Annotated in this window: 56 protein-coding genes and 1 pseudogene (2 of these 57 cut by a window edge); 21 read left to right on the top strand and 36 right to left on the bottom strand. The window is 69.8% G+C overall.

Annotated elements, in window-relative coordinates; all coding sequences use genetic code 11:
• Positions 1-2,476: the 3' portion of a DUF3488 and transglutaminase-like domain-containing protein gene (locus ED92_RS26900; RefSeq protein WP_037343161.1), read on the top strand. The gene continues 35 nt to the left of window position 1, outside the view; 2,476 of the gene's 2,511 nt are visible here — the last part of the coding sequence; its start codon lies beyond the left edge, outside the window; it ends in the stop codon at positions 2,474-2,476.
• Between the two features lie 137 nt (positions 2,477-2,613).
• Here ED92_RS26900 and ED92_RS26895 read toward each other — a convergent pair whose 3' ends face one another.
• The 3 genes from ED92_RS26895 to ED92_RS26885 form a co-directional block, all read right to left on the bottom strand.
• Complete coding sequence (locus ED92_RS26895) at positions 2,614-3,030, bottom strand: DUF3040 domain-containing protein (protein ID WP_037343159.1); 417 nt, start codon at positions 3,028-3,030, stop codon at positions 2,614-2,616.
• A gap of 197 nt (positions 3,031-3,227) precedes the next feature.
• Positions 3,228-4,445, bottom strand: a complete 1,218-nt coding sequence (gene dinB / locus ED92_RS26890; RefSeq protein ID WP_037343157.1) for a DNA polymerase IV — start codon at positions 4,443-4,445, stop codon at positions 3,228-3,230.
• A gap of 149 nt (positions 4,446-4,594) precedes the next feature.
• On the bottom strand, positions 4,595-5,329 hold the full coding sequence (locus ED92_RS26885; protein WP_037343156.1) for a methyltransferase domain-containing protein: 735 nt from the start codon (positions 5,327-5,329) through the stop codon (positions 4,595-4,597).
• 109 nt (positions 5,330-5,438) lie between these two features.
• Between ED92_RS26885 and ED92_RS26880 the strand changes: the two genes are divergently transcribed.
• The 5 genes from ED92_RS26880 to ED92_RS26860 all read left to right on the top strand — a co-directional run bounded on the left by ED92_RS26880 (position 5,439) and on the right by ED92_RS26860 (position 10,278).
• Complete coding sequence (locus ED92_RS26880; RefSeq protein WP_007029346.1) at positions 5,439-6,305, top strand: ParA family protein; 867 nt, start codon at positions 5,439-5,441, stop codon at positions 6,303-6,305.
• Positions 6,306-6,311: 6 nt separating this feature from the next.
• Positions 6,312-7,115: a DNA-formamidopyrimidine glycosylase family protein gene (locus ED92_RS26875; RefSeq protein WP_037343155.1), complete on the top strand. Its 804-nt coding sequence runs from the start codon at positions 6,312-6,314 to the stop codon at positions 7,113-7,115.
• A 124-nt stretch (positions 7,116-7,239) separates the two neighbouring features.
• On the top strand, positions 7,240-8,289 hold the full coding sequence (gene add, locus ED92_RS26870) for an adenosine deaminase (RefSeq protein WP_037343154.1): 1,050 nt from the start codon (positions 7,240-7,242) through the stop codon (positions 8,287-8,289).
• 355 nt (positions 8,290-8,644) lie between these two features.
• Positions 8,645-9,205 carry a GNAT family N-acetyltransferase gene (locus tag ED92_RS26865; RefSeq protein ID WP_037343152.1) on the top strand — a complete coding sequence of 187 codons (561 nt, stop codon included), beginning with the start codon at positions 8,645-8,647 and terminating at the stop codon, positions 9,203-9,205.
• Positions 9,206-9,228: 23 nt separating this feature from the next.
• On the top strand, positions 9,229-10,278 hold the full coding sequence (locus tag ED92_RS26860; RefSeq protein WP_037343150.1) for a quinone-dependent dihydroorotate dehydrogenase: 1,050 nt from the start codon (positions 9,229-9,231) through the stop codon (positions 10,276-10,278).
• On the opposite strand, the gene ED92_RS26855 is transcribed toward ED92_RS26860, so the two are convergent.
• The 4 genes from ED92_RS26855 to ED92_RS26840 form a co-directional block, all read right to left on the bottom strand.
• Positions 10,238-11,872 (bottom strand): amidase family protein, encoded by a 1,635-nt coding sequence (locus ED92_RS26855; protein WP_037343149.1) that lies wholly within the window; start codon positions 11,870-11,872, stop codon positions 10,238-10,240. The genes ED92_RS26860 and ED92_RS26855 overlap by 41 nt on opposite strands.
• 366 nt (positions 11,873-12,238) lie before the next feature.
• Positions 12,239-13,225 (bottom strand): hypothetical protein, encoded by a 987-nt coding sequence (locus tag ED92_RS26850; RefSeq protein WP_037343147.1) that lies wholly within the window; start codon positions 13,223-13,225, stop codon positions 12,239-12,241.
• A 73-nt stretch (positions 13,226-13,298) separates the two neighbouring features.
• Complete coding sequence (locus tag ED92_RS26845; protein ID WP_007029352.1) at positions 13,299-14,141, bottom strand: PspA/IM30 family protein; 843 nt, start codon at positions 14,139-14,141, stop codon at positions 13,299-13,301.
• A gap of 220 nt (positions 14,142-14,361) precedes the next feature.
• Complete coding sequence (locus tag ED92_RS26840) at positions 14,362-15,243, bottom strand: RNA polymerase sigma-70 factor (RefSeq protein ID WP_037343145.1); 882 nt, start codon at positions 15,241-15,243, stop codon at positions 14,362-14,364.
• A gap of 168 nt (positions 15,244-15,411) precedes the next feature.
• On the opposite strand from ED92_RS26840, the gene ED92_RS26835 reads away from it, so the two are divergent.
• A complete protein-coding gene (locus tag ED92_RS26835) occupies positions 15,412-15,891 on the top strand; it encodes a carboxymuconolactone decarboxylase family protein (protein WP_037343475.1) in 480 nt (159 codons plus the stop codon).
• Positions 15,892-15,943: 52 nt separating this feature from the next.
• On the opposite strand, the gene ED92_RS26830 is transcribed toward ED92_RS26835, so the two are convergent.
• From ED92_RS26830 to rimO, 4 genes are all read right to left on the bottom strand, one after another.
• Positions 15,944-16,393 (bottom strand): helix-turn-helix domain-containing protein, encoded by a 450-nt coding sequence (locus ED92_RS26830; RefSeq protein ID WP_037343144.1) that lies wholly within the window; start codon positions 16,391-16,393, stop codon positions 15,944-15,946.
• A gap of 101 nt (positions 16,394-16,494) precedes the next feature.
• Entirely contained in the window at positions 16,495-16,956 is a 462-nt protein-coding gene (locus ED92_RS26825; protein WP_037343143.1) for a CinA family protein, read from the bottom strand.
• Complete coding sequence (gene pgsA, locus ED92_RS26820; RefSeq protein WP_037343142.1) at positions 16,953-17,594, bottom strand: CDP-diacylglycerol--glycerol-3-phosphate 3-phosphatidyltransferase; 642 nt, start codon at positions 17,592-17,594, stop codon at positions 16,953-16,955. The genes ED92_RS26825 and pgsA overlap by 4 nt, the downstream gene beginning before the upstream one ends.
• Positions 17,591-19,039 (bottom strand): 30S ribosomal protein S12 methylthiotransferase RimO, encoded by a 1,449-nt coding sequence (gene rimO / locus ED92_RS26815; RefSeq protein ID WP_037343141.1) that lies wholly within the window; start codon positions 19,037-19,039, stop codon positions 17,591-17,593. The genes pgsA and rimO overlap by 4 nt, the downstream gene beginning before the upstream one ends.
• An 88-nt stretch (positions 19,040-19,127) precedes the next feature.
• On the opposite strand from rimO, the gene ED92_RS26810 reads away from it, so the two are divergent.
• Positions 19,128-19,655 carry an amino-acid N-acetyltransferase gene (locus ED92_RS26810; RefSeq protein ID WP_016332644.1) on the top strand — a complete coding sequence of 176 codons (528 nt, stop codon included), beginning with the start codon at positions 19,128-19,130 and terminating at the stop codon, positions 19,653-19,655.
• Here ED92_RS26810 and ED92_RS26805 read toward each other — a convergent pair.
• Positions 19,652-20,179 carry an ABATE domain-containing protein gene (locus ED92_RS26805; RefSeq protein WP_037343140.1) on the bottom strand — a complete coding sequence of 176 codons (528 nt, stop codon included), beginning with the start codon at positions 20,177-20,179 and terminating at the stop codon, positions 19,652-19,654. The two genes, ED92_RS26810 and ED92_RS26805, sit on opposite strands and share 4 nt — an antisense overlap.
• 58 nt (positions 20,180-20,237) lie before the next feature.
• Here ED92_RS26805 and ED92_RS26800 point away from each other — a divergent pair, with 58 nt between their 5' ends.
• Both ED92_RS26800 and ED92_RS26795 read left to right on the top strand, forming a co-directional pair.
• Positions 20,238-21,083 (top strand): alpha/beta fold hydrolase, encoded by an 846-nt coding sequence (locus tag ED92_RS26800; protein WP_037343138.1) that lies wholly within the window; start codon positions 20,238-20,240, stop codon positions 21,081-21,083.
• A gap of 11 nt (positions 21,084-21,094) precedes the next feature.
• Positions 21,095-21,736, top strand: coding sequence for a nitroreductase family protein (locus ED92_RS26795; RefSeq protein ID WP_037343136.1), 642 nt, complete (start codon positions 21,095-21,097; stop codon positions 21,734-21,736).
• On the opposite strand, the gene ED92_RS26790 is transcribed toward ED92_RS26795, so the two are convergent.
• The 4 genes from ED92_RS26790 to ED92_RS26775 form a co-directional block, all read right to left on the bottom strand.
• The gene (locus tag ED92_RS26790; protein ID WP_037343134.1) at positions 21,733-22,191 is read right to left on the bottom strand and encodes a hypothetical protein; all 459 of its coding nucleotides are present in this window, start codon (positions 22,189-22,191) and stop codon (positions 21,733-21,735) included. The two genes, ED92_RS26795 and ED92_RS26790, sit on opposite strands and share 4 nt — an antisense overlap.
• Before the next feature lie 43 nt (positions 22,192-22,234).
• Entirely contained in the window at positions 22,235-22,810 is a 576-nt protein-coding gene (locus tag ED92_RS26785; RefSeq protein ID WP_037343132.1) for an RloB family protein, read from the bottom strand.
• Entirely contained in the window at positions 22,807-23,985 is a 1,179-nt protein-coding gene (locus ED92_RS26780; protein ID WP_037343474.1) for an ATP/GTP-binding protein, read from the bottom strand. Before ED92_RS26780 ends, ED92_RS26785 begins: the two co-directional genes overlap by 4 nt.
• A gap of 85 nt (positions 23,986-24,070) precedes the next feature.
• The gene (locus tag ED92_RS26775; RefSeq protein ID WP_037343129.1) at positions 24,071-26,398 is read right to left on the bottom strand and encodes a DNA translocase FtsK; all 2,328 of its coding nucleotides are present in this window, start codon (positions 26,396-26,398) and stop codon (positions 24,071-24,073) included.
• A gap of 297 nt (positions 26,399-26,695) precedes the next feature.
• Between ED92_RS26775 and ED92_RS26770 the strand changes: the two genes are divergently transcribed.
• From ED92_RS26770 to ED92_RS26745, 6 genes are all read left to right on the top strand, one after another.
• The gene (locus ED92_RS26770; RefSeq protein ID WP_037343127.1) at positions 26,696-27,505 is read left to right on the top strand and encodes a 1-acyl-sn-glycerol-3-phosphate acyltransferase; all 810 of its coding nucleotides are present in this window, start codon (positions 26,696-26,698) and stop codon (positions 27,503-27,505) included.
• 48 nt (positions 27,506-27,553) lie between these two features.
• Positions 27,554-28,168, top strand: a complete 615-nt coding sequence (gene wrbA, locus ED92_RS26765; protein WP_037343124.1) for an NAD(P)H:quinone oxidoreductase — start codon at positions 27,554-27,556, stop codon at positions 28,166-28,168.
• Positions 28,169-28,238: 70 nt separating this feature from the next.
• Positions 28,239-28,529: a hypothetical protein gene (locus ED92_RS26760; RefSeq protein ID WP_037343115.1), complete on the top strand. Its 291-nt coding sequence runs from the start codon at positions 28,239-28,241 to the stop codon at positions 28,527-28,529.
• Entirely contained in the window at positions 28,529-30,064 is a 1,536-nt protein-coding gene (locus ED92_RS26755) for an alpha/beta hydrolase (RefSeq protein WP_037343113.1), read from the top strand. The genes ED92_RS26760 and ED92_RS26755 overlap by 1 nt, the downstream gene beginning before the upstream one ends.
• 71 nt (positions 30,065-30,135) lie before the next feature.
• Complete coding sequence (locus ED92_RS26750; protein ID WP_037343110.1) at positions 30,136-30,690, top strand: hypothetical protein; 555 nt, start codon at positions 30,136-30,138, stop codon at positions 30,688-30,690.
• Positions 30,691-30,851: 161 nt separating this feature from the next.
• Positions 30,852-31,823 carry a DMT family transporter gene (locus ED92_RS26745; protein ID WP_037343473.1) on the top strand — a complete coding sequence of 324 codons (972 nt, stop codon included), beginning with the start codon at positions 30,852-30,854 and terminating at the stop codon, positions 31,821-31,823.
• Here ED92_RS26745 and ED92_RS26740 read toward each other — a convergent pair.
• The gene (locus tag ED92_RS26740; protein WP_037343108.1) at positions 31,800-32,390 is read right to left on the bottom strand and encodes a DUF305 domain-containing protein; all 591 of its coding nucleotides are present in this window, start codon (positions 32,388-32,390) and stop codon (positions 31,800-31,802) included. The genes ED92_RS26745 and ED92_RS26740 overlap by 24 nt on opposite strands.
• Before the next feature lie 153 nt (positions 32,391-32,543).
• Here ED92_RS26740 and ED92_RS26735 point away from each other — a divergent pair, with 153 nt between their 5' ends.
• Positions 32,544-33,953 (top strand): amino acid permease, encoded by a 1,410-nt coding sequence (locus ED92_RS26735; RefSeq protein WP_037343106.1) that lies wholly within the window; start codon positions 32,544-32,546, stop codon positions 33,951-33,953.
• Here ED92_RS26735 and ED92_RS26730 read toward each other — a convergent pair.
• The 6 genes from ED92_RS26730 to thyX form a co-directional block, all read right to left on the bottom strand.
• Positions 33,883-35,442, bottom strand: coding sequence for a VWA domain-containing protein (locus ED92_RS26730; RefSeq protein ID WP_037343105.1), 1,560 nt, complete (start codon positions 35,440-35,442; stop codon positions 33,883-33,885). The genes ED92_RS26735 and ED92_RS26730 overlap by 71 nt on opposite strands.
• Before the next feature lie 391 nt (positions 35,443-35,833).
• The gene (locus ED92_RS26725; protein ID WP_037343103.1) at positions 35,834-37,531 is read right to left on the bottom strand and encodes a ribonuclease J; all 1,698 of its coding nucleotides are present in this window, start codon (positions 37,529-37,531) and stop codon (positions 35,834-35,836) included.
• Positions 37,528-38,541, bottom strand: a complete 1,014-nt coding sequence (gene dapA, locus ED92_RS26720; protein WP_037343102.1) for a 4-hydroxy-tetrahydrodipicolinate synthase — start codon at positions 38,539-38,541, stop codon at positions 37,528-37,530. The genes ED92_RS26725 and dapA overlap by 4 nt, the downstream gene beginning before the upstream one ends.
• 110 nt (positions 38,542-38,651) lie before the next feature.
• The gene (locus ED92_RS26715; RefSeq protein ID WP_037343100.1) at positions 38,652-40,157 is read right to left on the bottom strand and encodes a serine/threonine-protein kinase; all 1,506 of its coding nucleotides are present in this window, start codon (positions 40,155-40,157) and stop codon (positions 38,652-38,654) included.
• Positions 40,158-40,239: 82 nt separating this feature from the next.
• Positions 40,240-40,632: an ACT domain-containing protein gene (locus tag ED92_RS26710; RefSeq protein ID WP_016332627.1), complete on the bottom strand. Its 393-nt coding sequence runs from the start codon at positions 40,630-40,632 to the stop codon at positions 40,240-40,242.
• Positions 40,632-41,384, bottom strand: coding sequence for an FAD-dependent thymidylate synthase (gene thyX / locus ED92_RS26705; protein ID WP_005156312.1), 753 nt, complete (start codon positions 41,382-41,384; stop codon positions 40,632-40,634). The genes ED92_RS26710 and thyX overlap by 1 nt, the downstream gene beginning before the upstream one ends.
• A 133-nt stretch (positions 41,385-41,517) precedes the next feature.
• Here thyX and ED92_RS26700 point away from each other — a divergent pair, with 133 nt between their 5' ends.
• Both ED92_RS26700 and ED92_RS26695 read left to right on the top strand, forming a co-directional pair.
• Positions 41,518-42,042, top strand: coding sequence for a toxin-antitoxin system HicB family antitoxin (locus tag ED92_RS26700; RefSeq protein WP_037343098.1), 525 nt, complete (start codon positions 41,518-41,520; stop codon positions 42,040-42,042).
• An 11-nt stretch (positions 42,043-42,053) separates the two neighbouring features.
• A complete protein-coding gene (locus ED92_RS26695) occupies positions 42,054-42,971 on the top strand; it encodes a DUF4097 family beta strand repeat-containing protein (RefSeq protein WP_037343096.1) in 918 nt (305 codons plus the stop codon).
• A 216-nt stretch (positions 42,972-43,187) separates the two neighbouring features.
• Here ED92_RS26695 and ED92_RS26690 read toward each other — a convergent pair whose 3' ends face one another.
• Together ED92_RS26690 and ED92_RS26685 are read right to left on the bottom strand one after the other, a co-directional pair.
• On the bottom strand, positions 43,188-43,394 hold the full coding sequence (locus ED92_RS26690) for a hypothetical protein (protein WP_037343093.1): 207 nt from the start codon (positions 43,392-43,394) through the stop codon (positions 43,188-43,190).
• A gap of 144 nt (positions 43,395-43,538) precedes the next feature.
• Positions 43,539-44,759, bottom strand: a complete 1,221-nt coding sequence (locus ED92_RS26685; protein WP_037343471.1) for a winged helix-turn-helix domain-containing protein — start codon at positions 44,757-44,759, stop codon at positions 43,539-43,541.
• Positions 44,760-44,818: 59 nt separating this feature from the next.
• Here ED92_RS26685 and ED92_RS42070 point away from each other — a divergent pair, with 59 nt between their 5' ends.
• A complete protein-coding gene (locus ED92_RS42070) occupies positions 44,819-45,379 on the top strand; it encodes a GNAT family N-acetyltransferase (RefSeq protein ID WP_081975927.1) in 561 nt (186 codons plus the stop codon).
• Positions 45,380-45,445: 66 nt separating this feature from the next.
• Here ED92_RS42070 and ED92_RS43425 read toward each other — a convergent pair.
• Positions 45,446-45,748, bottom strand: a pseudogene (locus tag ED92_RS43425) (GtrA family protein); the annotation flags it as partial.
• 254 nt (positions 45,749-46,002) lie between these two features.
• On the opposite strand from ED92_RS43425, the gene ED92_RS26675 reads away from it, so the two are divergent.
• Positions 46,003-46,524, top strand: coding sequence for a YqaA family protein (locus ED92_RS26675; RefSeq protein WP_037343090.1), 522 nt, complete (start codon positions 46,003-46,005; stop codon positions 46,522-46,524).
• A gap of 54 nt (positions 46,525-46,578) precedes the next feature.
• On the opposite strand, the gene ED92_RS26670 is transcribed toward ED92_RS26675, so the two are convergent.
• The 10 genes from ED92_RS26670 to ED92_RS26625 all read right to left on the bottom strand — a co-directional run.
• Positions 46,579-47,028 carry a tetratricopeptide repeat protein gene (locus tag ED92_RS26670; RefSeq protein WP_037343089.1) on the bottom strand — a complete coding sequence of 150 codons (450 nt, stop codon included), beginning with the start codon at positions 47,026-47,028 and terminating at the stop codon, positions 46,579-46,581.
• Positions 47,025-47,771, bottom strand: coding sequence for a 4-hydroxy-tetrahydrodipicolinate reductase (gene dapB, locus ED92_RS26665; RefSeq protein ID WP_037343088.1), 747 nt, complete (start codon positions 47,769-47,771; stop codon positions 47,025-47,027). The genes ED92_RS26670 and dapB overlap by 4 nt, the downstream gene beginning before the upstream one ends.
• Complete coding sequence (locus ED92_RS26660) at positions 47,768-49,132, bottom strand: pitrilysin family protein (RefSeq protein ID WP_037343087.1); 1,365 nt, start codon at positions 49,130-49,132, stop codon at positions 47,768-47,770. The genes dapB and ED92_RS26660 overlap by 4 nt, the downstream gene beginning before the upstream one ends.
• Positions 49,133-49,229: 97 nt before the next feature.
• A complete protein-coding gene (locus ED92_RS26655) occupies positions 49,230-51,479 on the bottom strand; it encodes a polyribonucleotide nucleotidyltransferase (protein WP_037343086.1) in 2,250 nt (749 codons plus the stop codon).
• Between the two features lie 237 nt (positions 51,480-51,716).
• A complete protein-coding gene (gene rpsO / locus ED92_RS26650) occupies positions 51,717-51,986 on the bottom strand; it encodes a 30S ribosomal protein S15 (RefSeq protein WP_003084034.1) in 270 nt (89 codons plus the stop codon).
• 128 nt (positions 51,987-52,114) lie between these two features.
• Entirely contained in the window at positions 52,115-52,624 is a 510-nt protein-coding gene (gene thpR, locus ED92_RS26645; RefSeq protein WP_037343085.1) for an RNA 2',3'-cyclic phosphodiesterase, read from the bottom strand.
• Positions 52,621-53,103: a helix-turn-helix transcriptional regulator gene (locus ED92_RS26640; RefSeq protein WP_037343083.1), complete on the bottom strand. Its 483-nt coding sequence runs from the start codon at positions 53,101-53,103 to the stop codon at positions 52,621-52,623. Before ED92_RS26640 ends, thpR begins: the two co-directional genes overlap by 4 nt.
• A 117-nt stretch (positions 53,104-53,220) precedes the next feature.
• The gene (locus ED92_RS26635; RefSeq protein WP_081975926.1) at positions 53,221-54,183 is read right to left on the bottom strand and encodes a bifunctional riboflavin kinase/FAD synthetase; all 963 of its coding nucleotides are present in this window, start codon (positions 54,181-54,183) and stop codon (positions 53,221-53,223) included.
• A gap of 40 nt (positions 54,184-54,223) precedes the next feature.
• Positions 54,224-55,147, bottom strand: coding sequence for a tRNA pseudouridine(55) synthase TruB (gene truB / locus ED92_RS26630; protein WP_081975925.1), 924 nt, complete (start codon positions 55,145-55,147; stop codon positions 54,224-54,226).
• Positions 55,148-55,176: 29 nt separating this feature from the next.
• Positions 55,177-56,149, bottom strand: partial view of a nitrate/nitrite transporter gene (locus ED92_RS26625; RefSeq protein ID WP_037343077.1) — the 3' portion only. The gene runs 338 nt beyond the window's last position; 973 of the gene's 1,311 nt are visible here — the last part of the coding sequence; the start codon falls outside the window, past its right edge — the gene reads right to left on this strand; it ends in the stop codon at positions 55,177-55,179.

The raw sequence follows: 56,149 nt of genomic DNA, 5'->3' as shown, positions 1-56,149 counted from the left end.
CAAACCGCGCCCCGCCGCCCCGCCGCCCGTCTGGACGAGCAGCGTGCTCGCGCCGGTCGCCGCCGGGCTCGCCACGTTGTTCGCCTCGACCTCGCTCACCGGCGTGGTCTCCGGCTGGGCGTGGTTCGGCTATCTGCTGGTCGCCGTCGTGCTGATCGCCTCGACCGGCCTCGCCCTGCGCTCGCTGCGCGCGCCGACCATCGTCGTCGGCCTGGCGCAACTGCTGGTGCTGCTGCTCCTGATCACCGGGGCGTTCACCACCAGCGGGATCCTGAAGATCTTCCCCGGCCCGGACGCCCTCGACGAACTGCGTGGTGTCCTCGCCGCCGCGGCCGAGCAGATCCGCGTCGGCCTGCCGCCGGTCGAGGGCACCCCGCCGATCCTCTGCCTGATCACCATCGCGATCGGCCTGGTCGCGGTCCTGGTCGACACGCTGGCCGTGGCCGCCGCCGCGCCCGCCGCGACCGGACTGGTCCTGCTGTGCGTGTACGCCGTCCCGGCCGCGCTGGCCGAGGACATGTTGCCGTGGTGGACGTTCCTGCTCGGCGCGGCCGCGTTCGCCGGTCTGCTCGCCGTCGACGGCAACCACCGCCATCGCCGCTGGCGCAACCGGGACGCGCCCGGACTGGGCAATTCGGCGAGCACATTGTCGGCGCCTGTCGGCGTGGTGGCCGCCGCGATCGCGATGGGCCTGGTGATCGGCACCGCCGTCACCGGGGTCGGCACCGTCGGCAGCCTTCCCGGCGGCCAGGGTTCGGGCCGCGGTGGCGCGGGCGGCTTCGGCGTCGAGCCGTTCACCCAGCTGCGTGGCCTGCTCGACCAGGGCGAGAACGTGGAGCTGTTCAAGGTCTACGGGCTGGGCGCGGACAAACGGCTGCTGCGCGCGTTCACCCTCGACACCTACACCCCGAACAAGGGCTGGGGGCTGGCGCAGAACGGCCGCGCCCAGCAGGGCGTGCAGGCCAACAAGGGGCTTCCGCCCGCTCCGGGTGACGACGGCGCCGGGCCCGGACGCGAGATCCGGATCGAGCCGACGAACTGGGTCGACAACTGGCTGCCGATCTACGGCGCGCCGAGGGCGCTCAACGGGCTGGCCGACAACTGGCTGTACGACCCGGTCGGCGGTGCCGTGTTCACCACGACCAAGCAGAACGCGCCCGCCTACACCGAGACCGCGTCCATCAAGGAACCGTCGAAGGACGAACTCCGGCTCGACGACCCCCGCCTGGCCGAGGTGCCGCCGCAGTTCACCCAGGTCGACCGCGTCGATCCCCGCGTGGTCGCGAAGGCCAAGCAGCTGACGGAAAACGAGTCGAACAACTTCGACAAGGCGCAGGCGCTCTGGTCGTTCTTCACCGCGCAGAACGGTTTCGTGTACGACACCAAGACCGCCGACGCGACCGACTCCGACGCGCTCGCCGACTTCATCCTCAACGGCAAACGCGGGTTCTGCGAGCAATACGCGTCCGCGATGGCCGTGATGCTGCGGGCGGTCGGCATCCCGTCGCGGGTCGCCATCGGCTTCACCTCCGGGACGCCCAAGGGCGATCACGTCTCGATCAGCTCCGAAGACGCGCACGCGTGGGTCGAGGTCTACTTCCAGACGAAGGGCTGGGTCAGCTTCGACCCGACCCCGCTGCTCGACGGCCGCGCGGTCGTCCCGCCGTACCTGCAGAACGACGCCGGCAGCTCCACGACGAACGACACCCAGGAAGTGCCGAGCGCGCCCGCGTCGAGCGCCCCCGCCACCGGCACCCCCCGCGACCAGGGCGAGGACCTCGGTGCCGACGGCGGCACGGGCCAGCAGGAGGAAGAGCCGCTGTGGCCCGCGATCCTCGCCGGGATCCTCGGCGGGCTGGCGGCCGCGCTGACCGTGGTCGCGATCGTGCGGTCGCGGTTGAGATACCGGGCGCTGATGCGGTCGTCGTCCTCCCCGGACGCACCGGAACCGGAACACGGGTTCCTCGACAACCAGAACGTGACGAACTGGCTGCCGCTGATCGCGATCGCGCTGTGGGTGGCGGCGTTCGCGTTCCTGGCTGCGTGGGTTTCGTGGTGGTTCGCGCTGGCACTGGTGGTCGTCCTCGGCGGGCTCGGGACGCCGACGGCGATCCGGGAGATCAAGCGACGGCTGCGGCTGCAGAAGATCGCGTCCCGCTCCCCCGCCGCGGCCGACGCGGCGTGGCGCGAGCTGATGGACGAGTGCGCGGACCGCGGCCTGCCGCTGTCCGGCGGCGACACGGTGCGCGTGGCGGGCCGGAAGGTCGTCGAGAAGCACCGGCTGGACGAAGAGGGCCGCTCCGGGCTGCGGACGGTCATCGGCGTCGTGGAGCGGTCGTGGTACTCGGACAAGCCGGCCGACGACCGGACGCTGGGCCCGGCCTTCGACGAGGTGCGCAAGAGCCTGAAGCGGAACGCGCCGATGTCGTGGAAGGGCCGCCTGTTCCCGCGCTCACTGCGGCGGCGGGACAAGTAGCGCCCGAGTGCGTGTGAAGGCCTCCTTCCCTCGGCTGAGCCGAGGGAAGGAGGCCTTCACGCGCTTAGAGCCCGGGCAGGACAACGCGAACATGCCGACAAGGCGTCGCCCTGCCGGCATGTTCGCGTGTGTGAGAGCTATTGCTCCTCGAAGCGCTGGCGGAAGCGCTCTTCCATGCGCTGGGTGAACGAGCTCCGGCGCGTGGACGACTTGCCGCCGCCACCTCCGCCGCCACCCGGGCCACCGCTGTCCTTACCGCCCTCCGCTTCGGCTCCTTGCCGAATCGATGTGACGGCCATCATGACTCCGAAGAACATCACGAGGAACCCGAGCACGCTGATCACTGGGATCTCGGCCACCCGGATGTTGACCACCACGCCGAGCACCAACAGTGCGACGCCCACTACGAACAGGGCGATGCCCTGCAAACGCCGTCGGCGGGCGGGGCGGCGCAACCGGGTGCCTCGCACCGTGGATGCGAACTTGGGGTCCTCGGCATAGAGCTCGCGCTCGATCTGATCGAGCAGCCGCTGCTCATGCTCGGAGAGTGGCATCTTTCCTCCTCCGGCACAGCTGTCGCGGGCGCCGGGCCGCGCAACGTCATGGACCCAACAGACAACCCCAGGCGGGGTGTCTCTGTCCAGGATACGAGCCCCGCGCTCGTCCGACTACCCGATCCCGTATCCAGAAGGGATCGAATTGGCCGAAACCACCCGACTCGGCTCTCTCGAAGACGACCGAGCAGGCGATGTCACTGGTCACGGGGGGTCAGCAGTGACGCTGGCCGCACCGCGGCGGCACCGAACTTCGACCTCGCGACGTCGGCGGCGACTTCCGCATCCCGCCAACGGGGTTCGGGAGATGCGAAAAGCAGCTGTTCTCCACTACTCTCCGTGTCCAATCCCTCGACTCTTACGCCGATCAGGCGGACTGCGCCCGTCGGCGCGTGCTCGGTGAGGAGTTCGACGGCCGTGCGGTGGATGTCGCGGGCCACATCCACCGGGACGGCGGTTGTCCTGGCGCGGGTGATGGTCTTGAAATCCGCGAACCGGACCTTGATCGACACCGTCCGCCCGCGAAGGCCCCGGCGGCGCAAGGTGGCGGCGACGCGTTCCGACAGCCGGAGCAGTTCCAGCCCGAGCGCCGAGCGGTCGTGGAGGTCGACGTCGAAGGTCACCTCGGCGCCGATCGACTTGTCCGGCGACTCGGGGATGACCTTGCGGTCGTCGTGCCCGTTCGCGAGGGCGTACAAATGCTCCCCCAGCGCCCGCCCGAGCGAGCGCCGCAGCCTGGACAGCGGGGCGGCGGCGACGTCGGCGACGGTGTCGAGCCCCTGCTGCCGCAGCTGCTCCTCGGTGCGCTTGCCGACGCCCCACAGCGCCGACACGGGCAGCGGGTGCAGGAACGCGAGCGTCTCGGCCGCCGGGACGACGACCATGCCGTCCGGTTTCGCCATCCCGGAGGCCAGCTTCGCGACGAACTTGACCTTCGCGACGCCGACCGAGCAACTGATCCCGAAGTCGGCGGCCACCCGCTCGCGGATCCAGGCTCCGAGCCGCGCGGGCGAGGAGTCCAGCCGTTTGAGCGCCCCGCTGACGTCCAGGAAGGCCTCGTCCAGGCTCAGCGGCTCCACCAGTGGCGTCAGCTCGCGGAAGATCCCCATGACGCCCTGGGACACCTCGCCGTAGAGCCCGGGTGTCGGGGTGATGCAGATCAGCTGCGGGCAGAGCCGTTTGGCCGTCGAGAACGGCATGGCCGACCGGACGCCGAACTCGCGCGCCGCGTAGCTCGCGGCGGCGACGACCGACCTCGGCCCGCCGCCGGAGACGACCACCGGCTTGCCCACCAGCTCCGGGCGGGTGCGCAGCTCGCAGGACACGAAGAAGGCGTCCATGTCGACGTGCAGCAGGCCGCAGCCGGTGTCGTCGGGCCAGGTGGTGGCCCCGGTCGTCACGCGGTAGCGGGCCATCCCTCCGGGCAGTTCAGCGTTTCGTCCCACGGGCAGACGCTAGCCCGGGCCACCGACAGTTCCCCGCTTCGAGTGTCATGAAAGGGCCGTTCAGGACATTTCTCGTCCTGAACGGCCCTTTCATGACATCCGGAAGGGCTCCGCGACAATCAGGCCGGGCGGCGGGCCAGCAGGTGCAGCCGGCTCGCGATGTCCCGCAACGGCGCGACCGACGCCGCCGCCAGCTCGAACTCGGCCAGGTCCTCTTCCCGCACCCCGCCGGGCACGAAATCCGCCACGACGCCGTCGCCCTGCAGCGAGGTCACCTCGAGACCCACTTCGATCAGCTGGGCGCGCAGGGCCTCGGCGTCGAACCGCCGCAGCACCGTCTCCCGGCCACCGCCGAGCACGCCGCTTTCGGCCGCGAGCAGCTCCCGCGCCTCGCCGAGGCGTCCGGCCAGCGCGCGCTGCAGGATCGCGGCGTGCCGGTTCGCCACCAGCACCGAGACCGCGCCGCCGGGTTTGACCGCGGCGGCCAGCGCGGCGAGCACGAGCGCCGGGTCGTCGACGACTTCCAGCAGGCCGTGCGCGAGGACGAGGTCGGCCGATCCGGCGGCGACGTGGGCTCCGAGCGCGTCGGAGTCGTCGGCGATCACCGTGATGCTTCCGGAGACGCCCTCTTCTTCGGCGCGGCGGCGCAGGGTCGCCAGCGCGTTGGGGTTCGGTTCGACCACGGTCACCAGGCAGCCCGCCGACGCCAGCGGCACCGCCCAGCCGCCGCTGCCGCCGCCGACGTCGACGACGTGCGGCTGTTGTGCGCCTCGCGCCCGTGCGGCCCGGAGTTCTGCTTCGAGAACCCGGCGAACCGCCCCCGATCCCCGCGTGGCCACGGTGTCCGTCTTCATAAACGCACAGGGTAATGCCCGCCTTCGCCGGCCCGTCGGGTGTAGTCCGATGCGGTGTTCGACACCTTGCCAAGGGGCCACCCCGCGGACTGCCCGTAGGCTGTATCGAGTGCACACGGTCGCTGTTCTCAGCCTGAAGGGTGGCGTCGGTAAAACGACGGTCGCCCTCGGTGTCGCGTCCGCCGCGCTGCGTAGGGGCGCCCGGACCCTCGTGGCCGACCTCGACCCGCAAGGCAACGCCACCACCTCGCTGGACCCGCCCTTCACCGATCGCACACTGGCCGACGTCCTCGAGACGCCGGTGCGTTCGGTACTCGAACGGGCGATCGCGCCCAGCGTGTGGAGCGACCAGATCGACGTGCTCGTCGGCGCCGAAGAGCTGGAGATGCTCAACGAGCCCGACGCCGACAGCCGCCGGTTGGAGAACCTCTCCCGCGCGCTCGACGAGCTGCACACGAACCCGTTGCGCGAGGAACCCTACGAACTGGTGATCCTCGACTGCCCGCCGTCGCTGGGCAGGCTGACCCGCTCCGCGCTGGTGGCCGCGGACAGCGCCCTGATCGTCACCGAGCCGACGATGTACGCCGTCTCCGGCGCGCGCCGCGCCCTCGACGCGATCGAGAAAATCCGCGAGGAGCAGAACCCGGGGCTGCGGCCGATCGGCGTCGTGGTGAACAAACTCCGCGTGCGCTCCTACGAGCACCAGTTCCGCGTGGCCGAACTGCGGGAGAACTTCGGCCCGCTGGTGATGCCGACGGCCATCCCGGACCGGCTCGCCGTGCAGCAGGCGCAGGGCGCGTGCAGCCCGATCCACGAATGGCACTCCCCCGGCGCGCAGGAGATCGCGCTCACCTTCAACATGGTGCTGGCGAAGGTCCTGCGATCGAGCCGGGCCGGACGGCATCGCGTCCGCGGTGAGGAAGAGCCCGAGACCACCGAGGCGCCCGCCAAGCTGAGCGACACCGGCACGGGATAGCCGCCGATGCCCGAAGGCGACACCGTCTTCCTCGCCGGCAAGGTCCTCGACAAGGCGTTGGCGGGCAAGACCTTGCTGCGCGGCGAGTTCCGGGTCCCCCAGCTGGCCACGACGGATCTCGCCGGCCGTGACGTGCTCGGCGTCGGCACGGTCGGCAAGCATCTGCTGACCCGGCTCTCCGGTGACCTGACCCTGCACAGCCATCTGCGGATGGACGGCAAGTGGGACGTCTACCGGGCGGGCGCGCGCTGGCGGCATCCGGCGCATCAGGCGCGGGTCATCCTGGCCACCGAAGAGCTGCAGGCGATCGGCTTCCGCGTGCACGACCTCGAACTCGTGCCCACGGACGAGGAAGACCGCCTGGTCGGCCACCTCGGCCCGGATCTGCTCGATCCACAATGGACGGATGAACTCGCGCAGCGGGCGGCGGCCGCGCTCGCCGCCGACCCGGACCGCGAACTGGGCGACGCCCTGCTGGACCAGCGGATCATGGCCGGGATCGGGAACATGTACAAGGTCGAGATGTGCTTCCTGCTCGGCGTCACGCCGTGGACACCGGTGTCCGAAGTGGACACGGCGAAAGCGGTCGCGCTCGGCCGCAAACTGCTGAAGAGCAACGCCTGGCGCACCTCGCAGACCACCACCGGCGATCTGCGGCGCGGCCGCGAACACTGGGTCTACGAACGGACCAAACAAGGCTGCTTCCGCTGCGGAGGACGGCTGAAGGTCGCGCCCCAGGGCGACGGGTACCAGGCGAGGCCGACCTGGTTCTGCCCGAAATGCCAGTCCGGGCCCGCTCCCGGCGGCTAAGCTGGACCCGTGACGCTGTTCAAGCTCCCGCTCTACGGGGCCGACACCGAACGCGGCGACCTCGCTCCCTGAGCCGCCCGCTCCTTCCGCACGTCACCCTTCACTTCTCCCAGGGAGCTTTGTCATGCCCGGAATCCTCACGGGCGGGGCGCTGCGCGCGTTCGTGCACGCCCTGCCCAAGGTCGAACTGCACGTCCACCTCGTCGGCTCGGCGAGCCTGCCCACGGTGCTGGAACTGGCCCGCCGACGGCCTTCCGCGGGAGTGCCGACCGAGCCTTCGGCACTCGCCGAGTTCTTCACCTTCCGCGATTTCCCGCATTTCCTCCGCAACTACCTGGCGGTGACGTCGCTCGTACGCGACGCCCGCGACATCCACACCCTCGTCACCGGGCTGGCGGCCGATCTGGCCGCGCAGAACGCCCGGTACGCCGAAGTGACCGTGACGCCGTACAACCACGTGCTCGACGGGATGTCGACGGACGATCTCCTCACCGGGCTCGCCACCGGACGGGCCGCGGCGCGGGCCGACCACGGGGTGGAACTGGCCTGGTGCTTCGACATTCCCGGCGAGAAAGGGGTCGTCGCCGGCCGCGAGACGGTCGTGTTCGCGCTCCGCGAACGCCCCGAAGGGCTGGTGTCCTTCGGGCTCGGCGGCCCCGAGGTCGGTGTCGGCCGCGCGCAGTTCGCCCCGTTCTTCACCACGGCGAGGGAGGCGGGGTTGCACAGCGTCCCGCACGCGGGCGAGACCACCGGGCCCGCCACCGTCTGGTCGGCGGTGCACGATCTCGGCGCCGAACGGATCGGCCACGGCGTCGGCGCGCACACCGACCCGGCGCTCCTGGAACACCTTGCCGTGCAACGGATACCGCTGGAGGTCTGCCCCACGTCGAATCTCCGCACCGGCCAGTTCCCCTCGATCGCGGCGCATCCGGTGCGGCGGCTGCTCGACCACGGGGTGACCGTCACGCTCAACACCGACGACCCGCCGATGTTCGGCGCCACCCTCGACGGCGAGTACCTGGCGGTGGCCGAGGCCCTCGGGCTGACGCCGGCCGAAATCGCCCTGTTCGCGAAGAACGCCGTGGAAGCCTCTTTTCTGCCCTCGGCGGACAAGACCGCCCTGCTGCGGGAGATCGACGAAATCTTGTTGCAGGACCCCGAACTCCTCGCATAGCGTGGCGGTACACGAGAGAGGAGGTGGTCCAAAGTTGTATTCCAACAGGACTCGTGAGGTGGCTGTCCGCTAGCGGACCCCACGCGTAGGACTTCAGAGCAGCGATACAACGCAAGTTGGAGCCACCTTCGGCTCGTCGTCTCTGCTTCGCGTGATGCCTGCTAGCGAATACCAGGCAGTCACCGGGCCCCCGAGGTTCCCGAGCACCGGTCCGGCTCGGGCCCGGACGCCGATTCCCGGCGTCCGGGAGCCGCCTCGGGGGTACCCCTATTTCCGGGGTGCCGCCCGGCGCCCCAGAAGACCGTCCACCGCAGTTCCGCCCCCGGGAACCCCGTGGACTGGATAGATTGACGCCATGCTGAGGCCCGATTTCCCGATCATCACCCAGCGACTGACCCTCCGCGCCTTCACCTCCGCGGATCTCGACGAACTCAACTCCTTCCAGTCCCGCGCCGACGTCGCCCGCTACCTCTACTGGGGCCCGCGCAGCCGGGCCGAATCCGCCGCCGCGCTCGCGAAACGGGTGCACAGCAGCAGCCTGTCGAAGGAAGGCCAGCTCCTCGCGGTGGCCGTCGAGCTGACCGAGACCGGGCAGCTGATCGGCGACCTGAACCTCGAATACCTGAGCAGCGAGCACCGTCAGGGCGAGATCGGGTTCGTCTTCCATCCCGATCACCACGGCAAGGGGTTCGCCGCGGAGGCCGCCACCGAACTGCTGCGCCTCGGCTTCGAAGAGCTGGGCCTGCACCGGATCATCGGCCGCTGTGACGGACGCAACACCGCGTCGGCCGCGCTGATGGAACGCCTCGGCATGCGCAAGGAGGCGCATCTGCGCGAGAACGAGGTCGTCAAGGGTGAATGGACCGACGAACTCGTCTTCGCGATGCTCGAAGACGAGTGGAAGGCGAAGCGTTAGAGCTCACCAGGCATGATGGGGCCGTGCTCTTCGACAAGATCGTCCGCCCCGCTCTCTACCGGGTCTCCGGCAGCGACCCCGAAACCGTGCACGAACGCACAATCGGTTCGCTCGCCAGGCTGAGCCGGGTCACCCCCGCGCTCGCCGCGCTCGGCCGCGTCTACCGGACGGACGATCCGGTCACCTTCCTCGGCCTGCGCTTCCCGAACCGGGTCGGGCTCGCCGCCGGCATGGACAAGAACGGGCGCGCGCTGCACGCGTGGCCCGCGCTCGGTTTCGGCTTCGTCGAGGTCGGCACGGTCACCCGGCATCCGCAGCCGGGCAACGACAAACCGCGGCTGTTCACCCTCGCCCAGACCGACGCGGTGATCAACCGGATGGGCTTCAACAACGAAGGCGCCGAAGCGCTCGCAGCCCGCCTCGCCGCGACCGGGAAGCCGCCGGTGCCGCTCGGCGTCAGCATCGGCAAGTCCAAGGTGACCCCGCTCGACGAAGCCGTCGAGGACTACCGGTTCTCGCTGCGGGCCTTGTACCCGTACGCCGACTACTTCGCGATCAACGTCAGCTCCCCGAACACCCCGGGGCTGCGCGCGCTGCAGGACAAGTCCGCGCTGGCCGAACTGCTCGCCGAGCTGCGCGAGACCTCGGCCGGGCTCGCCGGCGACGCGAAGCCGACGCCGGTGCTGGTGAAGGTCGCCCCCGACCTCACCGACGAAGCGCTCGCGGAGCTGCTGGAGGTCTGCCTCGACCACGGCGTCGCCGGGCTGATCGCGACCAACACGACGTTGTCACGCGAAGGGATCGCCCCGCCCGAGGCCGCCGTCGGCGAGCAGGCGGGCGGGTTGTCCGGCCGTCCGCTCACCGCGCGTTCGGTCGAGGTGGTGCGGTTCGTGCACGACGAAACCGGCGGCAAGCTGCCGATCATCGGCGTCGGCGGGATCTTCGACGCCGGCGCCGCCGCACGGATGCTCGACGCCGGCGCCGGTCTCGTCCAGCTCTACACCGGTTTCGCCCTGCACGGTCCCGGTCTGGTCAAGCGGGTCGCCCGAGGTCTCGCGGCCCGGCCGTACTGACGAACCTGAGGTAGGCACGCCAGCACTGGTACCGCGTCAGCTCCGTCGCCGTCGCGGCGGCGGCCTGGTCGCACAGGACGGCCAGCGGCGTTTCCCCGTTCTCCAGCCGGATCCGGCCCAGCACGAACGGCGCGGGCAGCGTGGCCGCGAAGGCACCGAGAGCGGCGGGCGAGAGCCGCCAGCGTTCACCCGAAAGCATCGTGTGCTCGCCCGTCGCGCTCACTGGCACCACCCCGGGCTGGGGCGGATCGGTGGTCAGCAACAACATCCGGTAGCCCTCGGCGGTCTGGACCAGTCCGGTGAACCGCGCCCCGGCACGAACCAGGCTGCCGTTCAAGGGCTGCCCGCGCAGATGCGCGCCGAACACGACGAGATCCGCACCCGGTGCGGGATAAGGGAAATCGGCCTGTTCGTCGGTGAGCACGGCGGCCAGGTCGATGGCGACCTGGTCGTCGAACGGCCGCACCACCACCGACACCCCGTACGGCCCGAGATCCGACGGCGACGCCGGAACCGTGACGGCGGCGAGGTCGAGCAGATTGACGAACGCCGTGAAGCGCTCCAGCCGCTTCGAGACACCGTCCGGATCGGACAACGCCTCGGAGACCTCGGGATGGTCCGCGACGGTCGGGAGCACGAGGGCGTCGTACTCGGACAGCATCCGGAGCGCGAGCATCCCGGCTTCGGCGACACGGTGCCTGTCGGCGGTGAAGCCGTCGTCGTGGATCAGCTCGCCGACTTTCAGCAGTGCCGAGACCTCCACGGTCTCCACGAGGGCGCCGGACGCCCTCAGCGCCGAAACCGCGCCGAGGAAGGCGGATCGGGACTGCAGCGAAAGGCCGGTGAGCGTGTCGGAGCCCGGGATCGCCACCCGAGGCCGGTCGCCCGCCGACAGCCGGACGTCCGGCGGCCAGTCGCGGGCGAGCGGGTCGATCCCGTCGGGACCGGTCATCAGTCCCAGTGCGCGCTGCCCCAAGGTGAGGCTGCGGGCGAACAGGGCGATCCCGCCGCACGGCGCGGCGCCGGTCTTCGGCACGAGACCCAGTGTCGGCTTCAGGCCGACGATCCCGTTGAGCGAAGCGGGAACGCGGCCCGCGCCCGCCGTGTCCGTGCCGACCGCGAGATCGACGAGGCCGAGCGCGACGGCGACGGCCGCGCCGCTGCTCGCGCTTCCGGAGACCCGGGCGGTGTTCAGCGCCGCGCTCACGGCGCCGTAGGGGCTGCGGGTGTGCTCGAGGTCGCTGCCGAACCGGTCGCAGTTGGTCTTGCCGATCACGACCGCCCCGGCCGCGGTCAGGCGGGAGACCGAGGTGGCGCCGGTACAGCAGACGTCCTCGCCCGCCGTGGGAAGACCGGCGACGTCGACGACGTCCGCGACCGCCACCAAGGTGCCCGCGAGCGGCAGATCCGCGCCCGCGCGCAGCCGTTCATCGACGGCTTTCGCGTCCACGAGGGCGTCTTCCACCGGGCGGAGGGTGATCCAGACGTCGGGGCGGTCGACTTCGGCTATCCGGTCGTAGGCGGCTATGACGCGCTGGTAGGAGCTGGGAGGCGGGACGGGGGTCGGCTCTGGTTCCGGGGGGAGCGTCGTCACTGGGCGTCCTTTCCTCGGCGGGGACGAGAAAGACCACTGCGCGAGATCCACTGTGTCCGGTCCGCCACCCTGGGACGCCCGCTCACGCGGGCTGGGTTCAGGCCCGGGCCGGGATGAGCACTGCGTGCATGGAAGAAACGTTAGGCACCGCGGGTCGCCGTCACCAGCGGATTCGGGTCACGCGAGCGTTTCGGTACCGCACAGTGAGCAGGTCGTTACGCAATGGAGTATTAGCGACGACGAATGAGACGATGGTCCAGGAAAGCGCCTGCTCAGACCCTACCCGTTTCCGGACCTCGCGTGTTTGAACAGCGATCTCGCGTGATCGAAGGCGGAACTCGCGTGATCAGACGGACATCACCGAGATCAGGAGAGCTCGCGCAGGGCCATGGCGAGGCCGGCGAGCTTGTCGGTCGCGTCGGAGAGGGATTCCTTGGACGACGTCATGCCGTCCGAGCTCGCGGCGACGGTGTGCCCGGCGGCCGCGACGAGGCCGCCGTAGCCGTCGAGACCGTCTTCGAGCTGGTCGCGCAGTTGCCTGATGGCGGCGTCGAGGGCACCGCGTTCCCGCTCGGGTGCGGCGTCGCGGCCGCGTTCGATGGCCTGGATCCGACCTGCCAGCCCGCGCAGGGCCTGTGCCGCCTCGGCGGCGGTGGTGCGAGCGTCCGCGACGGCGATCTCCGACACCGGCATGGTGCCGAGCGACGTCGGCTGCGAAAGCTGGCGAAGCAGCTCCGCCAGCGAAGCCTCGCTCTCGGCGAGGCGCTCCATCGGCTCACGCGCGACCGACCGCGCCGGGGGCAGCGGCGGCGGAGTGGCGGGGGCGGCGGGCAGCACGGTGCGGTTGAGCGTCCGCAGCCGCAGCCCCGACTTCACCCCGAAAGTCCCGAAGATGACGGCGAAGGCGCCGCCCGCGATGGCCTGGAGGACGTCGGCCTCACCGTTCTTCAACAGACCGGTGCCCGCGACGACGGCGAACAGTCCACAAAGGAAGGTGAGGAGGATCCAGAACGTCAGCGCCCGCGAGGCGCGGCGTTTGCGTCGCTCCAGTTTGGCGGCGGGTTCGTTCCAGCGCGCCCATTTGGCCTTCGCGTCGGCCACGACCGGGATCTGCCCGGCGGCCATCGACGTCAGCTGCTGCGAGATCTTCGGCATGGCCGGCATCTGCGGCATCTGGGGGCGCGGCCGGGGCGGCGCCGGCTGAGCGGGGCGCGGGGAAGAACCCTGCTCGGAGGGCGGGATGTAGCGCTGCAGCTTCTCCTGCGCGCGCTGGGCGTAGTCGGGCAGCTTTTCGATGTGCTTCTCAAGCTTGGCGGTGAACTCCCCGAAGTCCTTGCGCCTGCCCTGCCCCATGCCCTCTCCCCTGTCTTCTGGTGAGACCGGTCCCGCACCCGCGCGGGGTGCGGGACCGGCTCCAGTTGGTGTGTCAGGCGGGGTTCTTGCCCTGTTCGGCCTGAACCCGTGCCTGGATCTCACGCTGGATGTCCGCGGAGCTCGACGCCTTCGGCGCGGCGGCGGTCTTGCCGTCGGTCACCTGAGCGACGGAGTCACCCTTCATGGACGCGCGGATCTGCTCCAGCCGCGAGTGCCCCGCGAGCTGCGTCGTGGAGGCCTGGACCTCCATCATCCGGCCCTGGACGGAGTTCTGTGCGAGTTCGGCCGAGCCGAGCGCGGTGGTGTAGCGCTTCTCGATCTTGTCGCGAACGTCTTCCAGCGACGGGGTGTTGCCCGGCGCGGCCAGCTGGCTCATCTGGTTCAGCGAAGCGGAGACCTGCTCCTGCATCTTCGCCTGCTCCAGCTGCGAGAGCAGCTTGGTGCGCTCGGCCAGCTTCTGCTGCAGCATGGTCGCGTTGCGCTCGACGGCCTTCTTCGCCTGCTCCGCAGCCTGAAGCGACTGGTCGTGCAGGGTCTTGAGGTCTTCGATGCTCTGCTCGGCGGTAACGAGCTGCGCGGCGAAGCTCTCCGCCGCGTTCTCGAACTCGGTCGCCTTCTGCTCGTCGCCCTTGGCACGCGCCTCGTCGGCGAGCACCAGCGCCTGGCGGGTCGAAGCCTGCAGCTTCTCCACGTCGCCGAGCTGGCGGTTCAGCTTCATCTCCAGCTGACGCTGGTTACCGATCACCGAGGCGGCCTGCTGGGTCAGCGCCTGGTGGTTGCGCTGTGCCTCCTCGATGGCCTGCTGGATCTGTACCTTCGGGTCGGCGTGCTCGTCGATCTTCGACGAGAACGCCGCCATCATGTACTTCCAGAACTTCACGAACGGGTTGGCCATCTCCTCCGCCTGCCTTCTCGCATCCCACGGGCTGTTACCTCGAGGTGGGGCGTCCCCTCTGTGATGTTGCAACGTCCCGACCCCGGCGTTGAGTTCCATCGTGTCAGGTCGGCGTCCCGCGTTCCAGGCGACCCCGACGGAATTCAGGGATCCCCCTGACTGTGACGTCCACGACCTTTCGGGTTCACCTGCCGGTGACGGTGGGTGAAAACCACCGGAGTCAGCGCCCCAGGACGGTCTCCTGGTCCATACGTGACAACTTCTCGGGGTTGCGCACCGCGTAGAGGCCGGTGACGAGTCCGTCCTCGACCCGCAGCGCGACGACCGTGTCGACCTCCCCACCGAGCCGGAGGATCAGCGCGGGATGGCCGTTGACCTGCGCCGTGGCCATCGTCGCCGCCTCGTCGCGGACCGGACGGCTCGCGGCCAGCAGCGGCGCGACCAGTGCGGCACCGACCACGGGCTCCAGCACGGCCTGCACCACGCCGCCGCCGTCGCCGAGGAAGACGACGTCCGGGGACAGCACATCGAGCAGTCCCTGCAGGTCACCGGTCCGGACCGCGCGGTGGAACGCGTCGAGCACGTCCTTGGTCTCGCCGGGGGAAGCGACACCGCGCGGCCGCCGGACGGCGACGTGCGCCCGTGCCCGGTGGGCGATCTGGTGGACCGCGGCCGGGGTCTTGCCGACGGCTTCGGCGATCTCGCCGTAGGGGACGTCGAACACCTCGCGCAGTACGAACACCGCCCGCTCGGTCGGCGTGAGCGTCTCCAGCACCAGCAGCATCGCCATCGAGACGCTGTCGGCCAGCTCGACGTCGTCGGCCACGTCGGGGCTGGTGAGCAGCGGTTCGGGCAGCCAGGGACCGACGTAGGACTCCTTGCGGCGGCTGAGCGTGCGCAGTCTGCCGAGCGCCTGCCGGGTGGTGACGCGGACCAGGTACGCGCGCGGGTTCTCCACGGTGCCGAGGTCGACGCCCGACCAGCGCAGCCAGGTCTCCTGCAGGACGTCCTCCGCGTCGGCGGCCGAACCGAGCATCTCGTAGGCGACGGTGAACAGCAGGTTCCGGTGGGCGACGAACGCCTCCGTGGCGGTGTCGGACATGGACTCGCTCCTGTTCTCGGCGACGCGTGGCCCCCACCAGACGCCGCGTCTCCCCGATTCCTGACACGTCGAAGCCGTGGCGCTCGTCACGCCCCGAGCCTGTCAGCGCAGCCTGACCGGCGGCATCTGGTGGTCGTTCGGCACACGACCACGAAAGAGGACGAGATCATGGATTCCCGTTTCGATCTGAACGGCACCGAGCTCGGCGCCAAGCTCGGCAAACGCTTCGCGAACGTCAGTGTCGGCATCAAGGGTTCGACCCTGCCGAAGGTCACCCAGGAACTGGTGTCGCTGCGGGCCAGCCAGCTCAACGGCTGCGGGTTCTGCGTCGACGCCCACGCCAAGGACCTGGCGGCTGCCGGGGAGCCCGCGGTCCGCGTCAACCTGGTCGCGGCCTGGCGTGAGTCGACGGTGTTCACCGAGGCCGAGCAGGCCGCGCTGGCGCTCGCGGAGGAGGGCAGCCGGATCGTCGACGCGCACCAGGGTGTCTCCGATGAGACCTGGGCCCGGGTGCGGAAGCACTACGACGACGATCAGGTCGCCGCGCTGGTCTACCTGGTCGCGATGATCAACGCCGCCAACCGGCTGCTCGTGATCACACACACCAAGGGTGGCTCCTACCAGGCGGGCACGTTCGACGCGAACTGACGGAAGAGGCCCCAGGCGACTGCCTGGGGCCTCTTCCCGTTCACGACCTTCGCTAAGCGGCGACCATCTTCGGTGCGGAGATCGTCGTCCGCAGCGCGGGGCTCATCCGCGGCGGCGGCGAGATCCGCAGGTCGGCCAGATCGTTGCCGATCAGCTCGGACACCAGACGGCCGCCTTCGAGCTCGCCCGCTTCGGCGCTTTCCCGCTCCGGAGCGCGCCTCTTGCCCGCTTCGACCTTCTCGTCCACCGGGGCGACCTCGACGTTGTCCATCGCCGAGACGTCCGCCGCGACCTTGTGCAGGAGTTCGCCGAGCGGAAGGTCCAGGGCCTCGCAAATGGACGCCAGCAGCTCGCTGGACGCCTCCTTCTGCCCGCGCTCGACCTCGGACAGGTAACCGAGGCTCACCCTGGCGGCGCGGGAGATGTCCCGCAGCGTTCGACGCTGGTTCGTGCGGGCGTGTCGGAGCCGGTCGCCGATCGCCTCGCGCAACAGCACGGTCATCACGCGCCTCCCTTCCAGGACTGACTACCCCCTACGTTACCCAGAGCGGTGCCCTGGGCGCAGGTGTTGACACGGCAATACGCCAAGGGCGAACGCGGCGATCATGCGAGATGTTCCCCCAGCAGGGCGAACGCACCGGAGACGGCACCCGCCCTGACCGAGGCTCGATCACCGCTCAAGCCCAGCGTACGGACGGTGAGGACGTCCGGCCCGGCGAGACCGACGTGGACGACGCCGGGCGCGACCCCGTCCTGTCCGTCCGGGCCCGCGACACCGGTCAGGCCGAGACCCCAGGTGGCGGCGCACCGGTCCCTCGCGCCGGCGGCCAACTGCGCCGCGACCTCGGGATGCACGGCGCCATGCGCGGCGAGGAGGTCTTCGTCGACCCCGGCCAGCTTCGCCTTGAGGTCGGTGGCGTAGACCACCAGTCCGCCTCGTACGACGGCACTCGATCCGGGGACCTCGGTCAGCGTCGCGCAGACCAGACCGGCGGTCAGCGACTCGGCCGTCGCCACCGTCTCCCCACGCTCGATCAGGTGAGTGATCAAGGTCTCAGCTTTCATGCGCCCGCGGCACGCCGTCCCGCCGCGCGCAGCCGGACCGCGCGTACGACGTAGTCGAGACCGGTCACGACGGTCAGCACCAGCGCGAGCCCCATCAGCACCCAGCGCACCGGCTCGGCCGACGCGGGCAGGGGCAGCAGGTACGCGGTGATGGCCGCGATCTGCGCGAGCGTCTTGGCCTTGCCGCCCCGGCTGGCCGGGATGACGCCGTGCCGGATCACCCAGAAGCGCAGCAGGGTCACGCCGATCTCGCGGACCGCGATGACGATGGTGACCCACCAGCCCAGTTCGCCGAGCACGCTCAAGCCGATCAGCGCGGCGCCGATCAGCGCCTTGTCGGCGATCGGGTCGGCGATCTTGCCGAAGTCGGTGATCAGCCCGTACTTGCGCGCGACCCAGCCGTCGACCTGGTCGGTGAACGACGCGATCGCGAACAGCGCGGTGGCGATCGCGCGCCAGAACGTGTCCTCCCCGTCGCCGGCGAACAGCGCCATCACGAACAGCGGCACCAGCACCAGCCGCGACATCGTGAGCAGATTCGCCAGGTTCAGGGTCGGGACCGGGGTGGCCTCGGGTACCCGGGCGTGCTCACCGCCCGTCCCCTCACCGGCCCCGGCGTCGCTCGGGGCGGCATTCACCGGTCGGCCTCGGGCGGCGCGGGCCGCACGATCAGGTCGACACCCTCGGAGTCGACGACCTCACAGCGGACGAAGTCGCCCACCGCGAGCTTGGGCAGGTCTTCGGTCTCGATCAGGACGCATTCGCCGTCGACCTCGGGGGCCTGGTGCGCGGCGCGGCCGATCGGGTCCTCGCCGTCCTCCGCCTGCTCGATCAGGACGTCGACGAAATCCCCGATGCGGTCCTCGGCGCGCTGCGACGTCAGCTCCTCGACCAGCGCGGAGATCCGCGCGACCCGCTCGGCCACCACGGACTCGTCGAGTTTGCCGTCGAAGGTCTCGGCCTCGGTGCCGTCCTCGTCGGAGTAACCGAAGACGCCCACCGCGTCGAGCCGCGCGCCGTTGAGGAAGCGCTCCAGCTCGGCGACGTCCTCTTCGGTCTCGCCGGGGAACCCGACGATGACGTTGGTGCGGATACCGGCGTTCGGCGAGAGCTCCCGGATCTGGTCGCACAGCGCGAGGAACGAGTCCGTGGAACCGAAGCGGCGCATGCGGCGCAGCACGGTCTCGCTGGAGTGCTGGAAGGACAGGTCGAAGTAGTCGGCCACACCCGGGGTGGTCGCGATGGCCTTGACCAGGCCGGGGCGTGTCTCGGCGGGCTGCAGGTACGAGACGCGGACGCGTTCGATACCGGGCACCGCGGCCAGGCGCGGCACCAGCAGCTCCAGCGCGCGGGCGCCGTCGCGGCCGAAGTCCTTGCCGTAGGAGGTGGAGTTCTCCGAGACGAGGAAGACCTCCTTGACGCCGTTCTCCGCGAGCCACATCGCCTCGGCGACGATCTCGTCCGGCTGCCGCGACACGAAGGAACCGCGGAAGGACGGGATCGCGCAGAACGAGCAGCGGCGGTCGCAGCCGGAGGCGATCTTCAGCGCGGCCACGGGGGAGGTGTCGAGCCTGGTCCGCAACACGCGTGGGCCCCAGCCGTGCTGCGCGTGCCCCGGAACCTCGACCGACTCGGCGGCGGTCGGGCGCTGGACCGGGCTGATCGGCAGCAGCTTGCGGCGGTCGGACGGCGTGTGCGACTCGACCTTGCGGCCGGCCACGACGTCGTCGAGACGCTCGGCGAGGTCGGCGTAGTGGTCGAAGCCCAGGACCGCGTCGGCCTCGGGCAGGCTTTCGGCCAGCTCGTTGCCGTAGCGCTCGGCCATGCAGCCGACGGCGACGACCTTCTTGCCGGTGTCGGACGCCGCGAGCAGCGTGTCGACGGAGTCCTTCTTCGCGGACTCGACGAAGCCGCAGGTGTTGACGACCACGACGTCGGAGTCCTCGGGCTCGGCGGCGAGCTCCCAGCCGCCCGCCGCCAGCCGTCCGGCGAGTTCCTCGGAATCGACCTCGTTGCGGGCGCAACCGAGGGTCAACAAGGAAACGCGACGGGTGGCGACAGGATCAGTGGTGGGAGAAGGCACGTGCCTTAGGGTAGCTGGCCTGTTCGCGGGGTCGGCGATCGCTCGCTCGGGCGAGCCCTCGACCGGGCCGGGCGCCGGGGATGGCTTAATGGTGGACGTGCCCTCAGACCCCCTCCCGCACCGCCGCCCCACCGTCCGCCGGGCGCGGATCGCGGACGTCCGCAAGATCAAGGCGCTGGTCGACTCCGACGCCGGGACGGTGCTGCTGGAGAAGGAACTCGTCACCCTCTACGAGAGCGTCCAGGAGTTCTGGGTGGTCGAGGACGGCGACGACGTACTCGGCTGCGGCGCGCTCCACGTGCTGTGGGAGGACATCGCGGAGCTGCGCACCATCGCGGTCGACAAGGACTCCCGCGGGCGCGGCATCGGGCACGCGCTGGTCGGGCAGCTGATCGACTTCGCGCGCGAGATCGGGCTGAAACGGCTGTTCGTGCTGACCTTCGAGACCCATTTCTTCGCCGGGCACGGGTTCGTCGAGATCGACGGGACGCCGGTGACCCAGGAGGTCTACGAGGAGATGCGGCGCTCGGCGGATCCGGGTGTCGCGGAGTTCCTCGACCTGCCGTACGTGAAGCCGAACACCTTGGGCAACAGCCGGATGCTGCTGGAGCTCTAGCCCTTCGCCGCGTGGCGCGCGACCCGGACCCGGTTGCCGCACAGCGACGGCGTGCACCACACCCGCCTGCTGTTGGCCGCCACGAACAGCATCGAGCAGTCGTGCGCGCCGCATCGCCGCAGCTGAGCCGCGCGCGGCCCGGACACGAGGTCGATCGCCGCGACCGCGACGGCGGCGAGGGCGATCTCCCCGCCGTCCTCGCCGTGCCAGCACGTCTCCACTCCCCCGTCGATCAGCCGCGGGCTGGTCGGGACGGCGGCCGCGGCCGCGTTCACCCGCTCCACCGCCCAAGCCTCGGGCTCCCGCGCCGCCACGACCGCATCCAGCAGCTCACGCACCGCCGAACGCAGCCGTCTCGTCTGCTCGGGCGAAGGCGCGCGGGCACCTTCCGGCAGAGCCTGTGCCGACCAGAACCGGGCGTGCCCCTCGTCGAGCAGGTCGATCGACGGCGAGACGGCCAGCATGACCGTGTCGGCGAGGTTCACCGCGAGATCGTCACCGGGGAGCGAGTCGAGATCGAGCATGCCTTGACACTATCAGGTACTAATGGTTCGAGGCAGTTTTAACCATTAGGGAGTGCTCATGGCGACCATCCGGCACCGTTCCGTCAAGCTCGGCGACGTCGAGGTCTTCTATCGCGAAGCCGGTGACCCCGAAGCTCCCGTGTTGCTCCTGCTGCACGGCTACCCGACGTCTTCGCACCAGTTCGTGCGGCTGATGCGGCGTCTCGCCGGCCGGTGGCGGCTCGTCGCCCCGGACCTTCCGGGCTTCGGGCAGACCATCACGCCCGACGGCTTCACGTTCACCTTCGACCGGCTCGCGGAGGTCGTCGGCGAGTTCGTGGACGCGCTGGAGCTGCGGCGATACGCGCTCTACGTCTTCGATTTCGGCGCTCCGACGGGCCTGCGGCTGGCCGTCTCACGGCCCTCCCAGATCACCGCGCTGATCACGCAGAACGGCAACGCCTACGTCGAGGGGCTCGGCCCGGCGATGCCGGACTTCCCTTCCCTGACCGACGAAACCGAGGCGCGGCGCGGCTTCGAGGCGATCCTCGAACCGGAGCAGATCCGCTACCAGTACACCGGCGCCCGCGACCCGGAGACCATCGATCCCGCGAACTACCTGCTGGACCAGTACTTCCTCGAACGCCCCGGCCGCGCGGAGGCGATGCTGGACCTGTTCTGGGACTACCGGAACAACCCGCCCGCGTACCCGAAGTTCCAGGCGTGGCTGCGCGAGGCCCAGCCGCCCGTACTCGCCGTGTGGGGCCGCAACGACCCGTTCTTCGTCCCGGCGGGAGCCGAAGCTTTCCGGAAAGATGTTCCCTCGGCGGAGGTCCACCTCTTCGACACCGGGCATTTCGCGCTGGAGGAGGACCTCGAACCGATCAGCGACCTGATCGACCGCTTCCTGGTGAAGCATCTGTAGAAGGGCGGCACATGGACACCTCGGTCACCGACCACCTGCTCAGCACGACGCGGGCGGTCCGCCGCAAGCTCGACCTGGACCGGCCGGTGGAACCCGAGGTGCTCGACGAGTGCCTGCGGCTCGCGCTGCAGGCACCCACACCGGGCAACCAGCAGGCGTGGCGGTGGCTCGTCGTGCGGGATCAGGGCGTGAAGGACCGGTTGTCCGAGCTGTTCCGGCGGGTCGGGAAGGCATACCTGGAGGCGAACGCGGCGGCGCTGGGCGAGGCGATCACCGAGCCTTCGGTGACGCGGGCGTTCGCGTCGGGACAGCACCTGATCGACGTGATCGACCGGGTGCCCGTCTTCGTCATCCCGTGCCTGACCGGCAGGCCGAGCGGCGACAACGCGACCGACGCCGCGTTCTACGGCGGGATCTTCCCGGCGGTGTGGAACTTCCAGCTGGCGCTGCGGTCACGCGGCCTCGGCTCGACGCTCACGACGTACCACCTGACCCACGAGGCGGAGGCGGCCGGAATCCTCGGCATCCCCGCCGACGTCACGCAGGTCGGGCTGCTGCCGGTCGCCTACACGACGGTGCCGGATTTCAAACCCGCGGCGCGTGTGCCACTGTCCGAAGTCGCGTATCTCGACGGCTGGGGCAATCCCCTTTAGGCCTTGGACACCCGCAGGGTGACCTGGTCGCCCCCCGAACTCACGGCGACCAGGTCCACCCGGCAGGCGGCGAACTCGACGGACTGCCTGCCACCACGTCCGGTGGAAGCGAGGGCCGCCGTCGTCCGCTCGCCGCGTCCCGGTTCGGCCAGGGTCAGCTCGACCACGGCCTCCCCTTCCCAGACGCAGACCATTCCCGTGGCGCAGCGGGAATCGGACACCAGACGAGCGAAGCGGATGCTGACGTCCTTCGACGCGACCTCGGTCGTGTCACCGGTCTTGAGGACGACGGTCTTCCCCAGCTCGACGCTGTTCTGGGCGTCGCGAGCGGGCTGAGGTCGTTGCACCGGCGCGGGCTGGGCCGGCGCGGGTTGCTCGCGCGCGGCGGAGCTGCCGGCCCCGCAGGCGAGGCCGACCAGTGCGCAGAGGACGACGAGCAGCTTCTTGAGGTCCACGGGTCAAGGACGTAGCGGAGGCTCCGGTCCGTTGCACCGGTCTTCAGTTGATCTTTTCGACCAAGGCCCAGACTCCGGTGGACGGGTTCCGACCGTGCTCGAAGCCCAACTCGACGTTGTGCTTCTTCGCGCGCTGGACAGCGGCCTCGATCCCACTCTCGTAGTCCGCGAACCGCAACGCCGACTTACTGAACCCCGGTACGTGCTTGACCAGCCGTTTCGCCACGTCCCCGTAGCAGGTCAACGGCGCCGAGCAAGCCTCGAAATGAAGCAGCAACCAGAACTCGAAGCACGGATTCGAGATCGCCAGATTGATCCGGAGCCTGCCGGCCGTCGCCGCGGCCTTGTCGAGGTCGAACTCGTCGACGTCGACCACGCACCACACCTCGTCGTGCGTTCCCTCCGCACGATCGCGCATTCCCGCCGCGTACTTGACCACCGTGTCCGGGTCGCCGCGCTTCGCCTTGATCTTGATGGTGACGGCCGGGTTACGCCGTGCCCGTTTGAGCCCCTCGAAATACGCGGGCTCCGTGGCCTCGGCACCGCAGACGACGAGGACCGACGTTCGCTCCTCCCTGAATGCCGACCGCCTCCGGCCGCTGTTCTCCCGGCGAGTCATCTGCCCAGCACTGCCTCGGCGAAGTCACCCAGCACCGGAACGGCCCCATAGCTACCGGCGAGATAGCGCCGTTCGGTGTTCTGGTCTTTGCGCGGCTTGAAGTCCGTAAGTGGGTAAAGCTCGCTCGCGCCTTCGGCGTTCTTGTCGACGAACCAGATCTGGTCTCGTTCCAGCACGTCGTCGCCGAGCATGGTGCCCAGGAGAGTCGTGTCATGGGTGGTGAAGACCAGTTGGGCTCCGCGTCGGTTGACGCCCTGATCACGGAACAAGCCGATCAGCTCCGCCACGAGTTTGGGATGGAGGCTGGTGTCGATCTCGTCCACGACGAAGGCCCATCCGTTGTCCAGCACGGTCAGGACGGTCGGCAAGAGCCCGAGCCAATTGTTCGTCCCGGCCGATTCGTCGAACAGGCTGAAGGGCTCGGCGCCCTGCCCGTGGTGCAGTCGTACCGAACGATGGTCGCTGCCCTTGTCCTGCCAGACGACCATGTCGGTGATCCCGGTGTCAGCGGCTCGCAGCAAGGCGATCAATCGCGCCCGGTTGTCCGGGTCCACGTCGATGAACTCGGTGACCCTTCGCTGCACCTCGAGCGGCTCCCACTGCTGATTCCTGAGCCACACCCGCAGTTCCTGTTTGAACCAGCGATAGACCGGGACCAGGGGGCCGAGCTGTAGCCGGTCGCAGACACTGAGCAGGAGCGCGTTCGGCTGGATCAACTCCTCCAGCACGGCGAATTTGCTTTTGAGGTCCGCGGTCGTGCTCCCGAATCGGACGCTGCCGCCCTGCCGTTCGAAGATGACTCGCCGACGCTTCTCCGGATAGGTGTAGAGCCACTCCTCCACCACCCGGTCGGCCGCTGTCTCACCGTCGATCCGGAATCCATAGGTGTGGCGGACGTCGTCGAGCATCAGTTCCACGACATAAGTCGACGGGCGCCTGCTGTCCCCCGAGCCGAGCCGGAAGTGACTTTGATGGAGAAGGCTCCAGTAACCCTCCACCAGGGACCTCATGGTGAAGAGCCCGTCGAGCAGATTCGACTTTCCGGAGGCGTTCGCCCCGTAGACGGCCGCCACGGGAACCGCCGCGCGCTCGTCCCCCGGCATCGCGGGCATCAGGAGCAACTCCTGCTCGTCGCGAAACGAGCGGTGGTTGCCCAACCGGAAGCTCCGGAGCACCCTGATCACCTCCCTGGCAAAGTTTCAGGCTGTTCTGTGACAGTAAACCGCACAGAACAGCCTGAAGCATCATCCAGGGACCGGTTCAGTCGTCGGAGACGTCGCCGCCGTTCGCGTCCCCGCCGCCGCGGATCATGAACAGCACCGACTCCAGCTCCTCCGGCTTGATCAGCACGTCTCGCGCCTTCGAGCCCTCCGAAGGACCGACGACCCCCCGGCTTTCCAGCAGGTCCATCAGGCGCCCGGCCTTGGCGAAGCCGACCCGCAGCTTCCGCTGCAGCATCGACGTCGAACCGAACTGCGAGGTGACGATCAGCTCGGCGGCCTGCAGCAGCACGTCGAGGTCGTCGCCGATGTCGGAGTCGATCTCCTTCTTCTCGCCCGCCTTCGCCGCGGTGACGCCGTCGGTGTAGTCCGGCTGCGCCTGCTCCTTGGCGAAGTTCACCACCGCGGCGATCTCTTCGTCGCCGACGAAGGCGCCCTGGATGCGGACCGGTTTCCCGGCGCCCATCGGCAGGTACAGCGCATCACCCATACCGATGAGCTTCTCCGCGCCCGGCTGGTCGAGGATGACCCGCGAGTCGGTGAGCGACGACGTCGCGAACGCCAGCCGCGACGGCACGTTGGTCTTGATCAGGCCGGTCACGACGTCGACCGACGGGCGCTGCGTCGCCAGGACCAGGTGGATACCGGCGGCACGCGCCTTCTGGGTGATCCGGACGATCGCGTCCTCGACGTCGCGCGGGGCGGTCATCATCAGGTCGGCGAGCTCGTCGACGATCGCCATGATGTACGGGTACGGCGCGTACACGCGCTCGCTGCCCGGCGGCGCGGTGATCTCGCCCGAGCGCACCTTCTTGTTGTAGTCGTCGATGTGCCGGACCTTGTTGACCTGCATGTCCTGATACCGCTGCTCCATCTCCTCCACCAGCCAGGCCAGCGCGGCGGCGGCCTTCTTCGGCTGGGTGATGATGGGCGTGATCAGATGCGGGATGCCCTCGTACGGGGTCAGCTCGACCATCTTCGGGTCGATCAGGATCATCCGGCACTCGTCCGGCGTCGACCGCGCGAGCAGCGACACCAGCATCGAGTTGACGAAGCTCGACTTACCGGAACCGGTGGACCCCGCCACCAGCAGATGCGGCATCTTCGTCAGGTTCGCGGTGACGAAGTGGCCTTCGATGTCCTTGCCGAGCCCGATGACCATCGGGTGGTTGTCCTTGACCGTCGACGGCGCGCGCAGCACGTCGCCGAGGCGCACCATCTCGCGGTCGGAGTTCGGCACCTCGATGCCGACCGCGGATTTGCCGGGGATCGGCGCCAGCAGCCGGACGTTGTCGGTCGCCACCGCGTAGGCGATGTTCTTGGTCAGCGCGGTGATCTTCTCGACCTTCACGCCGGGGCCGAGTTCGACCTCGTACCGGGTGACCGTCGGTCCCCGCGTGAAGCCGGTGACCTGCGCGTCGACGTTGAACTGCTCCAGCACGCCGGTGATCGCCTCGATCATGGCGTCGTTGGCCTTGCTGCGGGACTTCGGCGCGTCGCCGAGCTTCAGCAGGTCCGGCGGCGGGAGTTTGTAGTCGCCCTCGACGGTCCTGGTGACCGACAGCGGAGCCTCGGCCTTCTTCGGCTTCTTCTCCTCGACAGGCTTGGGTGCGGGCTTCGGCGCGCGCAGCGGCGTCGGCGCCTCGGCCAGCGCGGCTTCGATGTCGAGTTGCTCGCCCTCCTGGTCACCCGTGGCCTGGCGGCGGCGCGACGGCTTCCGCAGGCGGACCGATTTCGGGTCGGCTTCGGTGACGGCGTCGCGTTCCTCGTGGATGGCCTTGCGCTCGGCCTCGGCCTCCTCGATCTCCTCAGGGTCGAGGCCCCAGTTGCGCAGGCGGTGCGGGATCTCCCGGACCGGGGTCCCGGTGAACACGAGCGTGCCGAACAGCAGTGCCAGCACCAGCAGCGGCACGGCGACCCAGGTGGTGACCCCCATGGTCAGCAGGCCGCCGGAGAACGCGCCGATCACGCCACCGGCGTACATCCGGCCGTCGTTGGTCTCGGGCAGCGCGGTGAAGATGTGCAGCAGGCCGAGCACCGCCAGGACCACCAGCAGGGTGCCGATGACCATCCGCGGCCGGGCTTCGGGCACCGGTTCCGACCGCATCAGCGCGACGGCCACCACGGTGAGCACCAGCGGGAGCGTCACCGCTCCGGCACCCAGCAGCGACCGGGTACCGAGTTCCACCCAGCCGCCGATCGGACCGGCGGCCCGCCACCAGACGCCGAACGCGATCACCAGCGCCAGTGCGATGAGACCGAGGGCGAGACCGTCGCGACGGTGCTCGGGTTCCAGTTCGCGGCCGCGGCCGACCGTCCGCGCGAGGGTGCCGAGGCCCTTCGCGAGCAGATTCCAGGTGCCGCGCACGCCCTTGGCGAACGTGCCGGACGAGCGTTTCCGCGGCGCCGGACGCCGTGGAGCGGGCTTCCTCGCAGCCGTTGACCTGGGCTTCGCCGGGGTACGCGGCTTGCGCGCCGGCCCCTTGCTGCCGCCGCTTCGCGCCGTACTCCGCTTCCTGGTCGTCGACCCGCTAGCCATGTCTCCACGGTAACCGCCTCGACCCTCCAGCCCCGGCCGCCACTCGGAGCACATCCGGAACATTCGTCTCAGGTCACAGCTTGAGCGGCCATCCGGGTGAAAAGCCGTTCATGAAATGCTCTGCGCATGTTCGCGCTGCATCAGGATGAGAATTCGGCTCGCCGCGCCCCGGCCATTTGGCGCACGATGCTGAACATCGACCGGGGGCTGGTCAACTTCGTCGGCAAACTCACCGTGACCGGCGGTGTTTCGGCGGAACTGCGTCGGCGGCCCCTGCTCATGACGGCCAACCACATCGGCGTGTTCGACGCGTTCGTGCTGATGGCTGCCTGCAAACGGATCGGGATCAACCCGCGGTTCATGCTGGCGGGCGGCATCCTCGACGCGCCCGTCATCGGCCCGGCGCTGCGGGTCAGCGGCCACCTGCGGGTCGACCGCAAACAGGCGTCGACGGCCATCGGCCAGTTCGCCGAGGCCGCCGAGGCGCTGCGGACCACTCGCGACCCGCTGATCGTCTATCCGGAGGGCCGGATCAGCCACGATCCGGGCCTGTGGCCGGAGCGCGGCAAGACCGGCGCGGCGCGGCTCGCGCTGGCCGCCGGGGTGCCGGTGATCCCGATCAGCCAGTGGGGCGCGCACGAAGCCGTCTACTGGGGGACGGAGACCGTCAACGGTCCCGCCGATCTGGTGCCGCTCGCCAAGTCCGGGTTGAGCGCGCCCATGCGGCGGCCGCGGTTCAAGGTGCACTTCGGCGAGCCGGTGGACCTGTCGGAGGTCGAGCCCGAGCGGCCGGGCGCCGGGGTCCGCGCGCACGCCAAGATCATGCAGGCCATCACCGACGGCCTGGTCCCGCTGCGCCGCGACGAACTGGACAAGCCCCGGTTCCACGACCCGACGCGGCCGACGGACACCGTCAGCCCCTGGAAGAAGCGCTGAGTTCCGGATCCTGAGACGGGGGCTCACGCTCGCCTAAGGTCGGCGGACGTGAGCACCCGCATCCTCGTCGTCTACTACAGCGCGACCGGCAACACCGCGAAACTGGCGTCGGCGCTGGCCGACGGCGCCCGCGAGGCCGAAGCCGACGTCCGCGTCCGCACGGTTCCCGAGACCGCCCCGCCCGGCGCGGTGGCGAGCAATCCGCGCTGGCAGGCGTGGGTGGACGCGGGACCGCACCACGAGACGGCGACACTGGAAGACCTGGAGTGGGCCGACGGTTTCGCGGCGGGCAGCCCGACCCGGTTCGGCGGCCCGGCCGCGCAACTGAAGTCCTTTTTGGACAGTACCGGCGGCCTGTGGGCCAAGGGGAAGCTCGTGAACAAGGTCGCGACCTCGTTCACCACCGCGTCCACCGCGCACGGCGGGCTCGAATCGACCGTGCTGGCGACGAACAACATCTTCTACCACTGGGGCGCCATCGTCCTGCCGCTCGGCTACACCGACCCCCACCTGCTCGAATCGGGCAATCCGTACGGCGGCTCGTTCGTCTCGCGCAAGTCCGCCGAACCCGACGACCTCGCCCTCGACGCCCTTCGTCTGCAGGGGCGGCGGCTCGCCACCGTCTCGCGCTACATCGCTGACGGGCTTTTCAAGGACGGGTGAAGGGAACCGCAAGTCCGTCTCCTGCGTCGTAGGGTGGTCACACAGCGTCACGCTACGGGGAGGAAGCGGGATGACCGGCGGGTACGAGGTGGCCTTGGCGGCGATCGGCGCGGCATCAGACGCGGCGAAACGGGCTTCGGCCGACGTCGGGAAGGTGGACCTCTCGGCCACTCTCGCCGGCGTCGCGACCGGCTTGCCGGGTGGCGTTTCCGGTGAAGCGGCCCGGCTGCTCGCGGACGCCTGGAGCCGGGCGGTGCCCGGCTGGGCGCGGAACACCGCCGACTACGCCGAACGGCTCGACGAGGCGGCCGTCCGCTACCGCGCCAACGAGCTGGCGGCGTCACGGGAACTCCCCGTCTAATGCTCACCTGGGGAGACGTGCGCCGGTGGGATCCGGCCGCGATCGGCCAGGTCGCCGACGCGCTCAACGACGGTTGCACCCGGATCATCGCTGCCGACGACGACGTCGAAGCCATGGCACGCTTCACGAACTGGACCGGCGACGCGGCCACCGCCGCGAAGACGCGGGGCGAATCGCTGACCTCCACCCTGGAGCGGCTCGTCGCCCAGGCGTCCGCGGTCCGGCGGGGCGCGCACGAGGTGCAGATCGCGCTGGACCGGATCGTCGCGTTCGTGCGGGAGACCGACGAACTGGCGCGACGGAACGGGCTGGCCATCGGTCCCGGCGGCGAGATCACGCCCGCGGGTGTTCCATCGCCCGACCAACCGCGCGTAATGGCGGAACTGGCGGACAGGGTCGAACAAGGCCTGCGCCGCGCGGCCGACGTCGACGCCGATTTCGCCGAGATCCTGCGTCGCGCGCTGCGGGGCGAGATCACCGAACAGGGTGGCGGCACGCTCGCCCAAGCGGCCGACGCCGGAGCCGCGCAAAGCGGCCTGTCGATCATCGGCCCGCCGGAGAACGGCACCCCCGGTGACAACAAGGCGTGGTGGGCGAGCCTGTCGGACACGGCGAAAGTCGCCCTGCTGCAAGGAAATCCGGGACTCGTCGGGAATCTCGACGGTATCCCGGCGACCGACCGCGACGCCGCCAACCGCGCCGTCCTCGCCCGCGAGATCGCGCGACTCCAAGGCGATCCCAAACTCAGAGGCCTCGAAGCCATCCAACAGCGGCTGGACCGGTCGGACCCGCAGGCGTTCCTGCTGGGGTTGGACACCGGCGGCGACGGGAAGGCGATCGTTTCGGCGGGGAATCCCGACACGGCGGTGAACGTGGCGACGTACGTGCCGGGGACCGGCTCCGAGTTGTCGAAGATCGGCGGCGACCTCAACCGGTCCGACAAGATGTGGGCCGCGGCGACCACGTCTGGCTCCCCGTCGACCGCCGTGATCACCTGGCTCGGCTACGACGCACCGAACGAGATCACCGACGCCGCGAGCCCCAAGTACGCCGACGGCGGTAAGGCGGCGCTCGCGCAATTCCAAGACGGGCTACGGGAAACGCATCAAGGCGCGCCCTCGCACAACACGGTGATGGGGCACAGCTACGGCACCACCGTCGTCGGGCACGCGGCCGTCGACGGCGGCCTCGCCGCGGATGAACTCGTCTTCGTGGCGAGCCCCGGCGTCGGCGCGCACGACGTGAGCGAACTGCATCTCGACGGGGTGGATCAGGACGAGATCGGCAAGCACGTGCACGCGACCGTGGCCGAGCACGACATGATCAACCTGGCGAACCTCGAGATCGCCGGGTACGACCCGATCCTCGGCCAGGACCCGGCCGACGCGGACTTCGGCGGGCAGGTGTTCACGTCGGCGCCGGGTACGGACGGGTGGGGCGGGTACAGCAAGGAAGCGCACAGCGAATACTGGGAAGACAACAACCCGTCGCTGAACAATCTCGGCCAGATCATCGCCGGGAAACCGACGACGTGAACCGGGCCCTCACATTCATCCTCGCCTCGCTGATGCTCTCGGCGGCCTGTTCCCCTGGAGGTGGGGACGACATGGAATCGACGATCACCGAACAGCAGGCTCGCGACAAGGTCGAGCAGTACATCCAAGGCGCGCTGTCGGCGTTGCCCGCCGGTGCCGAGTTGAAGCCGTTCACGCGGAACCGCTCCGAATGCACGGACCCGACCGACAAAGGCCCACTGGGCCGCTTCGAGATCTCCGCGACCTACGAGGTCATCGGCCTGGACTCCGCACGGTTCGCCGAGCATTTCACGGCGATCACCCAGTGGTGGGAGTCGCACGCGTTCAAGATCCTGACCGACTCCCGGCCGACGGATCAGTACGTCTTCGCCCGCAACACCGGCGATGCCTTCGACATGTCGATCAAGGCGAACGACCTCGGCAAGTTCTACGTCGGTGCCACCTCCCCCTGTGTCTGGCCGAACGGCACGCCCGAACCCCAGGCTCTCGAAGCCACCGAGCCCGAGCAACCGGTCGCCGCTCCCCCGGAGCCGGAGCCGGAGCCCGCGCGCAAACCGCGTCGCGCCCCCGTCGACGACGAGGACTTCGCCCAGACGAACTGGACCGACGGCGGCACCTCGTTCTGACTGCTCGCCCGCCAAGTACGTGAAGGCCTCCTTGAGGGACCTAGAGTCCCTCAAGGCGGCCTTCACGGACCGGCCCGGTGACCATCCGCGGCCAGGGCCTCGAAGACCAACCGGTGGGAAAACGGGTCGCCCCACAGTCACCCGGCCTCTACCCTCCGGCCGTGACCGCCGAACTCGCCGCCGCCCCCAGCCAGCACGTCGCGCATCGCGGCCGGGGCATCACGCTGATCCTGCTCGCCGCGCTCTTCTTCGGTACCTCGGGTGTGCTGGGCAAACCGGCGATGCAGGCCGGGTTGTCGCCGGAGCAGGTCGCGGCGATCCGCATCGGGCTGTCGGCGATCGTGTTGCTCGCGCTGGTCGCCGTTTTCCGGCCGAAGCTCCTCAAAGTCACGAAGAACGAGTGGCCGCTGCTGCTCGCGTACGGCTCGCTCGGCGTCGCGGGCGTCCAGCTCATGTACTTCCTCTCGGCGGGCCGGATCCCGGTCGGGATCGCGATCCTGCTCGAGTTCACCTCACCGGTGCTGATCGCGCTATGGGTGCGGTTCGTGCGCCGCGTGCGGCTGCCGAAGGCGATGTGGGCGGGGATAGCGCTGGCGATGACGGGGCTCGTGCTGGTCGCGCAGGTCTGGGAGGGGCTCAGCCTGGACGTCCTCGGGTTGCTCGCCGGGCTCGGCGCCGCCGTCTGTTCGGCGGGCTACTTCCTCCTCGGCGAGCGGGGCGTCGCGGACCGCGATCCGCTCGGCATGGTCACCTGGGGGATGACGATCGGCGCGGTACTGGTGTGCGCGGTCGCCCCGCCGTGGACGATCCCGTGGGGTGTCCTCGACACGCCGACGACGTTCGGCCCGTGGGAGCCGCCGGTGTGGTCGTTGCTGATCGCGCTGGTGCTGATCGCGACCGTCCTCGCCTACGCGACGGGGATGGCGGCGCTCCGTCATCTCCCGGCTTCGGTGGCGAGCGTCGTCGGGCTGGTCGAGCCGCTGATCGCCGCCGCCGCGGCCTGGCTGCTGCTGGGCGAGGCGCTCAGCTGGATCCAGGCCGCCGGCGCGGTGGTGCTGCTGACCGGCGCGTACATCGTCCAGCTGAATTCCAACGTGGTCCAGACGGACTCAACCCTGCTGGAAGCCCCGTAGGTCGCCGATCTCCTGCTGCTGCGAACGCGAAGTCGTCGCGGCGAGGTCGCGGGCGTCGGGGTTGCGGCCGTGCTGGGTCTCGGCGTCGGCGATGCGGACGCCTGCTTCGCGCTGGCGCAGCAACCGCGTGACGAACTGGCGGTCGAAGTCCTTTCCGGACAGTGCGGCCAGTTCCGCCATGTCGCCGGGACTGACGTACCCGTCGCGCTGGACGTGTTCGAGGTTCGGGTCGTCGGGCGCGGGCTGACCCCACGCCTCGATGAGCCCGGAGAGCCGCGCGATCTCCGGTTCGTGCGTGTCGATGATCCGCTTCGCGAGCACCTTCAGCTGATCGTTCGCCGCGCGGGTTTCCGCCAGGGAAGCCAGATCCATGCCCTGCTGATGGTGCGCGAGGGCCTGCCGCGCGAAGGCGACGTCGGCGTCGTTGAACGGGACGGCGGCCTGCTGCGCCACCGGCGACGACCCGGACGGCGCCGTCTGCGACTGGGGCGCCTCGTCCGAGCAGCCCGCGAGCGCGACGGCGGCCAGGGCGACGGCGGGCAGGAACCGGAGGACGGCGTGCGGCATCGAAGAGCTCCTCGGAACGCGCGGTGGAGGTGCCTAGGTTGGCAGAGTCCACATCGGCCTGTTCACCTGGGGTTGCGCAAACACTTTTCCTCCCCGGCCCACGGTGCGACAATCCCGCGATCCGCCGCCGCTCCGACAGGAGGTAACCGCGACATGGACCCCGAAACCACGCGCGAACGGCCGGGACTGCGCCCGGACCTGCGGCAACGCCACGTACGGATGATCGCCCTCGGCGGCATCATCGGCGCCAGCCTGTTCATCGGCAGCGGCGCGGTCATCCACACCGTCGGCCCGGCGGCCGTCCTCTCCTACGCCATCGGCGGCCTGATCGTCGTGCTGGTGATGCGGATGCTCGGCGAGATGGCGACCGCCTCGCCGTCGCAAGGGTCCTTCATGGAGTACGCGCGGACGTCGCTCGGCGGCTGGGCGGGCTTCACCGTCGGCTGGCTGTACTGGTACTTCTGGGTCGGCGTGGTCGCGTTCGAGGCCGTCGCCGGGGCGAAAATCCTCCAGACCTGGATTCCCGTTGTGCCGCAATGGATCTTCTCGCTGGTGCTGATGCTGCTGCTGACCGCGACGAACCTCGCCTCCGCCCGTTCGTTCGGGGAGACGGAGTTCTGGCTCGCGTCGGTCAAGATCGCCACGATCGTGGTGTTCCTCGTGGTGGGCATCCTGTTCGTGCTCGGCGCCTGGCCCGGCGGTTCGTTCTCGGTCGGCAACATCGCGCAGGACGGTTTCCTCGCCAACGGCCCGTTCTCGGTGGTGCACGGGGTGGTGATCGTGATCTTCTCCTACTTCGGCGCGGAGATCGTCACCATCGCCGCCGCCGAATCGCGGGAACCCGAGGCCGCCGTGCGCAAGGCGACGTCGTCGATCGTGTGGCGGGTCATCGTGTTCTACGTCGGCTCCGTGACCCTGCTGGTGATGATCACCGGCTGGCGTGACATCCCGACCACGACCAGCCCGTTCGCCGCCGCGTTCGGCCGGTTCGGCATCCCCGCCGCCGAGACCGTGGTCAGCGCGGTGGTGCTGACGGCCGTGCTGTCGGTGCTGAATTCGGGGCTGTACACCGCTTCCCGCATGTTGTTCGCGTTGCGCGGCAACGGCTGGGCGCCGAAATGGATCGCGGACACGAACCGGCGCGGCGTCCCGTGGAAGGCGATCCTGGTGTCCACTTCGGTCGGTTACGTGGCCGTGGTGATGAATTTCGTGTCCCCGGACAAGATCTTCTACTTCATCATCAATTCCGCCGGCGCGGTCGCGTTGTTCGTCTACGCGATCATCGCGGGCTCGCAGCTGCGGATGCGGCGCCGTCTGGAGGCCGAGGCGCCGGAACGGCTGAAACTGCGCATGTGGGGTTACCCGTGGCTGAGCTGGCTCACCCTCGCCGGAACGCTGGCCGTGGTCGCGTCGATGTTGTTCGTGGACGACGACACGCGGGCCCAGCTCTACCTGAGCCTGATCAGCCTGGCGGTGATCCTCGGCGTCTACTTCATCCAGCGCCGGCGATCCGGCCGAGAGCCCCGTAGAACACCTCTTCGATCTTCGCGGGATCACGGCTGAGGAAGGCCTGTCCGCCGGCGGGCGCGACGAGCTGCCCGAGTTCGGTCTCGTCGGCGTCCGGGCCGATCCCGATGGCGATCACCGGCACCGGACGCTCCCGGTCGCGCAGCTTTCCCAGCTCCGCCACCAGGTTCTCGCGGCTGATGCCGCCGGGATCGGTGTCACGGCCGTCGGTCATCACGATGACGAGGTTCAGCTTCCCCCGCTCGAATTCCTTGTGCGCCAGCCGGTAGACGTCGAGGACGCTGTCGTAGAGCCCGGTCTGCCCGTCCGGTACGGCCCGGACGGCACGCAGCCGATCGACCGCCGCCAGCTGCTGCCCGACCGGGGCCATCGGCAGGATCTCCCGGTAGTCCCGCTCACCGTCCACTTTGGTCGCGAAGGCCAGAAAACGGACCTGTGACGTGGATTTGAACAAGTGCAGGGCGTTCTCCGCCGCCTCCAGCGTGATCGCCAGGCGGGATTTCCCCGTTCCCGGTACCGGCGCGCTCATCGAACCGGACACGTCGATCAGCACCTGGACCCGGGCGCTCGCGTTCACACCGGCCCACTGGCTGAGCGCCTTGCCGACTTCGGCGGCCGCCGGGATCTCGGCACTGCGCTGCCCATGTGCCTCGACGCGTCGATCGGTTTCGGTCAGCCGCAACGCTTGCCCGCCCGGAGCACGCAGTTCGGACCGCGTGCCGGTCGCGGCGCCGTAGAGCAGGGCACGTTTGAGCTCCGCGACGGCCTCGGCCTGCCGCCGGGTCGCCCCCGCGATCTCGACGAACGGATAGTCGAGCGCCATGGCCGCGGGCGAGTACGCGGCCACCAGCGCGGTCTCGCCTTCGGAAAGTACGGAATTGTGCCGTAGCACCGCGTTCTCCGGAGCGGGGAACACCGTCGCACCCGAAGTGGTGGCGGCGAACTTCCGGAGCGACGCGACGTACGCGGCGGCCGGATCCGGGGCGTCCTTCGTGACTTCGCGGAGCGCCAGCAGCGCCGAGACTCCGACGGGATCGCGTGCCGGATCCGGCATTCCGGCGACGATCCCGGCGTGGCCCAGCACTTCCGGCCACGTCAGCGGCTCGCGGGGCCAGCCGAGCGCCCGCGCGACCGGTTCCGCGACCGCGAGCACCACCGGGGAACTGGCGATCGACGGCCCCGACGGCGGAACACCGGTGGCCTGCCTCAGGAACAGCGTCGACGACGGGATCCAGGCCTGGGGCTTGGGCGCGGTGCCGGAGAGTTCCTGCGCCAGCTGGAGGGATTCCCGGGGCTGGACGTCGAACGCGACACACGCGAGAGCGAGGGCGCCCGCCGCCTCCGCGACGGCGGGGGCGATGTCGGGCGACGCGGCGACGACCACCCGCGTGGTCTCGCAGTCGGGTTCGGACCGCGCCATGGCCACGGCGACCCAGGTGGCCGCGCCGAGCACGGCCGCCAGCGCGAGCGCCAGCAGCGGGAGCAGTATCCGTCTTCGGGTCCGGCTGGTGGCGTGGCGTCCCATCGGCTCTCCCGGCATGGGGCTCGAGGAGCGTCCGAGGGTACGCCGAGAGCACCCTTAGGGGAAGGCTACGACTTTCGGCGTAGAGAAACCCCACCGAGGCGGGAGGTGCCCCCGCGTGGCTCGCGAAACACTTGCCCGGTAAGGAAAACACTCGAAACCGGGGGAATTCGTGATGAACCGGCCCACCCGTGCGGAACAGCGCAAAGCGCGCAACGCCCTCTTCGGCCAGGCGATCACGGTCGCCTTCGCACTGCTGCTCGCGGCCGCCACTCGCGCGTGAAGGCCCCCTTCCCTCGGCTGATGGAATTCAGGCATGCGCGCGCCAGCGCGTCCGTTGAGGGCGGCGGCGGGGGCATGGATGGAGGAAGGGGGCCTTCACGCGCGTTCGGGGCTAGACGGGGATGACCGTCGGCACGATCATGGGGCGGCGCCGGTAGGTGTCGGCGACCCAGCGGCCGACGACGCGGCGCACGGCCTGCGCGATGCGGTGCGTGTCGGTGATGCCCTCGGCCTCGGTCCTGGCGAGTTCCATCTCCACCATCGGGACCACGGCGTCGAGCGCCTTCGGGTCGTCGGAGAACCCGCGTCCGGACACCGTCGGCCGCGTCACCGCGCGGCCGGTGCTGGTGTCCACGGCGACGGTGATGGCGATGAACCCGCCCTCGCCGAGCACGAGCCGGTCGGACAGGGTCGACTCGCCGACGTCGCCGACCGAGAGGCCGTCGACGTACACGTGCCCGACCTCGACCCGGCCGGTCCGGGTGGCCTTGCCGTCGACGAGGTCGACCACGACACCGTCCTCGGCGATCACCACGTTCTCCGGCGCGACACCGGTGCGCACGGCCAGTTCCCCGTTGGCGCGCAGGTGTTTCCACTCGCCGTGCACCGGCATGACGTTGCTGGGGCGCACCGCGTTGTACAGGTACAGCAGCTCGCCCGCCGACGCGTGCCCGGACACGTGCACCTTGGCGTTGCCCTGGTGCACGACGTTCGCGCCGAGCCGGGTGAGGCCGTTGACGACCCCGAAGACCGCGGTCTCGTTGCCCGGGATCATCGAGCTGGCCAGGACGACGGTGTCGCCGGCGCGGATCGAGATCTGCCGGTGTTCGCCGCGCGCCATCCGCGACAGCGCCGACAGCGGCTCGCCCTGCGAACCGGTCGACACGAACAGCACCTTGCCCTCGGGCAGGTCACTGGCCTGGTCGAGGTTGACCAGCAGACCGTCGGGCACGTTCAGCAGGCCGAGATCGGCCGCGATACCCATGTTCCGGACCATCGACCGGCCGACGAACGCGACCCGGCGCCCGTGCCGCACGGCCGCGTCGAGCACCTGCTGGACCCGGTGCACGTGGCTCGCGAAACAGGCCACGATGACGCGCTGGCCGACCTTGCGGACGACGTCGTCGAGCACCGGGCCGATGTCGCGTTCCGGCATGACGAAACCGGGCACCTCGGCGTTGGTCGAGTCGACGCAGAACAGGTCCACGCCCTCGTCGCCGAGCCGGGAGAACCCGGCGAGGTCGGTCAGCCTGCCGTCGAGCGGGAGCTGGTCGAGCTTGATGTCGCCGGTGTGCAGCACGACCCCCGCGGGTGTGCGGATGGCCACCGCGAGCGCGTCCGGGATCGAGTGGTTGACCGCGAAGAACTCGAGGTCGAACCGGCCGACCTTGCGTCGCTCGCCCTCGCGGACCTCGATCAGGTTCGGCCGCTGGCGGTGTTCCTTGGCCTTGGCCGCGAGCAGCGCGTTCGTGAACCGGGAACCGTAGATCTTCAGGTCCGGCACGAGCCGCAGCAGGAACGGGACGGCGCCGATGTGGTCCTCGTGCCCGTGGGTGAGGACGAGACCGTCGATGTCCTCGAGGCGGTCTTCGATCGCGCGGAAGTCGGGCAGGATCAGGTCGACGCCGGGCTGGTCGTCTTCGGGGAACAGGACCCCGCAGTCGACGATCAGCAGACGGCCGTCGAATTCGAAGACGGTCATGTTGCGGCCGACTTCGCCGATCCCGCCGAGCGCGACCACGCGCAAGGCGCCTTCGGGCAGCGCGGGCGGTGGGGTGGTCGGTCCGGGTCCGGTTGGCAATGAACTCACCGAGGCATGGTCCCTACGCTGGTATGTGAGGTCGGCGCCGTGTAGGCCGCCGCTGAATCTGCTTGTGCCACTCGTGCACCATGCCAGTCACTGGCGGCGCTTTCCCCGAGCGGCACGCCCCCCTGGGCGAGATCCGCGGAAATCGCCTGGAGCTGCTCGTCGCTCGCGGCCACGATGGGCAGCCGCGGGTCGCCGATGTCGAATCCGCGCAGCTTCAGGGCCGCCTTCGAGAACGCGACCCCGCCGACGCGGGACATCGCCCGCAGGACCGGCAGCATGCCACGGTGGTTGGTGCGCGCGGTGGAGGTGTCGCCGGACTCGTAGGCGTCCATCATGCCGCGGATGCGGCCCGCCACGACGTGCCCGATCACGCTGACCACGCCCGCGCCGCCGACCGAGACCCACGGCAGGTTGAGGCCGTCGTCACCGGAGTAGTAGGCGAGCTGCGAGTTCGCGATGACCTCGGAGCCGGCGATCAGGTCGCCCTTGGCGTCCTTGACCGCGAGGATGCGCGGATGCTCGGCGAGCCGCAGCAGCGTGTCGACCTCGATGGGCACGATCGAGCGCGGCGGGATGTCGTAGAGCATCACCGGCAGGCCGGAGGCGTCGGCGACCGTGGTGAAGTGCGCGTAGAGCCCGGCCTGGCTGGGCCGCGAGTAGTACGGCGTGACGACGAGGATGCCGTGGGCGCCCGCCGCTTCGGCCTGCTTCGCCTGCTCGATGCTGTGCGCGGTGTTGTTCGTGCCCGCCCCGGCGACGATCGTCGCGCGGTCGCCGACGGCTTCGACGACGGCGCGGACCAGCTCGGCCTTCTCGGCGTCGGTGGTGGTGGGGCTCTCCCCCGTCGTGCCGTTCACGACGAGACCGTCGTTGCCCAGTTCCACGAGGTGTTCGGCCAGCTCCTGCGCCCGCTTCAGGTCCAGCGCCCCGTCGGCGTCGAAGGGGGTGGCCATCGCGGTGAGCACGCGCCCGAACGGTCTTCCCGGCGCTGCGGTGGGTGGAGTGGACATGCTGTGAAGGTACCTCCTGCGAGCGCCGAACCCTTGCCGACGTGGTCGTTCCCGTCGAATGCGGGAGATTTTCCGCGACGAAGGCGAACTCGGCGCAAACTCTCTGTGAGCTATTTGACCTTGGTCGTGATCTGCGAGGGGATCTGGCTCCCGTCGGTCTTGGCGAGCAGGCAGTAGTAGCCCCGCGAGTAGGTGTGGTCCTCTTCGCCGGGCGGCCGCTTCCACTCGGCTTCGGTCGGGACGAGCGCCCGCCAGGTCAGCGACGCCCGCTGCGCCGCGGGCACGACGTTCGAGTTGAAGGTCGCCGAGCAGGTCGCCTCGGCGATCCGGTTGACCGTTTCCGCCCCCGGGTATTCGGCGATCTTCGCGTCGTCGTCGCTGGGGGACTCGACTTCGAGCAGGGCCCGTTTGGAGAAGATCTCCAGCAGGTGGTCCTTGTCGCAGCTGACCCCGTCGTTCAGGTTGATGCCCTCTCTGAGCGGCACGTTGTAGCAGTCCCCGGACGAACCGAGTTTGACCTGGCCGTTGATGCCGTAGGTCAGCGTCGGCTGCGCCTGGGAACTCCCCTCGGGCGCGGCCATCCAGCGGCCGAGGAAGATCCCGCCGACCAGCGCGCCGATCATGGCCACCGCGGCGAGGCTGAGCCACAACGGGCGCAGGTTGCGCTTCGCCTCGGGCGCCGGGGCGAGCCGGGTCATCGGCTGGCCGGACTGCGGCATCATCGCCGTGCCGCCCGAGGGCGGCGTGGGCTGGGCCTGCACGCCTTGCGCGGCCGCGAGCAGGCTGCGCACCTGGTCGTAGGACATCCGCGCCTCGGGTTTGGTGACCAGCAGGCCGAGGATCGCGGCGGCCAGCGGGCCCTGGACCCGGGTCAGGTACGGCGCCTCGGTCATGATCGCGTGCAGGGTCGCCGCGGTGGTCGACCGTTCGAACGCGACGATGCCTTCCGCGGCGAAGAACAGCGTCGTGCCCAGCGACCAGAGGTCGGATTCGGGCATCGCGTCGCGGCCCTCGACCCGTTCCGGCGCCATGAACGCGGGCGAGCCGACGATCATGCCGCTGGTGGTCAGGCGCGGGTCGTCGGCGGCGTGCGCGATACCGAAGTCGGTGAGTTTCACCCGGCCGTCCGGCGCGACCATGATGTTCGCGGGTTTGACGTCGCGGTGAACGATCCCGGCGGCGTGCGCGGCCCGCAACGCGGACAGCACCCGCTCCCCCACCAGCGCGACCTGCTGCGCGGGCAGCGGACCGCGGTCGCGCACCAGGTCGGCCAGCGTCGGCGCCTCGACCAGCTCCATCACGATGTAGGTGGCGCCGTTCTCGGTGACGACGTCGTACACGGTGACGACGGCCGGATCGTTGAGGCGGCCGCCGGAGCGGACCTCGCGCAGCATCCGCTCCGACAGCACCGAGGCGTCCTCGGGGGCGTTCGGGAACTTCAGCTCCTTGATCGCCACCTGGCGGCCGATCACCTGGTCCTGCGCACGCCAGACGATGCCCATCCCGCCGCGGCCGAGCTCGCCCAGCAGGGCGTATCGGCCGGCGACGATCCGCGCGCCGGTGGCCTGCTGCGTCTGCTGGGGCGGCCCGTACGGACGGGTCTGTTCGTCGGTCAAGGTTCGGTGCTCCTTCGGTTCGCGCAGGATGCTAACTCGGACCCGTTCGCGTCCCGAAAGGTTCCTTCGCCCGGCTGATGGATCAGACCGTGACCTCGTGCCCGGCCTCCCGGAGCGCCTTCACCGCGCGCTCCAGTTCGGCGGCCCGGACCAGCACGTGGTCGGTGTCGAATGTGGACATCGAGAACAGCGCCACGCCGGCGGCGGCGAGCTCGCTCGACAACGCCGCGATGATGCCGGTCAGCGTGAACGCGAGCGGTCCGCGGACCGACAGCAGCCGCCAGCCGTCCTCGACTGTGGCCCCGGCCGGCGCGAGACCGGCCGGGCAGATCACCGACAGCTCTTCCGGCGTCCGCGTGAGGGAGATCAGCACGGGCTCGCCGGGGTCGAGCAGGTTCGCCGGAACCGGCGCGTCCGGGGCGAGGCGGGCGACCGCGTACTCGCCGGGCCGGACGTCGATCGCGAGGCGTCGCATCAGCCCTCGAGAACCTTCGGGCTGGACGCGACCTCGGTGCCGTCGGGCAGCGCGGAGATGGTGAAGTCCGCGAAGACGTTGCCGGAGGCCTTCTGCAGCTCGCGCAGGCAGTCGATGGCCAGGGCGCGGATTTCGACGTCGGCGTGCTCGGTGGCGCGCATCGCGATGAAGTGCCGCCAGGCGCGGTAGTTGCCGGTGACCACGATGCGGGTCTCGGTCGCGTTCGGCAGCACGGCGCGGGCGGCCTGGCGGGCCTGTTTGCGGCGCAGGGTGGCGCTCGGCACGTCGGCGAACTTCTCCTCCAGCCCGGCGAGCAGTTCGGTGTAGGCGTCGACGGCGGCCTGCGAGGCGGCGAGGAACTTCGCGTGCAGCTCCGGGTCCTGCGCGATGACGTCGGGCTCGACGAACGCGGCGTCGCGCTCCGGCACGTAGCGCTGCGAGAGCTGCGAGTAGGAGAAGTGACGGTGGCGGATCAGCTCGTGCGTCAGCGACCGGGAGATGCCGGTGATGTAGAAGCTGACGGAGCCGTGCTCCAGCACCGACAGGTGGCCGACGTCGATGATGTGCTCGAGGTAGCCGGCGTTGGTGGCCGTCTTCGGGTTCGGCTTCTTCCAGGACTGGTAGCAGGCCCGGCCCGCGAATTCGGCCAGCGCCTCACCACCGTCGGCATCGGTCGACCACGGTACGTCGGACGGCGGGAAGAACTCCGTCTTCGCGATCAGTTGAACCTTGGGTGACACGGTCTCGGCCACGTTCGCACTCCTTTTCGACCCCTGCTCCACGACTCCGGGCAGCGTAACCGCAAGCGTCTTTGACGCCGGGGCGACATCACGGTGACGTCAGGTCTCCTTGACGTGACATCACAAATGACGTCATAGTGGTGTCATGGATCTGACGCCGTACATCACAAGCCTTCGCGAGGACCTCGCGAACACGGCTTCGGCCGGCGACGAGCAGACGCGGCGCGCTGCCGCGCTGCTGTCGTCGGCGCTGGAGCCCGCCGCCCGGCTGACCATCATGAACGCCCTCGCCGACCTCGCCGCCGAAGTGACTTCGGCGCTGCCGGGGCACGTCGTCGACGTCCGGCTCGACGGCCGCGACGTGCGCGTCGTCGTCACGGGGGCGGGTGAGGGCGCCGAGCAGTCCGCGCCCCGCTCCGAGACGCCGCGGGAGACCCCGCGCGCGCCCAAGGTGGACACGGGCGACATCACCCGGATCACCTTGCGCCTGTTCGAGCAGGTCAAGGGCCAGGCCGAAGCCGCGGCCGCCTCGCAGGGCGTTTCGCTGAACACGTTCGTCTCGCAGGCCGTCCAGGGCGCGCTGGGCAAGAGCGGGAGCGAGCACTGGCAGCACAAGCAGAAGCCTGGCGGCGGTGCCGGTTCGCACCTGCACGGCTGGGTCCAGGGCTGAGGGGGACGGACATGACCGAGGAAAGCATTCCCGCCGGTGAAGAGACCGTGCGCGTCGAGGACTTCGAGGCCGAGGGCCCGATCGAGGTCGACGTGAGCGTGGCCATCGGCCGGGTGACCATCGAACTGACCGACGGGAACGGGGTCCACACCGAGGTCCGCCGGGACGGCGGCGAACAGCAGCCGTGGGTGGACGGCATGACGAGCCTGCTCAGCTGGGTCGGGGAACGTTTCGGCGACCAGCTCGGCGGTTCACCGGTCGGGTCGGCGGGCGCTGTGGGTGACGCCGTGGCGCAGACGCGGATCGAGAAGGTCGGCAACCGGCTGGTCGTCCAGGCGCCGAAGGCCTGGCAGCTGAAGAACGTCCCGCTCGCCGTGACCGTCCGGGCGCCCGCCGGTTCGCATCTGGAGGTGCGGGCCGGGGCGGCCGACGTGACGGTCACCGGTTCCGCCGGACGGGCCGACCTCATGACCGGCGCGGGCAAGATCGCGCTCGAACGGGCCAACGGTTCGGCGATCGTCCGCACCGGCACCGGCGACATCAAGCTCGGGCCGACCCTGTCCGGTCTCCAGCTGCGTACCGGCAGCGGCTCCGTCGAGGCGGCGTCGGTGAGCGGTTCGGCCACGGTGGCGACCGGCACGGGTGACGTCTGGCTCGGCGAGGTCGCGGGCGAGGTCCTGGCGCGCACCGGCAGCGGCTCCCTCTCGGTGGCCGACGCCGCTTCCGGGACGCTGGAACTGACCACCGGATCGGGTGAGGTCCGCGTCGGGATCCGCGGCGGTGTCCAGGCGGAGATCGACCTCTCGTCGACGACCGGATCGGTGTCGAGCGAACTGGAGGTCGCGGAGAGCGCGCCTTCGGAGGTCTCGCTGAAGGTGCGGGCGCGCACCGGCACGGGTGACGCGGTGGTGACCAGCGCGGCCGGCTGAGCCGCGGTCTGCAGGGGGATCGAGGGACCTTTGCTCGCACTTTTCCACGGGGGTGGGAGCAAAGGTCCCTTGCTCATTTCAGGTGCTCGCGAACGGCCGCCAGATGGACATCGGTGATACCCGTGCGCGGATCGACCCGCAGCAGGTGCGTGACCATTCCGTCCCGCCGGGAAAGGAACGCGTCCCTGGCGGCGGGATACAGGTCGAAATCGTCATCTAGCCAGACGAGAGGGCGCGGCCCGGCGTAGCGGGCGACTTCGCCTGGTGCCCCCAGGTGGTCGCCCAGACCAGCTCCGCGTTCCCGGCCGCGTCGAGCAGCGCCGTCCCGTGGCCTGGGTTGAGCCACATCCGCCGTGGATGCCGCCTGCTCCAGCCCCGGATCCGGAACATGTGCTCGATGCCCGAGGCCGCCGGGACCTTCACTCGAAAACGGCCGTTGATGAAGGATTTGGGACGTTGAATGTCCCAAATCCTTCACGGACCTCCCCGCGAGAAGCGCCGACGCTATGAAAGGTCCTTTCCTTGCAAAATTTGCAAGGAAAGGACCTTTCATAGCGTTCGCGAAGTTCAGCACACGAGGCGTGAGAGCACCGGAGCGAGATCGCCCCGCTCCCCCACCGCGACCCCGTCCAGCCCCTGCCATTCCGCCATCAGCCGCAGTTCGCCCGCCAGCTCACTGGCGACCCGCGCGACGTCCACCCCAGGCTCGGCGAAGGCGCCCTGGACGCGAAGCACCCCGGCGGCGCGATCGCATTTGAGGTCGACCCGGCCGACGAGTTCGCCGTCGAGCAGGAACGGGAACACGTAGTACCCGTAGATCCGCTTCGGCTCGGGGACATAGATCTCGATGCGGTAGAAGAAGTCGAAGATGCGCTCGGTGCGGGCGCGTTCCCAGATCAGTGGGTCGAACGGTGACAGCAGCGCCCGGCCGGTGACCGACCTCGGCGCCTTCGCCGCGACGTGCCGGTACGCCGGGGCGGGCCAGCCGTCCACGGTCACCGGTTCCAGAACCCCCGCCTCGACCAGCTCCGCCACCGCCCGCTTGCTGACGTCGGGGCCCAGCCGGTAGTAGTCCCGCAGATCCGGTTCGGTGCCGATGCCCAGCGCGACGGCCGCGCGGGTGATCAGTTCGCGGGCGCCTTCCTCCGGGCTCACGGTCCGCGACAGGATCTCCGGCGGGACGACGCGTTCGGTCAGGTCGTACAGCCGCTCGAACGACCGGCGCGTGCCGGTGGTCAGCTGCCCCATGCCGAAAAGCCACTCGCAGGCCTTCTTGACCTCGGACCGCTCCCACCACGAACCGGGCCTCGAACCGCCCGACTTGCCCTCCAGCGCGCGCTCGATGCCGCCCGCGCCGATCGGTCCCTGTTCCTTGATCACGGTCAGGATGTCGTCCACCAGCTGCGGTGTCTGGTCCAGCACCCGCGCGTAGTTCGTCCACCAGCCCATGCGCTTCGCCCCGGACCGCAACAGCGGCCAGTCCGCCACCGGCAGCAGGCTCGCCTCGTGCGCCCAGGATTCGACCAGCATCCGGGGTTTGCGCGCGGAATGGGACCAGGCCGCGTCGTCCACCAGCGTGGGCTCGTACGCGCCGAGCCGGGAGAACAACGGCATGTAGTGCGCGCGGACCGCGACGTTCACCGAATCCAGTTGCAGCAACTGGATCCGCGACAGCACGCGCTGCAGATGCCTCCTCGTCACCGCTCCACCGGGACGCGCGTCGGCGAACCCTTGTGCGGCCAGGGCGATCCGGCGCGCGACCGGACCGCTGATGGTCGTAGTGCTCATCGTGCGCATGCTGCCATCCACCACCGACAGTTTTCGGCGGTGCGGCTAATCTGCGCAGCATGGCCGCCGCCGAAGTCCGCCCAGCAGTCGTGTCCGACGCCCCCGAGATCGCCCGCATCCAGCGCGATACCTGGCGAAGCGCCTACACGGAGCTGCTCGGCGAAGCGGCTGTCGCCGGGCTCGACATCGAGGAACTCGAAAAGACCTGGATCGAGACGATCGAGTACCCGGGCACACGTGTCTTCCTCGCCACCGAAGGCGAGTTCACCGTCGGCTTCTGCGTCGTCGGCCGCGCGCCGGAGAGCGAGGTCGCCACGGCCGACGGATCGCTGCCCGACGACGCTTCGACGACGGCGCTCATCGCCTCGCTGCTGGTCGAGCCGCGCTGGGGACGCCGCGGGCACGCGGGACGGTTGCTGGCGAACGCGTCCGCCTGGCTGCGCGAAGACGGCGCCACCCGCGGGATCAGCTGGGTCGCCCAGACCGATCACGCGTCACTGGGCTTTTTCCGCCGCGCGGGCTGGTCGCCCGACGGGACCGTCCGCATCCTCGACACCGGAAGCACGAACGTGCGCGAAGTCCGCCTCACCGGCGGGCTCGACCTGGAGCTCACTCCCTGACTTCGCGAACACGACCCAGCGCATCACCGAGTACATGAACACGCCTTCGCACGCCCCGGCGATGAGCCGGGACAGGCGGTAGTCGACGCCGAGCGCGGCCAATCCCGCGCCGACGCCGAGCAGGAACGCCACGTAGTTGATGACGATCGCGATGACGTACAGCACCGCCTGCCTGCCGACGGGCGCGTGCGAGCGGAAGTTCATGCTGCGGTTCAGCACGAAGCTCAGCCCGAACGCCGTCGCGTAGGCGAGCGTGATCGCCAGCCACACCGGCAGGCCGAGCCAGCCGCGGAGCAGGGTCAGCAGGAGCAGGTCGACCCCGAAGGTGAACCCGTTGATGAGCGCGAAACCGAGGAAACTCGGCGCCACCAGCCGGGAAAGCCCGAAGGGGAGGCGCCGCACCACGGCCGCGCAGAAGTCGGCGAAGCGATCCGCGAAACCCTTGCCGCGGACCGCGTCGTGCACGTCGGCCACGGCTCCAGCATGGCAGCGGCAGGTAGCCGCGAGCCGACGAACAGGTGATCTTCTGGTGCGGCCCCGAGGCCGGGAACGGGGGCTGGCCCCAGTGCGTCCAGGTTTTCAGCTGATAACTTGGAGAGGACGAAGATAACGGGGAGGCAACGATGGTGGGCTGGTTGCTCCTGTCGTTCGGCGTCGCCTTCGGCTCCGCGATCCTCCCCGTGGTCAGCATCGAGATGTTCCTCATCGGCCTGTGCGCGAGCCAGCCGACGCTGCCGTGGCTGCTGCTCGGTGCCATCGTCGCGGCCGGTCAGGTGGGCGGGAAGACGCTCTACTACCTCGCCGCGAAGGGCACGATCAAACTGCCGAAACCGCTGCACGACCGCTTGCACCGCGAGCGGCCGCCCACCCCGCGCCGGGAACGGTGGCGGGCGCGCACCAAGAAGATGCGTGCCCGGCTCGACGCCTTGCGTGAGCGGTGCCATCGGCATCCGCATTGGATGGCGGGCACGTACGGCGTGAGTTCGGTCGTCGGCCTGCCGCCGTACATGGCCACGAGTGTGCTCGCGGGCCTGGTGCGGATGCCGCTGGCGACCTTCCTGGCCACCGGTTTCGTGGGCCGCTGGCTGCGGTTCAGCCTGCTGGCCGCCTCACCCGCCCTGTTCGCGGGCTGGTTCCACTACTGACCTCACGCATTTAGTCCTCTGGATGCGTGAACGCCCACTCCCGCGTTTAGTCCTCTAAGTGCGGGAGGCGGCTTCGAGTTCCACGGCGCGCCGCATGGTCGCGCGGGCCCGTTTCCGGTCCCCGGCGATCTCGTACGCGTACGCCAGCCGGTACCAGACGCGCCAGTTCTCCTGATCCGCCTCGACCTCGGCGCGCCGTTCGTCGAACCAGGCGTCCGCGGCGTCGCGATCCACCCGGCCCGAAGGCCGCCGCGGCAGATCGGAGACGTCGGGAAGGCCGCCTTCCTCGTCCAGCCGCCGCGAGAGCCGCTGGATCTGGACGCCGGAACGCCAGGTGGTGACGATGATCCAGATCCCGAGCACGGGCAGCAGCAGGACGCCGATGCCGAAGATCACCGGCACCGTCTCGCCGGTGCGCAGCAACGCGATGGCCCGGCCCGCCAGCAGGACGACGTAGACGGCGAGCGCCGCCGTCATCACCAGCGCGAAGTTGCGGGCCCTCACAGGTCGAGGATGTTCTCGAGACCGACCGTGAGGCCGGGCCGGGTGAGCACCGAGCGCACGCCGAGCAGCACGCCCGGCATGAACGACGTGCGGTGCAGCGAATCGTGCCGGATGGTCAGGGTCTCCCCCTCGCCGCCGAACAGGATCTCCTCGTGCGCCACCAGCCCGGGGAGCCGGACCGAGTGCACGCGGACGTCGTCGACGAGCGCGCCGCGGGCACCGTCCACTTCGGACGTCGTCGCGTCTTCACCGGGAGCGAGACCGGCTTCCGCGCGGGCTTCGCCGATCAGCCGCGCGGTGTGCGCGGCGGTGCCGGAAGGCGCGTCGGCCTTGCGGTTGTGGTGCAGTTCGATGACCTCGGCCGAGTTGTAGAACCGCGCCGCCTGCTGGGCGAACCGCATCGCCAGTACCGCGCCGAGCGCGAAGTTCGGCGCGATGAGCACGCCGAGCGACGGGTCGGCGGCGAGCCACGAGCGCAGCTTCTCCAGCCTCTCCTCGCTGAACCCGGTGGTGCCGACCACGGCGTGGATCCCGTTGCCGGTCAGGAACTCGAGATTGTCCATCACCGCTTCGGGGTGGGTGAAGTCGACGACGACCTGCGCCTGCTTGAGCGCCGCGAAGTCGTCACCGGCGTCGAGCGCGGCGACGAGCTCCATGTCGTCGGCGCCGTTGACGGCGTTCACCACTTCCTGGCCCATCCGGCCGCGTGCGCCCAGCACGCCGACGCGAATCCCAGCGGTCATGATGCGATCACCTCGTGCAGATCGTCCGGAAGGTCGTCGGCGTGAGCGTACGGCCCGACCACCGCCGCCGCCGAGACGCCACCAGGGCGGGCGAGCAGAGTGCGAGCGAGCGCACAGACCTCTTCGGTGGTGACGGCGTCGATCCGCGCCACCGTGTCGTCGACGCCGAGATAGCGGCCGTAGTTCAGTTCGTTCTTGCCGATCCGCGACATCCGCGACGAGGTGTCTTCCAGGCCGAGCACGAGCCCGCCCCGCAGCTGCCCCTTCGCCCGCGCGACCTCGGCTTCGCTCAGCCCGTCCTTGCCGACGAGTTCGAGCACCTCGCGGATCACGCCGGCGACCTCGCCGAGCTTCTCCGGCTGGCAACCGGCGTACACAGCCATGTGCCCAGCGTCGGCGTAGCTCGCGACGGACGAATACACCTGGTACGCCAGGCCTCGCTTCTCGCGGACCTCCTGGAACAGCCGCGAGCTCATCCCGCCGCCGAGCGCGGCGTTGAGCACCGACTGCGCGAACCGCCGGTCGTCGTGCCGCGACAGCGAACGCAGGCCGAGCATCACGTGCGCCTGCTCGGTGTCGTCGGTGTGCAGCGCGAGTTTCGGCGCCATCGCGATCCGCGCCCGTCCGCCCCGCGGCGGGACGGGGGTCGCCGTTCCGGTCAGCCGGTTCCGCAAAGCCTTGCGCACCAAGCGAAGCACCTGGCCGTGCTCGATGTTCCCGGCGACCGCGAGCACCATCCGCGGCAGTGTGTAGCGGCGCCGGTAGAACCCGCGCAGCGCCGAAGCGGACATCTCGATGATGGACTTCTCACTGCCGAGCACCGGACGGCCGAGCGCGTGGTTGCCCAGGATCGCGCCGACGAACGTCTCGTGCAGCAGGTCTTCGGGGTCGTCGTCGCGCATCGAGATCTCTTCGAGCACGACACTGCGTTCGGTCTCGACGTCCTTGTCCGTGCACAGCGCCTCGAACACGACGTCGGTGACGAGATCCATCGCGAGCGGCAGGTCCTCGTCGAGCACCTGCGCGTAGTAGCAGGTGTGCTCCTTCGCGGTGAACGCGTTGAACTCCCCGCCGACCGCGTCGATCTCTTCGGCGATCTGGGTGGCGTCCCGGTTCGTGGTGCCCTTGAACAGCAGGTGTTCGAGGTAGTGCGCCGCGCCCTCGACCGACGACGGCTCGTCGCGCGAGCCGACGCCGACCCACAGCCCGACCGTCGCCGAACGGGACGCGGGGACGTGTTCGGTGATGACCCGGAGGCCACCGGCCAGCACACTGCGCTTGACCACCGCGCCGTCCGAAGTGGACTCCAGCGTGCGGGTGCTGCCGACGGGCTGTTCGTGCCCGGGAACCTGACGAGCCAACGGATTCCTTACTCACATGTCAGGAAAGGGTCGTTCAGGACGAAAAATGTCCTGAACGACCCTTTCCTGACGTTTCACATCGGTCCAGCCAGGACTACTACGCGTCGGCCTTCGGGGCCTCGGCCTTGTCACCCTCGGCGGGCTTCTCGGCGGCTTCCTCGTCCTTGACCACGATCAGGCTGATCTTGCCGCGGTTGTCGATGTCGGCGATCTCGACGCGGAGCTTGTCGCCCACGTTGACCACGTCCTCGACCTTGGCGATCCGCTTGCCGTTGCCCAGCTTCGAGATGTGCACCAGGCCGTCCTTGCCCGGCAGCAGCGAGACGAACGCGCCGAACGCGGCCGTCTTCACCACGGTGCCGAGGAAGCGCTCGCCGACCTTGGGCAGCTGCGGGTTGGCGATGGCGTTGATCTTGTCGATCGCCGCCTCCGCCGACGGGCCGTCGGCCGCGCCCACGTAGATCGTGCCGTCGTCCTCGATGGAGATGTCGGCGCCGGTCTCCTCGGTGATCGAGTTGATCATCTTGCCCTTCGGGCCGATGACCTCGCCGATCTTGTCCACCGGGATCTTCACGCTGGTGACGCGCGGCGCGTACGGGCTCATCTCGTCCGGGCCGTCGATCGCCTCGGCGATGACCTCCAGGATGGTGAGGCGAGCGTCCTTCGCCTGCTTCAGCGCGGCCGCGAGGACCTCCGACGGGATGCCGTCGAGCTTCGTGTCGAGCTGCAGCGCGGTGATGATGTCCTTGGTGCCGGCGACCTTGAAGTCCATGTCGCCCATGGCGTCTTCGGCGCCCAGGATGTCGGTCAGCGCGACGTAGCGGGTCTCGCCGTCGACCTCGTCGGAGATGAGGCCCATGGCGATGCCGGCGACCGGCGCCTTCAGCGGGACACCCGCGTTCAGCAGCGCCATGGTCGAGGCGCAGACCGAGCCCATCGAGGTGGAACCGTTGGAGCCCAGCGCCTCGGAGACCTGGCGGATCGCGTACGGGAACTCGTCCCGCTTCGGCAGGACCGGCACGAGGGCGCGCTCGGCGAGCATGCCGTGGCCGATCTCGCGCCGCTTCGGCGAACCGACGCGGCCGGTCTCGCCGGTGGAGAACGGCGGGAAGTTGTAGTGGTGCAGGTACCGCTTCGTGGTCTCCGGGGAGAGCGAGTCGATCTGCTGCTCCATGCGGAGCATGTTCAGCGTGGTGACGCCCAGGATCTGGGTCTCACCGCGCTCGAACAGCGCGGAACCGTGCGCCCGCGGGATCACGGCGACCTCGGCGGCGAGCGAGCGGATGTCGGTCAGGCCGCGGCCGTCCATGCGGATCTTGTCCGTGAGGACGCGCTTGCGCATGATCTTCTTCGACAGGGCCTTGAACGCCGCGCCGATCTCCTTCTCGCGGCCGTGGAAGGCTTCGCCCTCGCCCAGGCCGATCTTCTCCAGCACCGCGGCCTTGACCTGGTCGGTCGCGTTGTCGCGGTCCTGCTTGCCCGCGATGGTCAGGGCGTTCGCGAGGTCGTCGGTCGCGATGGAGGCGACGGCGTCGTACGCGTCCTGCTCGTAGGCGAGGAAGACCGGGAACTCACCGGTCGGCTTGGCGGCCAGCTCGGCCAGCTGCTGCTGGGCCTCGCACAGCACCTTGATGAACGGCTTCGCGGCCTCGAGGCCCTCGGCGACGGCGACCTCGTCCGGCGCCTTGCCACCGGCGGCGATCAGGTCGAGGGTCTGCTCGGTGCCCTCGGCCTCGACCATCATGATGGCGACGTCGTCACCGACGATGCGGCCGGCGACCACCATGTTGAAGGTGGCCTCTTCCAGCTGCTTCCAGGTCGGGAACGCGACCCACTGGCCCTCGATCAGCGCGACGCGGACGCCGCCGACCGGGCCCGAGAACGGCAGGCCGGCGATCTGCGTCGACGCCGAGGCCGCGTTGATCGCGAGGACGTCGTACGGGTCTTCCGGGTTGAGGCTCTGGACGGTGATGACGACCTGGATCTCGTTGCGGAGACCGTCGGCGAACGACGGGCGCAGCGGCCGGTCGATCAGGCGGCAGGTCAGGATCGCGTCGGTCGACGGGCGGCCCTCGCGACGGAAGAACGCGCCGGGGATGCGTCCGGCGGCGTACATCCGCTCCTCGACGTCCACGGTCAGCGGGAAGAAGTCGAAGTGGTCCTTCGGGTGCTTCGACGCGGTGGTCGCCGAGAGCAGCATGGTCTCTTCGTCGAGGTACGCGACGACGGCGCCGGCGGCCTGACGGGCCAGGCGGCCGGTCTCGAAGCGAACGGTGCGGGTGCCGAAACGGCCGTTGTCGATGACGGCTTCGGTTTCGTGCACGGTGACTCCGGTGGAGTCGGTCATAGGGTGTATCTCCTCTTTTGATCCTCTGTAACGGCGCGAGTCTCCCACCCTGGGACCTGTTTCGCCTGCGGACGCTCGAGGAGTGAGGCCGGTCTTCGATCGAAGCCCCCGGGCCGTTGCCCGGGAACCACTACCGAGGACCGGCGGACGGTTCCTCGTGCGCGCTCGCGCCGCGTGTTTCCTTGTACTTGGACCGAGGGGGAGCGACCGATGTGGTCACTCCCCCTCGGGTTCGAGCTATCGGCGCAGGCCGAGACGCTGGATCAGCGCACGGTAACGCTCGATGTCCACCTTCATCACGTAGTTCAGCAGCCGGCGGCGGCGGCCGACCAGCAGCAGAAGCCCGCGACGGGAGTGGTGGTCGTGCTTGTGAGCCTTGAGGTGCTCGGTGAGGCCGACGATGCGCTTGGTCAGCAGCGCGACCTGGGCCTCCGGGGATCCGGTGTCCGAGTCGTGCACGCCGTACTCGGCAAGGATCGACTTCTTCTCTTCGGTGGACAAAGCCACAGTGGTGCTCCTAGATACTCTGTGCCGTGCGGCCCGGACGATGCTTCACGCCGGGTGAGACGGTCACGGCCGCCACGGACTGCAGCCGGACCCAATCATCGAGGTTACCAGCCTCGTGATCAGCGGCTTCAGTCGCGGGCGTGGTTCAACGCGTACGACCGGATCACCCGGTAGCGCGAGACGCCCTGCTCACGGTCACTGCTCATCAGAACGGCCTCGGTCGCCGTCCAAGTCTCACTGGTGAACCCGGCCAGCCGCTCCTCCCACGCGCTCGCGGCGTCCGGCCGGTCGCGGGGGAAGCGGGCCAGTGTCAGGTGGGCCACGTACGGCCTGCCCTCACTCTCCGCGCCGGCCCGCAGGGCCAGCTCGTGGAGCCCGGTTCCGGACACACTCAACCACAGGACCCCGGGGAATGTCGCGGCCTTTTCCAGCCGGAGGTCGAGCGGGCCCGCGTCCGCCAGCCGTCCGGCGAGCCAATCGCCTCGTTCCGCCGGGTCGTCCGCGCCGTAGAAACCGAGGGTGACGTGCCAGTCCTCCCGCGGCGACCAGCGGAAACCGTCGCCTCCGGGAGTGCCCACCGCGGCGGCGACCCGGTCGAGGACGCCGTCCGGCGGGATCAGCGCGCTGAAGAGGGTCACGAGCCGTTCTTGGCCGCCCGGCGCAGCAGATCCGCCAGCGACGGGAAATCTTCGTCGAGCAGCTTCGCGGCCTCGGTGAGGTCTTCGTCCTCGCCGATGTCCCGCAGCGCGGCGAGCACGCCCTGGTCGTCGGCGACGGCGCCGACCGGGATGCTGTCCCGGCCCACCGTCGGCCGCGAATCGCGGACGTCTTCCAGCGCCTCCTGCATGGCCTTGCGGTCGCCCGCGGCGACCGCGGGGACGAGCACCTTGCGCTCCAGCATGATCATCTTGGCGAGGACGACCGGGTTCCCGATCTTCGCGCGACGGCCGCTCATCACCTGGCTGAGCATGGGGGCGCTGATGCCGAGGACCTCGGCGAGGAAGGCCTGGGAGATGTCGAAGGCGACGACCAGTCTCCGCACGCGATCGCCGAGCGGTTCCCCGTACCACTCCTTCTGCAGCGCTATGTTCCGCTGGACGATCTTGTGGTCCTCCACCTGGTCCGCTCCCCTAACCCCATCGAACGCCATGCGCGCGGTCCGTGACATCTTGCCACCGGAACGCACCCAGGCGGGCGTGTTTGTCGATTCTCGTCCGGCCGTGGCCGGGTCCGGTCAGTCCTGCTCGCCGAGCATTTCCCTGGTCCGCGCGACGTCCTCGTCGATCTGCTTCACCAGACCTTCCGACGTCGTGAACCGGACCTGATCCCGCAGCTTGGCGACGAAATCGAGCGAAACGTGCTGTCCGTAGAAATCCTCGTCGATGTCGAGGACGAAGGCCTCGACGGTGCGCTCCCGCCCGGAGAAGGTGGGATTGGTCCCGACGGACACGGCGGCGCGCAACCGGCGGCCGGAATCCGACGAACGAGTGAACCAAGCGCTGTAGACACCGTCGGCGGGCACCGCCGCGAAACGCGGCGTCGACAGGTTCGCCGTCGGGTAGCCGAGGTCGTGCCCCCGGCCGTCGCCCCGGACGACGATGCCCTCCAGCCGATGCGGCCTCCCGAGCGCCTCGGACGCCGCCACGACGTCCCCCGCGTCGATGCACGAGCGGACGTAGGTCGAGGAGAACGTGATGTCGTTGTCCGCCTGCTCCTGCGCGAGCAGCCCCTGCAGTTCCGCCCCCTGCGCCACGAAACCGAACCGCTTCCCCAGCGTGCGGAGCAGGGCGACGTCACCGGCCGCCTTGGCGCCGAAGGTGAAGTTCTCCCCCACGATCACCGCGGCCGCGTGCAGTTTGTCCACCAGTACCTCGTGGACGAACTCGTGCGCCGTCAGCCGCGACAGCTCCAGGGTGAACGGCAGCACGCAGAAGACGTCCGCCCCCAGGCCCTCGACCAGTTCCGCCTTGCGGCGCAACGTGGTCAGCTGCGCGGGATGGCTGCCCGGCCGGATCACCTCCGACGGATGCGGGTCGAAGGTGAGCACCACGCTCGGCACGCCGCGTTCGGCGGCGGCGCGGACCGTCCTCGAAATCAGCTCCTGATGACCGCGGTGCACGCCGTCGAAGACGCCGATCGTCACCACGCACCGTCCCCAGCTCCCGGGGAGGTCACCCAAACCACGCCAACGCTGCACTTCTAGCCCCGTCTCCTCAGGCCCGGCTCCGTGCACCACCCTAGGCGGGCAGCAACACGACCACCGACCGGGCCAGTTCGCCTTCGTCCGCGGCGAGCGCGAGCACCCGGCCGTCCGGTCCGAACATCCCGTACGTGCCCGCGATCCCGGCCGAGGGCACCCTCTGTCCATATCGGACCGCCTGCGCCGTGCGGGCGTCCAGATCGCGGCGCGGGAACGCCGCGGCGACGGCGGCGTCGAGGTCCAGCGACAGCTCCGGCTTGTCTTCGAGCTGGTCGAGGGTGCGGGCCTTGGCGAGGGTGAACGGCCCGACCGTGGTGCGCCGCAACGCGAGCAGATGTCCGCCGGCGCCCAGTCCGGCGCCGAGATCGCGGGCCAGCGCCCGGACGTAGGTCCCCGACGAACACTCGACGATCGCGTCGAGTTCGATCCGGCCCGCCTCGCGGCGCGTGGCGAGCAGATCGAAGCGGTGCACGGTGACCGGACGCGGCGGGATCACGACCTCTTCGCCGGCCCGGACGCGGGCGTACGCGCGCTTGCCGTCGATCTTGACCGCGCTGACCGCGCTCGGCACCTGCTGGATGTCGCCGGTCAGCGCGGCGATCCCGGCGGCGATCGCTTCGTCGGTGATCTTCTCGACGACCTCCGGGGCGGCTTCGGCGATCGGCTCGCCCTCGGCGTCGTCGGTCGTGGTGGACAGTCCCAAGGAGAGGGTCGCGAGATAGGTCTTGCGGTCCAGGGCCAGGTGGCCGAGGAGTTTCGTCGCGCGTTCGATGCCGAGCACGAGGACACCGGTGGCCATCGGGTCGAGGGTGCCGGCGTGCCCGACCTTGCGGGTGCCCATGAAGCGCCGCGCCCTGGCGACGACGTCGTGGGAGGTCATCCCGGACGGTTTGTCGACGATGACGAGACCGGGCGGCGGGGCGGGACGTTTCTTGGCTTGAGCCTGATTGGGGCGCGACACGGGCCGAACCCTATCTTTCGGCTCTCGGCCTAGGACGAGACGGGCAGCGGCGCTTCGGCGTCCCAGCGGCGGCGCCGGATCTGCACCGGGATCGCCTCGCCGCGGGCCTCGGCCTCGAACAGCACGGCGCGGGTGCGCCGCCACCACACGAGCATCCGGAAGGTGCCGAACGCGAGCACCGCGATGACCGACAGCAGCGCCAGGCGGAACGTGCCGCCCGTCCACTCCAGCAGGACACCGACCGCGAGCGCCGAGATCGTCGTGGCCACGAAGCCGCCGACGTTCACCACCCCGGTCGCGGTGCCGACGCGCGAGAGCGGGTTGTAGTCCCGTGCCAGCGCGAAACCGATCATCGACACGGGTCCGCCGAGGGAAAGGAACGCGAACACCGGCACCAGGACGGCGACCGGCATCGTCCCGCTCCAGCCGAGCAGGACCGCCCACATCACCGCCGCGCCGCCGATGTACCAGCCGACGAGCGGCATCCGCAGCGACGGGCGCCGTCCGATCAGCCCGCCGAGCACGGGGCCGCCGATCATCGAGCCGAACACGAACACGATCAGCAGCGAACTCGCGGTGGCCTTCGGATATCCCTGCCCCTGTACCAGGAACGGGACACCCCACAGCATGGTCAGCACGTTGGGCGCGAACATCGTACTGAAGTGGACCCAGAAGCCCAGCCGAGTCCCCGGCGTGCGCCACGCGTCGGCGACCTGGCGGCCCAGTACCTTCGGATGGACCTTTTCGCGCACGGGCTCCGGCAAGCCGCGCGGGATGTCTTCGACGCGGAGGGCGACGACGGCGGTGTAGAGCGCCGTCACCAGGCCGACGGCGAGGAACGTCGGGGTCCAGCCGGGACCGTCGAGCAGCAGGCCCAGCGGAAGGGTCGCGGCGAGGTTGCCGACGTACCCGATGGCCCCGGTCAGCGCGGCGAGCAGGGCGTACTGGCGGCCGGGGAAATGCGCGGCGATCAGCCGCAGGATGCTCACGAAGGTCAGGGCG

It is taken from the genome of Amycolatopsis sp. MJM2582, from assembly GCF_000754115.1.
Taxonomy (GTDB): domain Bacteria; phylum Actinomycetota; class Actinomycetes; order Mycobacteriales; family Pseudonocardiaceae; genus Amycolatopsis; species Amycolatopsis japonica.
The sequence above is the reverse complement of the archived record's forward strand: the minus strand, read 5'-3'. Positions and strand labels throughout refer to the sequence as shown.

Excerpts from the sequence above, each read along its gene's own strand:
- ED92_RS26895 (WP_037343159.1), bottom strand. The coding sequence starts at position 3,030 with ATGCCACTCTCCGAGCATGAGCAGCGGCTGCTCGATCAGATCGAGCGC.
- dinB (WP_037343157.1), bottom strand. The coding sequence starts at position 4,445 with ATGGCCCGCTACCGCGTGACGACCGGGGCCACCACCTGGCCCGACGAC.
- ED92_RS26885 (WP_037343156.1), bottom strand. The coding sequence starts at position 5,329 with ATGAAGACGGACACCGTGGCCACGCGGGGATCGGGGGCGGTTCGCCGG.
- ED92_RS26875 (WP_037343155.1), top strand. The coding sequence starts at position 6,312 with ATGCCCGAAGGCGACACCGTCTTCCTCGCCGGCAAGGTCCTCGACAAG.
- add (WP_037343154.1), top strand. The coding sequence starts at position 7,240 with ATGCCCGGAATCCTCACGGGCGGGGCGCTGCGCGCGTTCGTGCACGCC.
- ED92_RS26865 (WP_037343152.1), top strand. The coding sequence starts at position 8,645 with ATGCTGAGGCCCGATTTCCCGATCATCACCCAGCGACTGACCCTCCGC.
- ED92_RS26850 (WP_037343147.1), bottom strand. The coding sequence starts at position 13,225 with ATGGGGCAGGGCAGGCGCAAGGACTTCGGGGAGTTCACCGCCAAGCTT.
- ED92_RS26845 (WP_007029352.1), bottom strand. The coding sequence starts at position 14,141 with ATGGCCAACCCGTTCGTGAAGTTCTGGAAGTACATGATGGCGGCGTTC.
- ED92_RS26840 (WP_037343145.1), bottom strand. The coding sequence starts at position 15,243 with ATGTCCGACACCGCCACGGAGGCGTTCGTCGCCCACCGGAACCTGCTG.
- ED92_RS26835 (WP_037343475.1), top strand. The coding sequence starts at position 15,412 with ATGGATTCCCGTTTCGATCTGAACGGCACCGAGCTCGGCGCCAAGCTC.
- ED92_RS26830 (WP_037343144.1), bottom strand. The coding sequence starts at position 16,393 with ATGACCGTGCTGTTGCGCGAGGCGATCGGCGACCGGCTCCGACACGCC.
- ED92_RS26825 (WP_037343143.1), bottom strand. The coding sequence starts at position 16,956 with ATGAAAGCTGAGACCTTGATCACTCACCTGATCGAGCGTGGGGAGACG.
- ED92_RS26810 (WP_016332644.1), top strand. The coding sequence starts at position 19,128 with ATGGTGGACGTGCCCTCAGACCCCCTCCCGCACCGCCGCCCCACCGTC.
- ED92_RS26805 (WP_037343140.1), bottom strand. The coding sequence starts at position 20,179 with ATGCTCGATCTCGACTCGCTCCCCGGTGACGATCTCGCGGTGAACCTC.
- ED92_RS26800 (WP_037343138.1), top strand. The coding sequence starts at position 20,238 with ATGGCGACCATCCGGCACCGTTCCGTCAAGCTCGGCGACGTCGAGGTC.
- ED92_RS26795 (WP_037343136.1), top strand. The coding sequence starts at position 21,095 with ATGGACACCTCGGTCACCGACCACCTGCTCAGCACGACGCGGGCGGTC.
- ED92_RS26785 (WP_037343132.1), bottom strand. The coding sequence starts at position 22,810 with ATGACTCGCCGGGAGAACAGCGGCCGGAGGCGGTCGGCATTCAGGGAG.
- ED92_RS26770 (WP_037343127.1), top strand. The coding sequence starts at position 26,696 with ATGTTCGCGCTGCATCAGGATGAGAATTCGGCTCGCCGCGCCCCGGCC.
- ED92_RS26760 (WP_037343115.1), top strand. The coding sequence starts at position 28,239 with ATGACCGGCGGGTACGAGGTGGCCTTGGCGGCGATCGGCGCGGCATCA.
- ED92_RS26755 (WP_037343113.1), top strand. The coding sequence starts at position 28,529 with ATGCTCACCTGGGGAGACGTGCGCCGGTGGGATCCGGCCGCGATCGGC.
- ED92_RS26750 (WP_037343110.1), top strand. The coding sequence starts at position 30,136 with ATGGAATCGACGATCACCGAACAGCAGGCTCGCGACAAGGTCGAGCAG.
- ED92_RS26740 (WP_037343108.1), bottom strand. The coding sequence starts at position 32,390 with ATGCCGCACGCCGTCCTCCGGTTCCTGCCCGCCGTCGCCCTGGCCGCC.
- ED92_RS26735 (WP_037343106.1), top strand. The coding sequence starts at position 32,544 with ATGGACCCCGAAACCACGCGCGAACGGCCGGGACTGCGCCCGGACCTG.
- ED92_RS26730 (WP_037343105.1), bottom strand. The coding sequence starts at position 35,442 with ATGGGACGCCACGCCACCAGCCGGACCCGAAGACGGATACTGCTCCCG.
- dapA (WP_037343102.1), bottom strand. The coding sequence starts at position 38,541 with ATGTCCACTCCACCCACCGCAGCGCCGGGAAGACCGTTCGGGCGCGTG.
- ED92_RS26710 (WP_016332627.1), bottom strand. The coding sequence starts at position 40,632 with ATGCGACGCCTCGCGATCGACGTCCGGCCCGGCGAGTACGCGGTCGCC.
- ED92_RS26700 (WP_037343098.1), top strand. The coding sequence starts at position 41,518 with ATGGATCTGACGCCGTACATCACAAGCCTTCGCGAGGACCTCGCGAAC.
- ED92_RS26695 (WP_037343096.1), top strand. The coding sequence starts at position 42,054 with ATGACCGAGGAAAGCATTCCCGCCGGTGAAGAGACCGTGCGCGTCGAG.
- ED92_RS26685 (WP_037343471.1), bottom strand. The coding sequence starts at position 44,759 with ATGAGCACTACGACCATCAGCGGTCCGGTCGCGCGCCGGATCGCCCTG.
- ED92_RS42070 (WP_081975927.1), top strand. The coding sequence starts at position 44,819 with ATGGCCGCCGCCGAAGTCCGCCCAGCAGTCGTGTCCGACGCCCCCGAG.
- ED92_RS26675 (WP_037343090.1), top strand. The coding sequence starts at position 46,003 with ATGGTGGGCTGGTTGCTCCTGTCGTTCGGCGTCGCCTTCGGCTCCGCG.
- dapB (WP_037343088.1), bottom strand. The coding sequence starts at position 47,771 with ATGACCGCTGGGATTCGCGTCGGCGTGCTGGGCGCACGCGGCCGGATG.
- ED92_RS26655 (WP_037343086.1), bottom strand. The coding sequence starts at position 51,479 with ATGACCGACTCCACCGGAGTCACCGTGCACGAAACCGAAGCCGTCATC.